This is a genomic window from Pseudomonas sp. MWU318 (assembly GCF_016756945.1).
GTDB lineage: Bacteria > Pseudomonadota > Gammaproteobacteria > Pseudomonadales > Pseudomonadaceae > Aquipseudomonas > Aquipseudomonas putida_A.
In genome coordinates, this window is the sequence record NZ_JAESJL010000011.1 from 55,666 (window position 1) to 113,336 (window position 57,671).

52 protein-coding genes (2 of these 52 only partly in view) are annotated in these 57,671 nt (G+C 60.5%); 32 read left to right on the plus strand and 20 right to left on the minus strand.

Going from position 1 to position 57,671, the window contains the following annotated elements; translation table 11 throughout:
• Positions 1-1,381, plus strand: the 3' portion of a protein-coding gene (locus JN524_RS23205) for an FdhF/YdeP family oxidoreductase (protein WP_202370843.1). It extends 968 nt beyond the left edge of the window; the window shows 1,381 of its 2,349 coding nt (coding positions 969-2,349); the start codon falls outside the window, past its left edge; it ends in the stop codon at positions 1,379-1,381.
• Between the two features lie 347 nt (positions 1,382-1,728).
• A complete protein-coding gene (locus JN524_RS23210; RefSeq protein ID WP_027611218.1) occupies positions 1,729-2,208 on the plus strand; it encodes a glycine zipper domain-containing protein in 480 nt (159 codons plus the stop codon).
• A gap of 64 nt (positions 2,209-2,272) precedes the next feature.
• Here JN524_RS23210 and JN524_RS23215 read toward each other — a convergent pair whose 3' ends face one another.
• From JN524_RS23215 to JN524_RS23230, 4 genes are all read right to left on the minus strand, one after another.
• The gene (locus tag JN524_RS23215) at positions 2,273-2,704 is read right to left on the minus strand and encodes an acyl-CoA thioesterase (protein ID WP_202370844.1); all 432 of its coding nucleotides are present in this window, start codon (positions 2,702-2,704) and stop codon (positions 2,273-2,275) included.
• A 31-nt stretch (positions 2,705-2,735) separates the two neighbouring features.
• Positions 2,736-3,959 carry a 3-hydroxyacyl-CoA dehydrogenase gene (locus tag JN524_RS23220; RefSeq protein WP_202370845.1) on the minus strand — a complete coding sequence of 408 codons (1,224 nt, stop codon included), beginning with the start codon at positions 3,957-3,959 and terminating at the stop codon, positions 2,736-2,738.
• A 138-nt stretch (positions 3,960-4,097) separates the two neighbouring features.
• Positions 4,098-6,026, minus strand: a complete 1,929-nt coding sequence (locus JN524_RS23225) for a RecQ family ATP-dependent DNA helicase (protein WP_202370846.1) — start codon at positions 6,024-6,026, stop codon at positions 4,098-4,100.
• Positions 6,027-6,207: 181 nt separating this feature from the next.
• Positions 6,208-6,711, minus strand: coding sequence for a polysaccharide deacetylase (locus JN524_RS23230; RefSeq protein WP_202370847.1), 504 nt, complete (start codon positions 6,709-6,711; stop codon positions 6,208-6,210).
• Between the two features lie 302 nt (positions 6,712-7,013).
• Here JN524_RS23230 and JN524_RS23235 point away from each other — a divergent pair, with 302 nt between their 5' ends.
• The 5 genes from JN524_RS23235 (at position 7,014) to nadS (ending at position 9,886) form a co-directional block, all read left to right on the plus strand.
• The gene (locus tag JN524_RS23235; RefSeq protein WP_202370848.1) at positions 7,014-7,298 is read left to right on the plus strand and encodes a hypothetical protein; all 285 of its coding nucleotides are present in this window, start codon (positions 7,014-7,016) and stop codon (positions 7,296-7,298) included.
• 82 nt (positions 7,299-7,380) lie between these two features.
• Positions 7,381-8,523, plus strand: coding sequence for a hypothetical protein (locus JN524_RS23240; protein WP_202370849.1), 1,143 nt, complete (start codon positions 7,381-7,383; stop codon positions 8,521-8,523).
• A gap of 347 nt (positions 8,524-8,870) precedes the next feature.
• Positions 8,871-9,170: a hypothetical protein gene (locus JN524_RS23245; protein ID WP_134785191.1), complete on the plus strand. Its 300-nt coding sequence runs from the start codon at positions 8,871-8,873 to the stop codon at positions 9,168-9,170.
• Positions 9,171-9,281: 111 nt separating this feature from the next.
• The gene (locus JN524_RS23250) at positions 9,282-9,596 is read left to right on the plus strand and encodes a type II toxin-antitoxin system RelE/ParE family toxin (protein WP_202370850.1); all 315 of its coding nucleotides are present in this window, start codon (positions 9,282-9,284) and stop codon (positions 9,594-9,596) included.
• A 2-nt stretch (positions 9,597-9,598) separates the two neighbouring features.
• On the plus strand, positions 9,599-9,886 hold the full coding sequence (gene nadS, locus JN524_RS23255; RefSeq protein WP_098966690.1) for a NadS family protein: 288 nt from the start codon (positions 9,599-9,601) through the stop codon (positions 9,884-9,886).
• Between the two features lie 65 nt (positions 9,887-9,951).
• Here nadS and JN524_RS23260 read toward each other — a convergent pair whose 3' ends face one another.
• Both JN524_RS23260 and hslO read right to left on the minus strand, forming a co-directional pair.
• Complete coding sequence (locus tag JN524_RS23260) at positions 9,952-11,493, minus strand: phosphoenolpyruvate carboxykinase (RefSeq protein WP_202370851.1); 1,542 nt, start codon at positions 11,491-11,493, stop codon at positions 9,952-9,954.
• A 181-nt stretch (positions 11,494-11,674) separates the two neighbouring features.
• Positions 11,675-12,577 (minus strand): Hsp33 family molecular chaperone HslO, encoded by a 903-nt coding sequence (gene hslO / locus JN524_RS23265; RefSeq protein WP_098966688.1) that lies wholly within the window; start codon positions 12,575-12,577, stop codon positions 11,675-11,677.
• 104 nt (positions 12,578-12,681) lie between these two features.
• On the opposite strand from hslO, the gene JN524_RS23270 reads away from it, so the two are divergent.
• Complete coding sequence (locus JN524_RS23270) at positions 12,682-13,482, plus strand: phosphatase PAP2 family protein (RefSeq protein WP_202370852.1); 801 nt, start codon at positions 12,682-12,684, stop codon at positions 13,480-13,482.
• An 89-nt stretch (positions 13,483-13,571) separates the two neighbouring features.
• Here the strand turns inward: JN524_RS23270 and JN524_RS23275 are convergent, their stop codons facing one another.
• On the minus strand, positions 13,572-13,976 hold the full coding sequence (locus JN524_RS23275) for an RNA-binding S4 domain-containing protein (protein WP_027611206.1): 405 nt from the start codon (positions 13,974-13,976) through the stop codon (positions 13,572-13,574).
• 216 nt (positions 13,977-14,192) lie between these two features.
• Between JN524_RS23275 and rimB the strand changes: the two genes are divergently transcribed.
• Together rimB and rimK are read left to right on the plus strand one after the other, a co-directional pair.
• Entirely contained in the window at positions 14,193-14,672 is a 480-nt protein-coding gene (gene rimB, locus JN524_RS23280) for a retropepsin-like aspartic endopeptidase RimB (protein WP_003220644.1), read from the plus strand.
• Positions 14,669-15,574, plus strand: coding sequence for a 30S ribosomal protein S6--L-glutamate ligase (gene rimK, locus JN524_RS23285; protein WP_007949201.1), 906 nt, complete (start codon positions 14,669-14,671; stop codon positions 15,572-15,574). Before rimB ends, rimK begins: the two co-directional genes overlap by 4 nt.
• Before the next feature lie 86 nt (positions 15,575-15,660).
• Here the strand turns inward: rimK and JN524_RS23290 are convergent, their stop codons facing one another.
• A complete protein-coding gene (locus tag JN524_RS23290) occupies positions 15,661-16,974 on the minus strand; it encodes an ATP-binding protein (protein WP_202370853.1) in 1,314 nt (437 codons plus the stop codon).
• A gap of 114 nt (positions 16,975-17,088) precedes the next feature.
• Entirely contained in the window at positions 17,089-17,829 is a 741-nt protein-coding gene (ompR, locus tag JN524_RS23295; protein WP_003220637.1) for an osmolarity response regulator transcription factor OmpR, read from the minus strand.
• A 358-nt stretch (positions 17,830-18,187) separates the two neighbouring features.
• Between ompR and JN524_RS23300 the strand changes: the two genes are divergently transcribed.
• The 7 genes from JN524_RS23300 to tauD all read left to right on the plus strand — a co-directional run bounded on the left by JN524_RS23300 (position 18,188) and on the right by tauD (position 26,526).
• Positions 18,188-20,512, plus strand: coding sequence for a Tex family protein (locus JN524_RS23300; RefSeq protein ID WP_007964702.1), 2,325 nt, complete (start codon positions 18,188-18,190; stop codon positions 20,510-20,512).
• Positions 20,512-20,895, plus strand: a complete 384-nt coding sequence (locus tag JN524_RS23305) for a PaaI family thioesterase (RefSeq protein WP_202370854.1) — start codon at positions 20,512-20,514, stop codon at positions 20,893-20,895. Before JN524_RS23300 ends, JN524_RS23305 begins: the two co-directional genes overlap by 1 nt.
• Positions 20,896-21,140: 245 nt before the next feature.
• A complete protein-coding gene (gene gshA / locus JN524_RS23310) occupies positions 21,141-22,724 on the plus strand; it encodes a glutamate--cysteine ligase (RefSeq protein WP_202370855.1) in 1,584 nt (527 codons plus the stop codon).
• 208 nt (positions 22,725-22,932) lie between these two features.
• Positions 22,933-23,910 (plus strand): taurine ABC transporter substrate-binding protein, encoded by a 978-nt coding sequence (gene tauA, locus JN524_RS23315; protein ID WP_202370856.1) that lies wholly within the window; start codon positions 22,933-22,935, stop codon positions 23,908-23,910.
• A gap of 16 nt (positions 23,911-23,926) precedes the next feature.
• Positions 23,927-24,721, plus strand: coding sequence for a taurine ABC transporter ATP-binding subunit (gene tauB, locus JN524_RS23320; protein WP_202370857.1), 795 nt, complete (start codon positions 23,927-23,929; stop codon positions 24,719-24,721).
• Entirely contained in the window at positions 24,718-25,551 is an 834-nt protein-coding gene (tauC, locus tag JN524_RS23325) for a taurine ABC transporter permease TauC (RefSeq protein WP_103368663.1), read from the plus strand. The genes tauB and tauC overlap by 4 nt, the downstream gene beginning before the upstream one ends.
• A gap of 135 nt (positions 25,552-25,686) precedes the next feature.
• The gene (gene tauD, locus JN524_RS23330; RefSeq protein WP_202370858.1) at positions 25,687-26,526 is read left to right on the plus strand and encodes a taurine dioxygenase; all 840 of its coding nucleotides are present in this window, start codon (positions 25,687-25,689) and stop codon (positions 26,524-26,526) included.
• Between the two features lie 90 nt (positions 26,527-26,616).
• Here tauD and mgrA read toward each other — a convergent pair whose 3' ends face one another.
• The 3 genes from mgrA to JN524_RS23345 all read right to left on the minus strand — a co-directional run bounded on the left by mgrA (position 26,617) and on the right by JN524_RS23345 (position 31,265).
• On the minus strand, positions 26,617-27,654 hold the full coding sequence (gene mgrA / locus JN524_RS23335; RefSeq protein WP_202370859.1) for an L-glyceraldehyde 3-phosphate reductase: 1,038 nt from the start codon (positions 27,652-27,654) through the stop codon (positions 26,617-26,619).
• A gap of 64 nt (positions 27,655-27,718) precedes the next feature.
• Positions 27,719-29,038: an LLM class flavin-dependent oxidoreductase gene (locus JN524_RS23340; RefSeq protein WP_202370860.1), complete on the minus strand. Its 1,320-nt coding sequence runs from the start codon at positions 29,036-29,038 to the stop codon at positions 27,719-27,721.
• 1 nt (position 29,039) lies between these two features.
• A complete protein-coding gene (locus tag JN524_RS23345) occupies positions 29,040-31,265 on the minus strand; it encodes a TonB-dependent receptor (RefSeq protein WP_202370861.1) in 2,226 nt (741 codons plus the stop codon).
• A 205-nt stretch (positions 31,266-31,470) separates the two neighbouring features.
• Between JN524_RS23345 and JN524_RS23350 the strand changes: the two genes are divergently transcribed.
• Together JN524_RS23350 and JN524_RS23355 are read left to right on the plus strand one after the other, a co-directional pair.
• A complete protein-coding gene (locus JN524_RS23350; RefSeq protein WP_202370862.1) occupies positions 31,471-32,508 on the plus strand; it encodes a LacI family DNA-binding transcriptional regulator in 1,038 nt (345 codons plus the stop codon).
• Positions 32,509-32,821: 313 nt separating this feature from the next.
• Complete coding sequence (locus JN524_RS23355; protein ID WP_003220613.1) at positions 32,822-33,082, plus strand: hypothetical protein; 261 nt, start codon at positions 32,822-32,824, stop codon at positions 33,080-33,082.
• A gap of 24 nt (positions 33,083-33,106) precedes the next feature.
• Here JN524_RS23355 and betT read toward each other — a convergent pair whose 3' ends face one another.
• Complete coding sequence (gene betT / locus JN524_RS23360; protein WP_202370929.1) at positions 33,107-35,068, minus strand: choline transporter BetT; 1,962 nt, start codon at positions 35,066-35,068, stop codon at positions 33,107-33,109.
• A 380-nt stretch (positions 35,069-35,448) separates the two neighbouring features.
• Entirely contained in the window at positions 35,449-36,375 is a 927-nt protein-coding gene (gene epsC, locus JN524_RS23365; protein ID WP_103368657.1) for a serine O-acetyltransferase EpsC, read from the minus strand.
• A gap of 190 nt (positions 36,376-36,565) precedes the next feature.
• Between epsC and JN524_RS23370 the strand changes: the two genes are divergently transcribed.
• The 12 genes from JN524_RS23370 to JN524_RS23425 all read left to right on the plus strand — a co-directional run bounded on the left by JN524_RS23370 (position 36,566) and on the right by JN524_RS23425 (position 48,980).
• Positions 36,566-37,558 carry a D-cysteine desulfhydrase gene (locus tag JN524_RS23370; protein WP_202370863.1) on the plus strand — a complete coding sequence of 331 codons (993 nt, stop codon included), beginning with the start codon at positions 36,566-36,568 and terminating at the stop codon, positions 37,556-37,558.
• Positions 37,559-37,850: 292 nt separating this feature from the next.
• Positions 37,851-38,651, plus strand: coding sequence for a cystine ABC transporter substrate-binding protein (gene tcyJ, locus JN524_RS23375; protein WP_202370864.1), 801 nt, complete (start codon positions 37,851-37,853; stop codon positions 38,649-38,651).
• The gene (gene tcyL, locus JN524_RS23380; protein WP_003220607.1) at positions 38,651-39,316 is read left to right on the plus strand and encodes a cystine ABC transporter permease; all 666 of its coding nucleotides are present in this window, start codon (positions 38,651-38,653) and stop codon (positions 39,314-39,316) included. Before tcyJ ends, tcyL begins: the two co-directional genes overlap by 1 nt.
• Positions 39,317-39,320: 4 nt before the next feature.
• Complete coding sequence (gene tcyN, locus JN524_RS23385; RefSeq protein ID WP_202370865.1) at positions 39,321-40,070, plus strand: L-cystine ABC transporter ATP-binding protein TcyN; 750 nt, start codon at positions 39,321-39,323, stop codon at positions 40,068-40,070.
• Positions 40,071-40,537: 467 nt separating this feature from the next.
• Positions 40,538-41,302, plus strand: coding sequence for a hypothetical protein (locus tag JN524_RS23390; RefSeq protein WP_202370866.1), 765 nt, complete (start codon positions 40,538-40,540; stop codon positions 41,300-41,302).
• 395 nt (positions 41,303-41,697) lie between these two features.
• Positions 41,698-42,939: an SfnB family sulfur acquisition oxidoreductase gene (locus JN524_RS23395; protein ID WP_202370867.1), complete on the plus strand. Its 1,242-nt coding sequence runs from the start codon at positions 41,698-41,700 to the stop codon at positions 42,937-42,939.
• A gap of 36 nt (positions 42,940-42,975) precedes the next feature.
• Complete coding sequence (locus JN524_RS23400) at positions 42,976-44,169, plus strand: SfnB family sulfur acquisition oxidoreductase (RefSeq protein WP_202370868.1); 1,194 nt, start codon at positions 42,976-42,978, stop codon at positions 44,167-44,169.
• On the plus strand, positions 44,169-45,521 hold the full coding sequence (locus JN524_RS23405; RefSeq protein ID WP_103368651.1) for an LLM class flavin-dependent oxidoreductase: 1,353 nt from the start codon (positions 44,169-44,171) through the stop codon (positions 45,519-45,521). The genes JN524_RS23400 and JN524_RS23405 overlap by 1 nt, the downstream gene beginning before the upstream one ends.
• Positions 45,522-45,646: 125 nt before the next feature.
• A complete protein-coding gene (locus JN524_RS23410; protein WP_202370869.1) occupies positions 45,647-46,456 on the plus strand; it encodes a MetQ/NlpA family ABC transporter substrate-binding protein in 810 nt (269 codons plus the stop codon).
• Positions 46,457-46,458: 2 nt separating this feature from the next.
• Positions 46,459-47,580 (plus strand): methionine ABC transporter ATP-binding protein, encoded by a 1,122-nt coding sequence (locus tag JN524_RS23415; RefSeq protein ID WP_202370870.1) that lies wholly within the window; start codon positions 46,459-46,461, stop codon positions 47,578-47,580.
• A complete protein-coding gene (locus JN524_RS23420) occupies positions 47,570-48,214 on the plus strand; it encodes a methionine ABC transporter permease (RefSeq protein ID WP_027611182.1) in 645 nt (214 codons plus the stop codon). The genes JN524_RS23415 and JN524_RS23420 overlap by 11 nt, the downstream gene beginning before the upstream one ends.
• Before the next feature lie 136 nt (positions 48,215-48,350).
• Entirely contained in the window at positions 48,351-48,980 is a 630-nt protein-coding gene (locus tag JN524_RS23425) for a class I SAM-dependent methyltransferase (protein ID WP_202370871.1), read from the plus strand.
• A gap of 84 nt (positions 48,981-49,064) precedes the next feature.
• Here JN524_RS23425 and JN524_RS23430 read toward each other — a convergent pair whose 3' ends face one another.
• The 3 genes from JN524_RS23430 to JN524_RS23440 are packed head-to-tail and all read right to left on the minus strand — an operon-like array spanning position 49,065 to position 54,279.
• Positions 49,065-52,118 carry an efflux RND transporter permease subunit gene (locus JN524_RS23430; protein ID WP_202370872.1) on the minus strand — a complete coding sequence of 1,018 codons (3,054 nt, stop codon included), beginning with the start codon at positions 52,116-52,118 and terminating at the stop codon, positions 49,065-49,067.
• Positions 52,115-53,179 (minus strand): efflux RND transporter periplasmic adaptor subunit, encoded by a 1,065-nt coding sequence (locus JN524_RS23435; RefSeq protein WP_098966644.1) that lies wholly within the window; start codon positions 53,177-53,179, stop codon positions 52,115-52,117. The genes JN524_RS23430 and JN524_RS23435 overlap by 4 nt, the downstream gene beginning before the upstream one ends.
• Positions 53,176-54,279 (minus strand): efflux RND transporter periplasmic adaptor subunit, encoded by a 1,104-nt coding sequence (locus JN524_RS23440; protein ID WP_027611178.1) that lies wholly within the window; start codon positions 54,277-54,279, stop codon positions 53,176-53,178. The genes JN524_RS23435 and JN524_RS23440 overlap by 4 nt, the downstream gene beginning before the upstream one ends.
• Positions 54,280-54,479: 200 nt before the next feature.
• On the opposite strand from JN524_RS23440, the gene JN524_RS23445 reads away from it, so the two are divergent.
• Positions 54,480-55,676 carry an AAA family ATPase gene (locus tag JN524_RS23445; RefSeq protein WP_202370873.1) on the plus strand — a complete coding sequence of 399 codons (1,197 nt, stop codon included), beginning with the start codon at positions 54,480-54,482 and terminating at the stop codon, positions 55,674-55,676.
• 244 nt (positions 55,677-55,920) lie between these two features.
• Here JN524_RS23445 and JN524_RS23450 read toward each other — a convergent pair whose 3' ends face one another.
• The 3 genes in view from JN524_RS23450 to JN524_RS23460 are tightly spaced (each overlapping or abutting the next) and all read right to left on the minus strand, a layout consistent with a single transcriptional unit that may run on beyond the window.
• On the minus strand, positions 55,921-56,802 hold the full coding sequence (locus JN524_RS23450) for a transporter substrate-binding domain-containing protein (protein WP_134785173.1): 882 nt from the start codon (positions 56,800-56,802) through the stop codon (positions 55,921-55,923).
• Positions 56,799-57,581 (minus strand): amino acid ABC transporter ATP-binding protein, encoded by a 783-nt coding sequence (locus tag JN524_RS23455; protein ID WP_202370874.1) that lies wholly within the window; start codon positions 57,579-57,581, stop codon positions 56,799-56,801. Before JN524_RS23455 ends, JN524_RS23450 begins: the two co-directional genes overlap by 4 nt.
• Positions 57,578-57,671, minus strand: the 3' end of a protein-coding gene (locus tag JN524_RS23460) for an amino acid ABC transporter permease (protein ID WP_202370875.1). It continues 566 nt past the right edge of the window; 94 of the gene's 660 nt are visible here — the last part of the coding sequence; the start codon falls outside the window, past its right edge; its stop codon occupies positions 57,578-57,580. Before JN524_RS23460 ends, JN524_RS23455 begins: the two co-directional genes overlap by 4 nt.

Consider the following 57,671-nt stretch of genomic DNA (forward strand, 5'->3'; position numbering starts at 1 on the left):
CTTCCTCAATGCCCACAGCACCAACGTGCTGGAGTATCTCGGCGTGGTCGATGACACGCCTTGGGAGCAAATCGTCGCGCAGTCCGGCCTGAACCTGGTCGAGATCGAGCAAGCGGCGCGCATGTACGCCAAAGGCAAGAACGTGATCATGTGCTGGGCAATGGGCATCACCCAGCATCGCCACTCGGTGCCGACCATCCAGGAAATCGCCAACCTGATGCTGCTGCGCGGCAACGTCGGCAAACCCGGCGCCGGCCTGTGTCCAGTGCGCGGTCACAGTAACGTGCAGGGCGACCGCACCATGGGCATCAACGAGCGTCCGCCGGTGGCGTTCCTCGATTCTCTCGAGCGGCGCTTCCAGTTCAAGGTACCGCGTGACAACGGGCACAACGTGGTCGAGGCGATCCACGCCATGGCCGAGGGCCGCGCCAAGGTCTTCATCGGTCTGGGCGGTAACTTCGCCCAGGCCACACCGGACAGCCCGCGCACCTTCGCGGCGCTGAGCAACTGCGACCTCACGGTGCAGATCAGCACCAAGCTCAACCGCAGCCATCTGGCCCATGGTAAGGACGCACTTATCCTGCCGTGTCTGGGCCGTACCGACATCGATATCCAGGCCGAAGGCCCGCAAGCGGTCACCGTGGAAGACTCGTTCAGCATGGTTCACGCGTCCAACGGCCAGTTGCAGCCATTGTCGAACCAGATGCGCTCGGAACCGGCGATCATCGCCGGCATCGCCGCCGCCACGCTGGGCAGCAAACCAGTGGACTGGAACTGGCTGGTGGCCGATTACCGGCGCATCCGCGACCTGATCGCCGACACCATTCCGGGCTTCAAGGACTTCAACGAGAAGGTCAAGAACCCGGGCGGTTTCTACCTCGGCAACAGTGCCGGTGCACGCAAGTGGAACACCCCGTCGGGCCGGGCCAATTTCCGCGCGAACATGCTGCCCAAGGACTTGGTGCATGAACGTACCCGTGCCACCGGGCAACTGCCGGATCTGATCCTGCAATCGATGCGCTCCCACGATCAGTACAACACCACGATCTATGGCCTCGACGACCGTTACCGTGGGGTCAAGGGCCAGCGCGATGTGTTGTTCGCCAACGAGGCCGACATCATTCGTCTGGGCTTCCGCCCGGGGCAGAAGGCCGACATCGTGTCGATCTGGGACGATGGCCGTGAGCGTCGAGTGAAGGGCTTTACCTTGCTGGCGTTTGATATTCCTGCGGGGCAAGCGGCGGCTTATTACCCGGAAGTGAATCCGCTGGTGCCGCTGGAAAGCACCGGGGATGGCAGTCATACGCCGACGTCGAAGTTCATTGCGATCCGGCTGGAGGCAGCAAGCGAGACTGGGTTGATCATGGCCAAGTCTGCTTGAACACGCTGCCCTGTGGCGAGGGAGCTTGCTCCCGCTGGAGGCCGCAGGGCTCCCTCCGTTTTGCATTTTTTTGGGGCCGCTTCGCGGCCCAGCGGGAGCAAGCTCCCTCGCCACAAGATTTGTGTCGAATCTCTGTCCTGAAGCTTTCATACGCCCACAAAAAAGGCCGCTTTTTCTCAAAAGCGGCCTGTCCGAAGTAGCTAAAGACCGGCGAAAATCGCTTAAGTTCCGCATACAAAACAGCAACTTGCATAATTGTATACAAGTCGTGTTATTCGTCGGATTTCGATTGTCAGCCCTGTTACACAGCCTCAGGATCGGCGCCGTCATCCCTTTGAGGCTCCTCTATGAAGTTCTCCTCGATTCTCTTGTTGTCCCTTGGCCTGGTCAGTGGCTTCGCTTCTGCCGGAGGCACCACCGAAGCAGGTGTGGGCGGCGCATTGGGCGGGGTTCTTGGCTCGGTCGTCGGTCAGTCTTTAGGCGGCAGCACAGGTTCAACCATTGGCGCAGCCCTGGGCGGCGCGGGTGGTAGCGCGGTCGGCGCCAACAAACACAGCCGTGGCGAAGCGGCCATTGGCGGTGCGTTGGGCGCAGCCGGCGGTAACGTGGTCGGCCGCAGCATGGGCGGCACCACCGGCAGCCTGATCGGCGCCGCAGCAGGTGGCGGCGCCGGTGGCGCGCTGGGCAACTACATGGGTAACCAGAGCAATGACGAGGGTCGTCATTACGATCGCGGCCGTGACGACCGTCGCTACTATCGCGACCGTCACCCTGGCCGTGGCCACGCTTATGGCCACCGCAAGCATCACCGCTACTATCGCGACTAATCCGTTGCGTTAAGCGCGAAAGCAAAAATCGCAGCCCAAGGGCTGCGATTTTTTTTGCTCTGGTTCAAACCACTAGACGCTCCAGCGCGTCACGCAATCTGCCTGGAATCGGCACCGGCTGATTGCTCGTCCGGTCCACGAATACATGGACAAAACGCCCCGCCGCACACGCCTCGCTTTCACCGACCTTGAACACCGCCAGTTCATATTGCACCGAACTGTTACCCAGCTTGCCGACCCGCAGACCGATCTCGATCAGGTCCGGGAACGCGATCGAGGCGAAATAATCGCAAGATGAACTCACGACAAAACCCACCACCTCGCCGTCGTGGATATCCAGGCCACCGACCTGAATCAGGTAAGTGTTCACGGCAGTATCGAAAAAGCTGTAGTAGGTGACGTTGTTGACGTGGCCATAAGCATCGTTGTCGTGCCAGCGGGTGGTGATCGGCTGGAAATGCGGGTAATCGGCGCGTTGCGCCATGGTGCTGGACATCGGTATCGACTCCTTGAGTTATCTGTCCAGTCTAAAGGTAAAAACCTTTGCCTCGCGCCGCCAGCTCGCCAATCAGTGGCGCCGGCCGCCATTGATCGCCCTGTCGCGTCTCCAGCGCCAGCAAGCGCTTGTGAATGTCCGCCAGCCCCTGATCGTCCGCCCAGGCCATCGGGCCGCCTCTGTCCGCCGGGAAGCCGTAGCCATTGAGGTACACCTGATCGATGTCGTGCGCCGATTCGGCAATGCCTTCCTGCAGAATTTTCGCGCCCTCGTTGACCAGCGCCAGAAGGCAGCGTTCGAGGATTTCCTCGGACCCAATCTCGCGGCGCTGAAAGCCCAGGCCTTCGCTGACGCTCAATATCAGCGCATCGACCTCGGGATCATGCTCGGCTTGACGACTGCCCGGCTCGTAGTGGTAGTAACCGTTGCCGGACTTCTGTCCGAAGCGGCCCATCTCGCACAAGCGATTATCCACCTGTACCTCCGGCGCATCCTGGCCCTTGCCGGCCAATTCGCGCGCACGCCATTCCAGATCAATGCCGACCACGTCGTACATGCGAAACGGCCCCATGGCGAAACCGAAGCCCTGCAATGCCGCATCGACCTGCTGTGGATAAGCGCCTTCGAGCAGCATCTTGCGCGCCTCCAGCACATACGGATGCAACATGCGATTGCCGATAAAACCGTGGCAGTTGCCCGACACCACACTGACCTTGCCCATGCGCTTGCCCAGCGCCAGCGCCGCTTCCAGTGCGGCTGGCGACGTCTGCGCCCCGCGGACGATTTCCAGCAGCTTCATGATGTGCGCCGGGCTGAAGAAATGCAGACCGAGCACTTGCGATGGACGTTTTGTTGCAGCCGCAATCGCGTCAATATCCAGCGCCGAGGTGTTACTCGCCAACAACGCCTCAGGCTTGAGCAGGCCATCCAGCTCGCGAAAGATCTTCTGCTTGAGCTCAAGGTTTTCGTACACCGCTTCGATCACCAGATCGACATTGCGGATCGCTGCGTAATCCGCCGCCACGCTGACCCGCGCGACACGCGCGTCCGCCTCGGCCTGATCGATCCGTCCCTGGCGCACGTTGTGGGCATAAGTGTCGGCCACCGTGCCCAGCGCCTGTTCGAGCATCTGTGGATTGTTATCGACCCACTGCACGGCAATGCCGGCATTGGCCAGGCACATGACAATACCGCGGCCCATGGTGCCCGCGCCGATCACGGCAGCTTGCTGAATATCGAAGGATGTCTGGCTCATGTTGTTCTCTTGTTGGCGATCCGAAGACAGCCTTCACCATAGTCAGGCACCGGGCGTTTTTGAAGTTTATTACCGTGATGAGCGACATTCAGCGCATGGATAAACCCCAATCGCCCTGAGGCAACTCCTGCAGACATATCAGAGGTGTTCTTGAGTCCAACTGCGAACCTCGGCGTACGGATACTCCTCCAGCGCCGCAAACCCCGAAATAGTCCGTGCCTTTAACCTGGTGAACAGCGGAACACTCATCCCGCACAGAAACCGCGTCAGGCGCTCCGCCGTCGGCACATGGCCGGTGTGCTGTTCGTGCCTGTGGATAAAATCACCGCACAACGCCGCGAAGTTCTTATCCACAAGCGCTGGCAACTCGGGAGGCCCCGGCAGTTGCGCGACATTACCGTGGCACACCGAACAGTGCCCGCAGCGCTCGGGCGCATTGTGGTCGCCGAAGTATTCGGCCAGGCGATAACCCAGGCAGCGCTCAGTGGCGAACAGTTCGAGCATGGCGTGAATCCGCGCGACTTCAGTCTGTTCATGCCGGGTGAAGTACTCGTGCAACTCGGCGCTCAGCACAGCGCTGTCGAAATCGCTGTGCAGCACGTTGTAGACCTCGGTCATCTGCTTGCTCTCAAGCTCGACCCAGCCCTTCTCCTGAAAATAATCCAGCGCCGTCACCACCCGATTGCGCTCAGCCGAATACTGCGTGTACATCGCCTCGAAATTCACCGTAGCCCAGGTACGTGCGCGGCTGGAGGTGTGAATGATGGCCGCGACAAACTCCCTGCGCTCTCCCTCGAAACGCTCAAGCAACGCTTCCGGCTCCAGCAGGTATTTGAAACGGTACTCGGCGTAATAGGCATAGCGCGGAGCAATCAGGCCGCGCAGCTCCATTTGCACCAGCAACGTCTTCAGCGGCAGCGTGCGAATGTTGCTCTGATCCGCCAACGGCCCGAGCAGAAACTCCCACTGTCCTTCAGCTGCGGCAGCCTGCATTTCCTCCAGCACACAACGTATCCCCTCGCGCTCCGGGGTATCGCCGTAGACGAAATTTTCCAGCACGTTGAGGCTGTCGCGGTTGGCCAGCACCAGGCAATCCGACGGCTGTCCATCCCGTCCGGCGCGACCGATTTCCTGACTGTAGTTCTCGATGGATTTCGGCAGGTCGAAATGCACCACGTTGCGGATATCGCTCTTGTCGATGCCCATGCCGAACGCAATGGTTGCGACTATGCAATTGGACTGCCCGGCCATGAAGCGCTTCTGGATCGCCTCGCGCTGATCGTTGGGCAACCCGGCGTGATAAGCCTCGGCCTGTATGCCGTTGCGCCCCAGATGTTCGGCGATGTGCTCGGCGGTTTTCTGCAGCGTGACGTAGACGATGCTCGGCTGGCTCGCGCGCTCGCTCATCCACTCCACCAGCCGCTGGCGCTTGTCCTGGCCACGCACCGGTTCCACCAGCAGATTGAGGTTTGGGCGATAGAAACCGGTGGTCACAACATCTTCGGCAGCGATGGCGAATTTGGCTTGCATGTCGGCGATGACTTTCGGCGTCGCCGTGGCCGTCAGCAGCAGGGTTTGCGGGATATTGAACTGACGCTGGTAGTCCGGCAGCTTCAGGTAGTCGGGGCGGAAGTTGTGGCCCCACTCCGAGATGCAGTGCGCCTCGTCAATCACCAGCAGCGAGATCGGCACCTGCTGCAAAAAATTGCGAAAACGCTCGTTCTTCAGGCGCTCCACCGAGATCATCAGGATCTTCAATTCACCCGAACGGGCGCGGGCCATCACATCATTGGCGTCATCGCGGCTTTGTGCCGAATCGATGCTGCCGGCACTGATGCCGTGACGCTTGAGGAATGCCAGTTGATCCTGCATCAACGCCAACAGTGGCGAGACCACCAGGGTCAAGTGTGGCAGCAACAGTGCCGGTACTTGATAGCACAGCGACTTGCCAGACCCGGTGGGGAAAATCGCTGCCGCCGAGCGCCCGGCCAGTACCGCGCTGATCGCGGCTTCCTGCCCGGGTCGAAACTGTGGATAACCGAAAACCTGTTCCAGGGTGTTGTGCATGCGCTGTCACTCCGTTGACCGCTGTGATGCCAACAGCCTAGCGGGCGATCGCAGCGAGTCGAGAAAAGGCCGGGGTCAATTCAATACGGGATGATACAGCCAATAGCGCAGACAACTCGGTCCACTGCAGGAGCGAGCCTGCTCGCGAAGGGGCACAAAACAGCGATACAAACTTACCCGTTCAGGGCCGCAAAACCGCCACTCGCAGTTGCTCGTTCAACACCTGCTCATGCACGCCCTGGCTCTTGCTCGCCCACAACGCATGAGCCGGGCTGATGTCACCGGTGAAGGCCGCCGCCAATTGCCGCAGTTCCGCAACACTGCGCACGCGCGGGCAGAACGGCTGCCCGTCACAGTCAACGCTGGCGTTGCGATAGGTGCTCAGCAAACGATCCCACAGACCGTCACGCACCTGCCTGATCGACTTGAGCTGCACATGCGGCACACCCAGTCGCTGCTCCAGCCCTGCCTCGTCCAGCGCTTCGTTGGCGAGCAGGGCCCTGCCGAACATCAACACCTCGGCGCGCGAGGCGGTATCGATGCCGGTCTGGCTGGAAAGCGCATCGGGCCAACCCGTGCGTTGAAGGTCGGCAAACATCCAGCCGTTGCCGGCATCAGACGCCATCGCCAAACGGCAACCACTGGCCCACAGCAATAAAATCGAGGCCATACGTAGCCACTGCATACTCAATTCCCTTTAAGCGCGTATCGGACGCCTGGAAACGTCCTACAGATTCTGGCGCGCACCATACATAGATCTGCCAAGAAACGCCTGTGAATCCTGTGGGAAATTTCTGCGCTAGGGGTTTCACCCCGATAAAACCGCAAAACCTTGTAGGGCATATGCCCGGCCCTCGGAAAATCCCCTACGAACGCCGTCCATTGCGGCGCTCTTGTGAGTGCTCGCCACCCACTTCTATAGTGGCCGGCGCGACTGACCACTGAATCAGCCCCGCCCGAGTGCCTTTGTAAAGGACAAGCCTGACCATGATTACCCGCTATCGCCCCTTGAAGACTTGCTACAACGAAAATCCCGTATTGGTCATCGATACTCACTCCAGCCATCGCGATCTGCTTGATGCCGCTGACCAGCGACTGCGTGCCGCCAGCGATCTGCTGGAAACCCTTTACTGTTTATGTTTCAAACAGGCCGATGTGAAAGATATACCCAACATCGTTAATGCTCTTTATTTATTAGTGCAGGACGGCTGTGATTTGCTCGAAGTCGCAAAACATAAACCCCAACAATCAGACCCCACTGAAAACAACTAAAATCCAGAAACAACAGAATGCTTTAATAAACAGCTAAAAAAGACCTAAGTTGTTGACTCTTACTTTAACCGAGAGCAACACAATGACTGTTTTAACTATCTTTTTTTGCGGAACTGGTTCCAATAAATTCGACGTAGCCCACGAAAACTTCTGGAACGGCGAACTGATTTCCACCTTGGCTGCCAATCATGCGGGTTACGAGTTTGCCGAGTGGATCGTGGTCGATGGCCCCGGCAGCGGCAACATGCAGGCCGACGACCTGTTCACCAAGACCAAGGAATACGGCATGAGCGGAACCTTGTTCGGCAAAGGCTGGGAAGAAAACGTGTTGCACGCGCTCAATATCATCAAGGGCAAGTGTGACTGGCAACGCGAGCAACTGACTGAAGCCGAATACAATCGCCTGAAAGCTGCCGGCATTCCGATTGAAGATGTAAAAGCCGAGGGTTCCTGGTTCTGGCGCAAATATAATTACGGTAATCGCAGCATTACCCAGCAGCAATTACAGGAAGGAATTATCAAAACCCACCGCAAGGATGGTGTTATTCCCACTCAAGTCAATCTCGTCGGTTGGAGCCGAGGCGGCATCAGTTGCCATATGTTGGCCAATGCAATGTTCAAGGACAGCCTGCTGAAAAACATCCCGGTCAATATCTTTGCTCTTGATCCCGTGCCAGGCATTGGTAACTTTCAGGAAGAGCGGGTCAAACTCGCGGCCAACGTCAAAGAGTATGTAGCGTTCTATGCTCGTGACGAACGCTCCAAAGGTTTCAGCTGCGTCATCCCGCAGACCGCTACCGGCACTAAAACCTACATTTATCCTATGGCTGGCCGCCACGCCACCATGGCCGGCAATGCCACCAGCAGTGGCGGCGTCCCGACTGGCGCCGGTGATCTGAAAGCACTGTCCGAGCCCGGACGCATCGTGCGCCATCTCGCTGAAACCTGCCTCAAACGCTGGGGCGTACGACTGCAAAAAACGTTGAATCTGACCCAGGCCGATCTGGAAAACCTCACCAACGGCATCGCACGCGATGAAGCCAAATACAAGCTGATGCACAAACATTCCTACACCTACTTCACCGAGCTGGACCAAGGCGAGCGCTACGTTTCGCTGGGCAGCAAAGGTGTACCGTTCACCAGCGTGAACGGCGAGATCTACAAGCCGGCGACCGGCCTGGCAACCAGTTTGCTGGATATTTCGGCGTATCAGCATTTGCGTTGAAAAACGATTAAAAATCGGTAGGAACGTCCGATGCAATCTTCATCCCGTTCCTACACGCCACGACTCTTTGTCGCCTATCGCGGCTTGAGGGCACAAATCTATAGTCGTGACTGTCGCTGGCAAATCAGCGGCTCGGGCTTGGTCACCTGAATGGATCGTGAAGACGCGTCCGCTGTATGCTGCCGGCACTCAATTGCCTGCAGTTTTATGGTGGCTGTGTTTGGGACACCTTCGGGTGTGCCGGGTCTGTGCACGATCCTCACCGGTTGACCAACCCGAACACAGTCGCCTCCTGTCGCTTGGTCACGATGTGGTGGCTTCACTTGAAGCATTTGAGGATCAACGAAATGAAAACATGGAATCAATTACCCGCTGATCGCTACCGCTCACTCGAATCCAACCTCACCGACACCAAGCCCCTGATCATCGACACAACGGCCAACCCGCAAGACATCCTCGAATGCGCCGTCCAGCGCCTGCGCGCCTCCAGCGACCTGCTGAAAACCCTCTACTGCCTCAGCTTCAAACAAGCCGACGTCGAAGATATCCCCCACATCACTCACGCCCTCTATCTGCTGACGCAGGATGGCTGTGACCTGCTGCAGGTCGCGCAGCAGCAGATGCTCGGCTGGAAAGCTCCAGTCTGAGGTTGAGTGATCAGATCGTTCCCATGTTCGACATGAGAACGATCACTTACCAGTCATCTACTCAAATCACTTCAGCATTGCTGAAAAGTAAGCCAATGGCGTACATTTACGATGATTTTTATTGAGACTCGGATCTTTACCCGTCGAGTAAAAGAGCTGCTGGATGATGACACTTACGCCGCTTTTCAGAAGCAACTGGTTGTAAGCCCTTCGATTGGCGATGTAATTGAAGGCACAGGCGGGATTCGCAAAACCCGAATCGCAGCTAAAGGACACGGCAAGCGAGGCGGAGCACGTGTTATTTACTACCACTTCGTTTCGGCGTCACAAATCGGGTTATTGATGATCTACCCTAAAAATGAACAACACGATCTGTCCAGCGATGAGCGTAAAGCACTCAAGGTCTTGATCAAAAAATGGAGATGACCATGAGCAAATTTTTTGATGAGCTGATGGAAAGTGTGCAAGAGATGGACGAGATCGTACGAGGCGAGCGCACACCTTCTCGCGAATTCCACGTTGATGCATTGCAGGTCAAAGAAATTCGTAAAGCTACCGGTTTGACCCAGACCAAATTTGCGGCACTGATCGACGTCCAACTCGGCACTCTACGAAATTGGGAACAGGGCCGTCGCGAGCCAACCGGGCCGGCAAAAGCTTTGCTCAAGGCCATTCATAACGACCCGGTTCATGTTTTGAATGCATTGGCTCATTGAGAAAATGAACACCCACAAAAAAGCCGCCCCTAAGAGGCGGCTTTTTTATTCACCAGAACTAAGCCTTACAACTTAGGACCCGCAGCCTTGATCGCGTCGCTCACTTCGAACTTCTTGAAGTTCTCGATGAACAGACCGGCCAGCGCCTTGGCCGCTTCGTCGTAGGCAGCCTTGTCAGCCCAGGTGTTGCGTGGGTTGAGCAGGTTGGTTTCAACGCCCGGTACGGCCAGTGGCACGTCGAGGTTGATGGTGTCCAGGTGCTCGGTGGCGGTACCGATCAGCGCGCCGCTCTGGATCGCTGCGATCACCGCACGGGTGGTCGGGATGTTGAAGCGTTTGCCGACGCCGTAGCCACCGCCGGTCCAGCCGGTGTTGACCAGGTAGACCTTGGAGCCGAAGCCGCGGATGCGCTTGATCAGCAGTTCAGCGTATTCGCCAGCCGGACGCGGGAAGAACGGTGCGCCGAAGCAGGTGGAGAAGGTCGACTTGATGCCGCTGCCCGAACCCATTTCAGTCGAGCCCACCAGCGCGGTGTAGCCGGACAGGAAGTGGTAGGCCGCTTGTTCTTCGTTGAGGATCGACACTGGCGGCAGCACGCCGGTCAGGTCGCAGGTCAGGAAGATCACCGCGTTTGGCTCGCCGCCCAGGTTCTTCTCGGAACGCTTGGCAACGTGCTCCAGCGGGTAGGCCGCGCGGCTGTTCTGGGTCAGGCTGACATCGGCGTAGTCGGCATGCTTGGCGTCGTCGATGACCACGTTTTCCAGCACAGCGCCGTGCTTGATGGCTTTCCAGATGACCGGCTCGTTCTTCTCGGACAGGTCGATGCACTTGGCATAGCAGCCGCCTTCGATGTTGAAGACAACGCCTTCGCCCCAGCCGTGTTCGTCGTCACCGATCAGGTAACGGCTTTCGTCGGCGGACAGGGTGGTTTTACCGGTGCCCGACAGACCGAAGAACAGGGTCACGTCGCCTTCTTCGCCGATGTTGGCAGCGCAGTGCATTGGCAGCACGTCAGCGGCCGGCAGCAGGAAGTTCTGCACGGAGAACATGGCTTTCTTCATTTCACCGGCGTAACGCATGCCGGCGATCAGCACTTTCTTCTGCGCGAAGTTGATGATCACGCAACCGTCGGAGTTGGTGCCGTCACGCTCAGGCACGCACTCGAAGTTGGCCACGTTGAGCACTTGCCACTCTTCACGACCGGCCGGGTTGTACTGGGCCGGGTTGATGAACAGGCAACGACCGAACAGGTTCTGCCAGGCAGTCTGGGTGGTCATTTTCACGGCCAGGTAGTGATCTTCAGCCGCACCTACATGCACGTGGGAAACAAAGTGCTCTTGCGCGTTGTTGAACGCCTCGACACGAGCCCACAGCGCGTCGAACTTGTCGGCCGGGAACTTGCGGTTGATCGGGCCCCAGGCGATAGCGGCCTGGGTGGAAGGCTCTTCAACGATGAAACGATCGACTGGCGAACGGCCGGTGCGATGACCGGTGCGGACTACCAGAGCGCCGGTATCGGCAAGCTCGCCCTCACCGCGTTGCAGGGCTTCTTTAACCAGATCATCAACACTCAGATCGGTGTACACGGCGTTATTGGCTTGCGTCATGAGGTTCCCCGTCGGCCAGTGGCCGAGTGTGCTCCAAACGTTTTGTAGTAGAAAGTCGTGCACTACTACCGCGAAAAAAGTGGGCCGGATTATGCCAGAAAAGCCCAAAAAGAGTAGGGTCCTCCCGTCGTAACGGCGAAATTCCGTCGTTACGCAGTGAATTTACCTGCGCTGAACCGTTTTAGTGCCGGGTATCTGACGGCGTGTCGACGCCTGCGCCAGCGAACAATTGAGCAATATCGGCCGCATCGAACAGGTAACGCTGGTTGCAGAACTGGCAATCGATCTCGACTTCGCCACCGCGTTCAGCCACCAGTGCCTGCGCATCTTCCAGACCCAGACTGACCAGTGCATTGCCCGAGCGTTCCCGCGAGCAGCTGCAACGGAAGCGCAGGTTCTGCACATCGAACAGGCGCACCTGCTCTTCGTGGTAGAGGCGATGCAGGACGGTTTCGTTGTCCAGGCTGAGCAATTCATCGGCGGTCAGGGTGCTGGCCAGGGCGGTGATGTGCTGCCAGCTTTCGGCGCGCTCTTCTTCGTCTTTCAGGCGGTCGGCCGGCAGTTGCTGCAGTAGCATTCCGCGAGCACGGCGGCCGTCGGCGAACAGCTTGAAGCGGGTGCCGACCTGTTGCGACATGACGAAATAGTTGGTGAAGCACTCGGACAGGGTTTCGCCGTCGAGATCGACGATGCCTTGATAACGCTGGCCAATTGTCGGGTCGACCGTCAGGGTCAGGTCACCGCCCGGCATCAGGTCGGCGAGGGTGGCATCCGCAGCGATCTGCTCGGCGTTGTATCGCGCCAGACCACGGATCTCGCGCTCGCTGGAGCATTCGATCATCAACAGCGGAATCGGCCCTTCGGAGCGCGCCTGCAGAATCAGCAAGCCGTCGAATTTCAGCGTGCCCACCAGCAACGAAGCGGCCGCCATCAGTTCGCCCAGCAATTGCGCGACCGGCTCCGGGTACGGGTGCTTGGCGAGGACTTCGGCGTAGCTGCGTTCCAGCGCCACCAGTTCGCCGCGAGTGTCGCTGTCATCGAAGATGAAGCGTTGGGTGTAGTCGGTATCCGGTAGGTCGGTCATAGGTCTGGGTATCTGAATTGATGACAAAATGGTTACAAAAGATGAAAATCCCGCGCTTCTCCGCACCCGTTTGGTGCGAAATGTTCAGCCACGGGAGGCATTTTATGAACAATCCGGGTTTGTTCCAATCAAGGTGGAACCTCGGCCGGCTGGTTCTGTGTAACGTAGTGCCATTGGCGCTACTGGCTTTCTGGTTATGGCCTACGGGCCAGATGCTGTGTGTGATTTTCGACGAGTGGCTGTTCCGCTCACTCAATGCACCACTGGCCAGCAACCCCATATGGCTCCACATCTGGGCAATTGCAAGTCTGCGTCCGTTCGACATTGTCGTCGGACTGATTCTGCTGACGCTGCTGATCAAGGGCGACTGGGTGTTCAAGGCGATTGATGTACGTCGCGCCTTCTTCGGTTTTTTCTCGATTCTGCTGCTGATGGTGGTGATTCGCGCGCTGTTTTCCAAATTCGCCGACTACATGGACTGGCAGCACAGCAGCCCATCGATGGTGCTGGAAGGCGCGGTGCACCTGAGCGACTATTTCCCGCATCTGGAAAAAACCTGGGAGCTGAAGGATCGCTCGAGCCAGAGCTTCCCCGGTGACCACGCTTCGGTGTTGCTGATCTGGGCGCTGTTCATGGGGGTCTTCAGTCGCTCAGTCGGCCAGTTCCTGACGATCTGGGGCCTGGCGTTGCTGTTCATGCTGCCACGTCTGGTGGCCGGCGCGCATTGGGGCCAGGACGATTACATCGGCGGCATGCTGCTGGCGGTGTGGGCGTTGGGCTGGGGTTACTACACGCCGTTTGCCTATCACGCCGCCAACTTCTGGCTGAAGGTGACTGCGCCGGTTTTCGCTTTGCTGGGCAAACTGCCGCTGGTTTCGCGGATGAGTGTGGTGTCTGCCCGTTAATGGGTTGAATGCTGAAAAGATCGCAGCCTGCGGCAGCTCCTACATGTGAATACATTTTCCTGTAGGAGCTGCCGCAGGCTGCGATCTTTTTATTCGTGGCTGTTCCCACGAAATTTAAACAGATCCCGCCGCTGCTTCTTGCTCGGTTTGCCGTCGGTACTCACACCTAACGCCCCGGCCTTGCGCATCGCCGCTGCCGCTTCACGTTTGGCAATACTCGCCTCCGTCTCGGTATACAGCGTCTGCGCCTCGGGTGCGCCGCGACGTACGATCGACAAGGCTTCAACCCTCACCGTGCGCTCTTCAAAGCCGGTACGAATTTCGAACTCATCGCCAATGCGTGGCTCTTTGCCAGGCTTGCAGCGGTCGCCTCGGCAATGCACCTTGCCACTTTCGATGGCGGCTTTGGCCAAGGCCCGGGTTTTGTAAAAGCGTGCCGCCCACAACCACTTGTCGAGACGGACCTTGTCGTCCTCTTCGCTTTTTTGTGCCATGGAATTTCCTCATTCTGAAATATTGATGAACTGTACTACCGTTTCTGTCGTGCCATGAATTACCCCGTCCCGGATTACAATGCGCACCAGCCGATACCTGCTTGAGGGATCAGCGATCCGGGCCGTAGATATCTGTCGCCTTTTAACCCTTATTCTGCGTGAATACCGCGAATTCGGCCGCACGCGGCCCGAGCGGTTTCTGCCGGTTGAGCACCTTTGAAGACATTTGACCATTTGACCGTTGTCGGTCTGCGCGAGTGGGTGGCGCTCCCTGATCTGGGAGTCGCAGGCCTGCGGGCGAAAATCGACACCGGTGCCAGCACCTCCAGCCTGCATGCCACCGACATCGAGCCGTTCGAACGCGACGGCGAGAAGTGGGTGCGCTTCACCGCGCACCTGGGCACGGTTGTGCAGTTACGTCACCGGCGCTGCGAAGCGCCGCTGGTGACGCGCAAAACCATTAAAAGCTCCAACGGCCAGGCACAGGTGCGCTATGTGATCAGCACTACCCTGGCCCTCGGTGATCGGGTCTGGGCAGTCGAGTTCACCCTCGCCTGTCGCAAGTCCATGCGCTATCGCCTGTTGCTCGGTTCCAAAGCCCTGATCGACGGCCAGTTGGTGGTCAATCCGGGCATCAAATATGTACAAGACAAGCCGGTGTTCCCGGTATCTACCTCCTCCACAGGTGTTGCATGAAGATCGCTGTGCTGTCGCGGAATCCGCGTCTGTATTCCACCCGTCGTCTGGTCGAGGCCGGCACCGAGCGCGGGCATGAAATGGTGGTGATCGACACCTTGCGCGCCTACATGAACATCGCCAGCCACAAGCCGCAGATCCACTACCGCGGCAAGCCGCTGGAAGGCTTCGATGCGGTGATCCCGCGGATCGGTGCGTCGGTGACGTTCTACGGTTGCGCCGTGTTGCGCCAGTTCGAAATGATGGGGGTGTTTCCGCTCAACGAATCGGTGGCCATCGCCCGCTCGCGGGACAAATTGCGTTCGCTGCAACTGCTGTCGCGTCGTGGCATCGGCCTGCCGGTCACCGGTTTCGCTCACTCGCCGGATGACATTCCCGATTTGATCGACATGGTCAACGGCGCGCCGCTGGTGATCAAGGTGCTGGAAGGCACCCAGGGCATCGGCGTGGTGCTGTGCGAAACCGCTACGGCGGCCGAGTCGGTGATCGAGGCGTTCATGGGCCTGAAGCAGAACATCATGGTTCAGGAATACATCAAGGAGGCGGGCGGTGCGGACATCCGCTGCTTCGTGGTTGGCGACAAGGTGATCGCAGCCATGAAGCGTCAGGCCAAGCCGGGCGAGTTCCGCTCCAACCTGCATCGCGGCGGCAGCGCCAGCCTGATCAAGATTACCCCGGAAGAACGCATGACCGCCTTGCGCGCGGCCAAGGTCATGGGGCTGGCAGTGGCGGGTGTGGATATCCTGCGTTCGAACCATGGGCCGCTGGTGATGGAAGTGAACTCGTCGCCGGGCCTGGAAGGGATCGAGACCACCACCGGCAAGAACGTGGCGGGGATTATCATCGAACACCTTGAGAAGAATGGCGGGCCGAATATGACCCGGACCAAAGGCAAGGGTTAAAAGCAAAAGATCGCAGCTTTCGGCAGCTCCTACATGGGAATCCGTATCCTGTAGGAGCTGCCGAAGGCTGCGATCTTTTTCAACTGTTAAACGGCATCGCGCGGCAACATCAACCCCAACGGCAACCGCACCCGCGCCTCCAGTCCGCCTCCGGAGCGGTTGCGCAGTTCGACATTGCCGCCATGCATCGAAGCAATCCGCTTCACGATCGCCAGGCCCAACCCCGTACCTTTACCGCCCCGGGCACGGTCGCCACGGGTGAACGGGTTGAAGATCGCCTCCAGCTCCGAAGGATCGATCCCCGCCCCCCGGTCCATCACGCTCAACACCACGTACGGCGCGCTGGTATCACCGGACACATAAGCCGCGACCTCGACGCCAGTGCCGGCATGGTTCAGGGCGTTGCCGATCAGGTTGTTCAGCAGCCGCTTCATCGATACCCGGCGCAACGGGAACGGCTGGATCGGTTCCAGACGCAGACGCACTTTCTCTTCGCTCTGGTTGTACGGTGCGGCCACTTCACGCACCAGATCGCTCAGGTCGACCTCCTCCACCGACTCGTCGCGACCATCGCGAATGAACGCGAGGAACTGGTCGAGAATCGCGTCCATGTCTTCGATGTCGCGCACCATGTCGTCGGTCAAATCGTTGCGATCACCCATCAGCTCCAGCGACAGACGCAAGCGGGTCAGCGGCGTGCGCAAATCATGGGAGACTCCCGCCAGCATCAGCTCGCGCTCGCGACCGGCCTGTTCGACATCTTCGGCCATCTGGTTGAAGGCGCGATACACCTCGGTCATCTCGCTCGGTGTGTCGCTGATCGGCAGACGCACACTGCGGCCCTGGCCGAGTTGTCGGGCGGCATACACCAGGCGCTTCAACGGCTGATTGAGCTGGCTGACGAAAATCCAAGCCGAGGCGGTGGACAGCAAGCCGATGGCGAGGAACCAGCCGAGCACGTTCCAGATTTTCTGGCCGCGCAATGGATGCGGGTACAGCGGCACTTTCAGCCATCCGTCGCCGAGGCTTGGCGCACGCACCCACAGCGCCGGCGGCGAGTGCATGCGCAAGCGTACTTCGGTGTCGGCGCCCAGTTCCGCCTGCATCTGCCGCTGATAGATTTCACTGTAAGGCCAGTGTTGTTCGCCCTCCGGCACTCCGGCGCCGACTACCCGGATCAGGGTTGCGGCATCGGCAATCTTTGCGCGATTTTCTTCATCGGCCGCCCAATAGGCGCGCAACGTCAGGGCGACGCCGTGGCTGTATTGGCGATCCACCAGCACGTCCTCGTTCATCAACAGATAAACCAGGGTCAGCGCCTTGGAAAACAGCACGACGATGAGCACCAGCCAAAGGGTGCGGGAGAAAAAACTTTGGGGGAACCAGACGGGGGTTTTCATCGATAACCGTTACACACTTGCAGGAGCGAGCCATGCTCGCATATTGCGGATTGCGAGTCTGCGTAGAGGGTCGATCAACCCGGTCTGCGCAGACCCGCTCCTACAAATCGCCGATCACTTGGTAGCGGCGCCATCCGGTACGAACACGTAGCCCACGCCCCAGACCGTCTGGATGTAACGCGGTTTCGACGGATCCGGTTCGATCATCCGGCGCAGACGGGAAATCTGCACGTCGATGGAACGCTCCAGGGCATCCCACTCGCGGCCACGGGCCAGGTTCATCAGTTTGTCGCGGGTCAGCGGCTGACGCGCATTCATCACCAGAGCCTTGAGTACCGCAAACTCTCCGGTGGTGAGCATGTGCACTTCTTCCCCACGTTTCAGTTCGCGGGTCGCCAGCGACAGCACATAATCACCGAAGGTGACGTTTTCGTCTTCGCTGCCCGGCGCGCCCGGCACCGGTGCGGCCTGACGCCGCAGAACCGCTTTGACCCGTGCCATCAGCTCGTCCGGGTTGAACGGCTTGGCCAGGTAGTCATCGGCGCCCAGTTCCAGGCCCTTGATGCGGCTCATCTCATCGCCCTTGGCGGTGAGCATGATGATCGGAATCTGATTGTTCGCCGCACGCAGACGCCGGCATGCGGTCAGGCCGTCTTCGCCTGGCAGCATCAGATCGAGGACGACCAGATTGAACACTTCACGCGACAGCAGACGGTCCATTTGCTCGGTGTTCGGTACGGCACGGGCACGGTAGCCCTTGCTGACGAAGAAACGTTCCAGCAGGCTGCTCAGCCCCGGATCGTCGTCAACAATAAGAATTTTTTCGCCTTCAGCATTGTTTGCAGTGCTGCTCATTGGATGCTCCTTTTAGCTCGGCGCGCATTATGGCGTAGCTGCCGTTATACGCACCGTGTGCATTGTTAGCAGATTTTTCCTTCACTGCCAGAAAACCGGGGTTTATGCCTACAGACTGCTACACCCCCGAATGACAGAACGCTGGTTATAATGCGCGGCGTTTTGTGCCAGGCAACGTCTGAATCGTTACCGCAGGTGGCCGCGATATTTTCCGGGCCTGCGCAGTAATTATTCGATTTCACGGGTCAATGGGGTGCCTTTTGACCCAGGCAGCGGCAATTTTCTAGCCGCTCAACCAGACTCCGGGCCTTTATTTCCGTGCCTGCGAGCCTGCTTTCACAATATGTCAGGTGGTTTTATGGACAGCATCAACAGCCGCATCGCCGAGGAACTCGGCGTACGCCCGCAACAGGTCGAAGCGGCCGTCGCGCTACTCGATGAAGGCTCTACCGTTCCCTTCATCGCCCGTTACCGGAAAGAAGTCACCGGCAGCCTCGATGACACCCAACTGCGTCATCTGGAAGAGCGTCTGCGCTACCTGCGAGAACTCGACGAACGGCGCATCAGCATCCTCGCCAGCATCCAGGAGCAGGGCAAACTCACCCCTGCCCTCGAACGCGACATCAAGCTCGCCGACACCAAGACCCGCCTCGAAGACTTGTACCTGCCGTACAAGCAGAAGCGCCGCACCAAGGGCCAGATTGCCCTGGAAGCCGGCCTCGGCGAGCTGGCCGATGGCCTGTTCAACGACCCGAACCTGACGCCAGAAACCGAAGCCGCACGCTTCGTCGACGCCGAGAAAGGCGTAGCCGACGTGAAAGCTGCGCTGGAAGGCGCCAAGTACATCCTGATGGAGCGCTTCGCCGAAGACGCCAGCCTGCTGGAGAAGCTGCGCAACTTCCTCAAGCAGGAAGCGACCATCAGCGCCCGCGTGATCGCCGGCAAGGAAGAAGAAGGCGCGAAGTTCCGCGACTACTTCGAACACGACGAGCCGCTGAAAAGCATGCCGTCGCACCGCGCACTGGCGATTTTCCGTGGCCGCAACGAAGGCATCCTCAGCTCCGCGCTGAAGGTCGGCGACGAACTGCCGGGCACCATGCACCCGTGTGAAGGCATGATCGGCCAGCAATTCGGCATCCAGAACCAGAACCGCCCGGCCGACAAATGGCTCGGTGAAGTGGTGCGCTGGACCTGGAAGGTAAAGCTCTACACGCACCTTGAAACCGACCTGCTCGGCGAACTGCGCGACGGCGCCGAGACCGAGGCGATCAACGTCTTCGCCCACAACCTGCACGACCTGCTGCTGGCCGCGCCGGCCGGCCCCCGCGCCACCCTGGGCCTCGACCCGGGCCTGCGTACCGGCTGCAAAGTCGCGGTGGTCGACTCCACCGGCAAACTGCTCGATCACGCCACGGTGTACCCGCACGTGCCGCACAACAAATGGGATCAGACCATCGCGATTCTGGCCGCGCTGTGCGCCAAGCACTCGGTTGACCTGATCGCCATCGGCAACGGCACCGCCAGCCGCGAAACCGACAAACTGGCGATCGAGCTGATCAAAAAATACCCAGCAATGAAGATGACCAAGGTCATGGTGTCCGAGGCCGGCGCCTCGGTGTACTCGGCATCGGAACTGGCGGCCAAGGAATTCCCGGATCTGGACGTGTCGATCCGTGGTGCGGTGTCGATCGCTCGCCGCTTGCAGGATCCGCTGGCCGAGTTGGTGAAGATCGATCCGAAATCCATCGGTGTCGGCCAGTACCAGCACGACGTCTCGCAACTGAAACTGGCACGTGGTCTGGATGCGGTGGTCGAGGACTGCGTGAACGCTGTCGGCGTCGATGTGAACACCGCCTCGGTGGCCTTGCTGGCGCGGATCTCCGGCCTCAACGCGACTTTGGCGCAGAACATCGTCGCTCACCGGGACGAGCACGGCGCGTTCAAAACCCGCGCAGCGCTGAAAAAAGTCGCGCGTCTGGGCGAGAAAACCTTCGAACAGGCCGCAGGCTTCCTGCGTGTGATGAACGGTGATAACCCGCTGGATTCTTCCGCTGTTCACCCGGAAGCCTATCCGCTGGTGCAACGCATCGCTGCTGAAACCGACCGCGATATTCGCTCGCTGATCGGCGACGCCGCGTTCCTCAAGCGTCTGGACCCGAAGAAGTTCACCGACGAGACCTTCGGTCTGCCCACCGTCACCGACATTCTGCAAGAACTGGAAAAACCGGGTCGCGACCCGCGTCCGGAGTTCAAGACCGCCGAGTTCCAGGAAGGCGTCGAAGACCTGAAAGACCTGCAACTGGGGATGATCCTCGAAGGCGTCGTCACCAACGTGACCGCGTTCGGCGCGTTCGTCGACATCGGCGTGCATCAGGACGGTCTGGTGCACATCTCGGCGCTGTCGGAGAAGTTCATCAAAGACCCACGCGAAGCGGTGAAGGCCGGTGACGTGGTGAAAGTGAAGGTCATGGAAGTCGATATCCCGCGCAAACGCGTCGGTCTGTCGATGCGCATGAGCGACACCCCGGGCGAGAAAATCGACGGTGCCCGTGGTTCGCGTCCGGGCTCGGCACCGCGCCAGTCGTCCAACAACGCGCCACGCAAGGAAACGGCCACAGCCGCTCCGGTGAACAACGCCATGGCTTCGCTGTTCGCTAACGCCAAGCAGCTGAAGAAACGCTGATGGACATTCCGGCCGGGCTCGTCGAGAGCGCGTTTTTCAATCTGTTGGGCTGCCGCCTGCACAGCCTGGAAACCGGGGTGGCGCAAGTCGCCCTGGTGCTGGAACCGGAACTGCGCAATCGCGGCGGCAAATTGCACGGTGGCGCGCTGTTCAGTCTGGTCGATATCGCCATGGGGCTGGCCTGTTCCAGCACCCACGGCTTCGACCAGCAGAGCGCGACCATCGAGTGCAAGATCAACTACATCCGCGCCGTATCCGACGGCGAGGTGCTGTGCACGGCGCGGGTGATCCACCCGGGCCGCCGCACGCTGGTGGTCGAGGCCGACGTGATGCAGGGCGACAAACTGGTCGCAAAAGCGCAAGGCACGTTCGCTGTCCTGTAGATGTTGTTCATCATTTTGAGTTAATTTCGGCGCAACGAATCCTGTAGGAGCTGCCGCAGGCTGCGATCTTTTGACTTTGTTTGTAATAGCAAGATCAAAAGATCGCAGCCTGCGGCAGCTCCTACAGTTTATGTGTGTGGCTGACCGGCTAGAAAACCAGGCGAAAACGCCAGTTTCAACTTCACCCTTGTAGACCGTCCTGCCCACCCCCATATTGGGGCGACTGACGCGTGAAGGAATCCAAATTGAGCGAACTTCTCAACCGCCGCCTGGCTCTGCTCGGCGAGCGCGCCAACCTCTCTCTGCTCGAACAGTGCCTCCACGGTATCGAACGTGAATGTCTGCGCGTGACCAGTGAAGGTCGTCTGGCGCAAACGCCGCACCCGGAAGCCTTGGGTTCCGCGCTGACCAACGAACAGATCACCACCGACTACTCCGAGTCGCTGCTGGAATTCATCACCCCCGCCCTGCCCGATCCGGCCGATACGCTGGCGAGCCTGGACAAGATTCATCGCTTTGCCTACAGCAAGCTCGGCAACGAGTACCTGTGGAGTCCATCGATGCCGTGCCCGTTGCCGGCCGAGGAAGACATCCCGATCGCCTATTACGGCACCTCCAACATCGGTCAGCTCAAGTACGTTTACCGCAAGGGCCTGGCCCTGCGGTACGGCAAGACCATGCAGTGCATCGCCGGGATTCACTACAACTTTTCCCTGCCGGAAAAGCTCTGGCCGCTGCTGCGCGAAGCCGAGGGTTACGTCGGCACCGACCGCGATTTCCAGTCGTCGTCGTACATCGCGCTGATCCGTAACTTCCGCCGCTACAGCTGGCTGCTGATGTACCTGTTCGGTGCTTCGCCGGCGCTGGACGCAGGCTTCCTGCGCGGCCGTTCGCACCAGTTGGAACAACTGGATCCGGACACCTTGTATCTGCCGTACGCCACCAGCCTGCGCATGAGCGACCTCGGTTACCAGAGCAACGCCCAGGCCGGCCTGACGCCGTGCTACAACGATCTGGCGAGCTACACCGACAGCCTGCGCAAAGCAGTGGCCACGCCGTATCCGCCGTATGTGGAAGTCGGCACGCACCAGGATGGCGAGTGGGTACAGCTCAACACCAACATCCTGCAGATCGAAAACGAGTACTACTCCAACATCCGCCCGAAACGCGTGACCTACACCGGCGAGCGGCCGATCCAGGCCCTGATGGCCCGTGGCATTCAGTACGTCGAAGTGCGTTGCCTGGACATCAACCCGTTCCTGCCAATGGGCATCGACGTCACCGAATCACGCTTCCTCGACGCGTTCCTGCTGTACTGCGCGCTGAACGACAGCTCGTTGCTGACCAACAACAGTTGCGGCAACGCCACCTCGAACTTCCTCAGCGTGGTCAAGGAAGGTCGCCGTCCGGGCCTGCAATTGCAGCGTGACGGCGAAGCGGTCGAGCTGAAGGTCTGGGCAGCCGAGCTGCTGGAAAAAATCGCACCGCTGGCGGCATTGCTTGATCAGAGCCATGGCGGCGACGCACACAGCAAGGCGCTGGACGCGCAACTGGCCAAGGTCAAGGATTCGTCCCTGACCCCTTCGGCCCAAGTGCTGGCGGCCATGGCTGAGCACAAGGAAAGCTTCGCGCAATTCTCCCTGCGTCAGAGCCAGGCGCATGCCGAGTTCTTCCGCAGCGAGCCATTGGCGGCGGATGAACAGGCGAAGTTCGAGGAGCTGGCGCGTTCGTCGCTGGCGCAACAGGCGGAGCTTGAGCAGAACGAGGTTGGCGATTTCGATGTGTTTGTCGGGTCGTATCAGGCGAGCATTCTGGCGATCAGTAACTAAGCGCTGTCTTTGAAAAGATCGCAGCCTGCGGCAGCTCCTACATGGGATATGCGTACACCCAGTAGGAGCTGCCGCAGGCTGCGATCTTTTGATCTTTAGATTTTTCCGCTCATAAGCTAAGTCTAAAAAGTTATTTATTTTTAGATTCTTAGATCATTTAGTCTCCTTTTACGCCGATCGTCGGTCGCCTGATTTGGAGCACTCCCCCATGAAACTGAATTTCCCGCTTCGCCTGCTGGCCGTGGCCTCGTTGGCTGCTGCGAGCTTTCTGGCGCAGGCCGCCGACCTCACCGTCGCTTACCAGACCACCGTCGACCCGGCGAAAGTCGCCCAGGCCGATGGCGCCTACGAAAAAGCCACCAAGGCCGACATCAGCTGGCGCAAGTTCGACAACGGCGCCGACATCATCGCCGCCATCGCGTCCGGTGACGTGCAGATCGGCTACCTCGGTTCCAGCCCGCTGACCGCCGCCATCACCCGCAAGGTTCCGGTGGAAACTTTCCTCATCGCCACCCAGATCGGCGCCGCCGAAGCACTGGTCGCCCGCGACGGTTCCGGGATCAAGACCCCGCAGGATCTGGTCGGCAAGAAAATCGCCGTGCCGTTCGTGTCCACCGGTCACTACAGCCTGCTCGCGGCGTTGAAGCACTGGAACATCGACCCGTCGAAAGTCACCGTGCTCAACCTCGCCCCGCCAGCGATCATCGCCGCGTGGAAACGCGGTGATATCGACGCCACTTACGTGTGGGATCCGGCCCTCGGTGTGGCCAAGGAAAACGGCAAAGTGCTGATCACCTCCGGCGAACTGGCCAAGTTCGGCGCGCCGACCTTTGACGCGTGGATCGTGCGCAAGGACTTCGCCGAGAAGCACCCGGAAATCGTCACCGCATTCGCCAAGGTCACCCTCGACGCCTACGCCGATTACCGCAAGGATCCACAAGCCTGGGTCGCCGACCAGTCACACGTCGACAAGCTGGTGAAGCTCTCCGGTGCCAAGGCCAGCGACATTCCATTGCTGCTGCAGGGCAACGTCTACCCGCTGGCGGCTGATCAGGTGATCACACTCGGCGCGCCGACCACCAAAGCCATTACCGACACCGCCGCGTTCCTCAAGGAGCAAGGCAAGGTCGAAGCCGTACTGCCGGACTACGCGCCGTCCGTCAGCGCCAAATACATCACCAACTGATCGGGAGTTCACTGCGATGGCCTTGCTACAGCTGGAGCGCATCAGCGCACAGTATCCCGGCAGCCCGGAACCGGTACTGGCGGACATTTCCCTGACCCTCGGGCCTCAGCAATTGCTGGTCGCTCTCGGCCCGTCCGGCAGTGGCAAGACTTCGCTGTTGAACCTGATTGCCGGCTTCGTCGAACCCAGCGCCGGGCGCATCACCCTCGACGGCGTGCCGGTCAAAGGCCCGAGCGCCGAACGTGGCGTGGTGTTCCAGGATGACGCGCTGTTGCCTTGGCAGGATGTGTTGGCCAACGTCGCGTTCGGTCTGGAACTGGCCGGTGTCGCCAAGGACAAACGCGAACAGCGCGCCCGCGAGATGCTCGCGCTGGTCGACCTCACAGGTTTTGAACACCGCCGAATCTGGCAACTCTCCGGCGGCCAGAAACAGCGCGTCGGCCTGGCCCGCGCCCTCGCCGCCGACCCGCGCGTGCTGCTGATGGACGAACCCTTCGGCGCCCTCGACGCATTCACCCGCGAGCAGATGCAGGAACTGTTGCTGCAAGTCTGGCAGCGCACCGCAAAACCGGTATTCCTGATTACCCACGACATCGAAGAAGCGGTATTCCTCGCCACTGACCTGATTCTGCTGGCGCCGAATCCGGGGCAGATCGTCGAGCGTCTGCATCTGGATTTCGGTCAACGCTACGCTGCCGGTGAGGCGGCGCGGGCGATCAAATCCGACCCGCGTTTTATCGAAACCCGCGAGCACGTGCTGAGCAAAGTGTTCTCGCAACGCAGCGCCGTACAACGGCAGGAGCGCGCATGAGCAGTTACGACGTTTCCGCCCCGGCAGTGAAAACCCCATCGGTGGCGATTCCCGTGCGGCGCAGCCTCAGCACGCGGTGGATCAGCCTGCTGACCCTGTTCGCCTTGCTGGTGATCTGGTGGGCCGTGACTGCCAGCGGTTTGATCGAACCGCTGTTCCTGCCGCCACCGTCCGCCGTCCTGCAAAAAGGCTGGTTGCTGGCGACCACCGGTTACATGGATTCGACCCTGTGGCAGCACCTGGGCGCGAGCCTGAGCCGCATCGGTCTGGGCCTCGGTTTCGCGATCCTGACCGCAGTGCCGGTGGGCATCGCCATCGGCGCCAACCGTATTGCCCGCGGTGTGCTTGATCCGTTGATCGAGTTCTACCGGCCGATTCCGCCATTGGCTTATCTGCCGCTGATCGTGATCTGGTGTGGCATCGGCGAGTTGTCGAAAGTGCTGCTGATCTACCTGGCGATTTTTGCGCCGATCGCCATCGCTACCGCGACCGGTGTGCGCACTGTAGACCCGGCGAAATTGCGCGCTGCGCAGTCATTGGGTGCGACTCGCGCACAGTTGATTCGCCACGTGATTTTGCCCAGCGCCCTGCCGGACATTCTCACCGGTGTGCGCATTGGTCTGGGCGTTGGCTGGTCGACCCTGGTCGCCGCCGAACTGATCGCCGCCACCAGCGGTTTGGGGTTCATGGTGCAGTCGGCTGCGCAATTTCTGGTCACCGATGTGGTGGTGCTGGGGATTCTGGTGATCGCCCTGATCGCCTTCGCCATGGAAATGGGCCTGCGCGCCCTGCAGCGCAAACTGGTGCCGTGGCACGGCCAAACCCACTAAAGCATTTGTGAATCCTCCCCTGTAGGAGCTGCCGCAGGCTGCGATCTTTTGATCTTGTTTTTAAAAGATCAGGATCAAAAGATCGCAGCCTGCGGCAGCTCCTACAAGGGGTACCTGGAATTGAAGAGAACCACCATGAGCAGCCTGACCATCACCCCATTAAGCTCGGCCCTCGGCGCGCAGATCAGCGGCGTCGACGTCAGCCAGCCATTGAACCTGGAACAGCGCGACGCCATCGAGCAGGCGCTGCTCAAGTATCAGGTGCTGTTCTTCCGCAACCAGCCGATCGAGCCTTCGCAACAGGCACGTTTCGCCGCGTACTTCGGCGACCTGCACATCCATCCGATTTACCCGAACGTGCCGGAGCAGCCGGAAGTGCTGATCCTCGACACCGCCGTCACCGACGTGCGCGACAACGCGATCTGGCACACCGACGTGACCTTCCTGCCGACCCCGGCGATGGGCGCGGTGCTCAGTGCCAAGCTGTTGCCGGAATTTGGCGGCGACACCCTGTGGGCCAGCGGAATTGCCGCCTATGAAGCGCTGTCGGCACCAATGAAAACTCTGCTCGAAGGCCTGACCGCCACTCACGATTTCACTCGCTCGTTTCCGCTGGAGCGCTACGGCAACACGCCGGAAGCGCTGGCACAGTGGGAAGAGGCACGACGCAAGAACCCACCGCTGTCGCACCCGGTGATCCGCACTCACCCGGTGAGCGGACGCCGTTCGTTGTTCGTCAACGAAGGCTTCACCTCGAAGATCAACGAGCTATCGGACACCGAGAGCGAGGCGATTCTGGAGTTCCTGTTCGCCCACGCAACGCGGCCGGAGTTCACCATTCGCTGGCGCTGGCAGCAGGACGACATTGCGTTTTGGGACAACCGTGTGACCCAGCATTATGCGGTGGATGATTACCGGCCTGCGCGGCGGGTGATGCAGCGGGCTACGGTGTTGGGGGATGTTCCTTACTTTTAAAAGCAAAAGATCGCAGCCTGCGGCAGCTCCTACATTGGAATGCGTTCCTCTGTAGGAACTGCCGCAGGCTGCGATCTTTTGCGTTGCCGATTACTCCGCCGTCGAAGGCTTCTCCCAAAGATTGATCCCGCCCTCCTGGGCAAAGCGGTCGATCTCCGCCAGCTCCTCAGCACTGAAACTCAGATTCTTCAACGCGCCGACGTTCTCGATGATCTGCTCCGGCCGGCTCGCGCCGATCAGCGCCGAGGTCACTCGCGGATCACGCAGGGTCCAGGCCAGCGCCAGTTGCCCCAGGCTCTGGCCGCGACGTTTGGCGATCTCGTTCAACGCGCGCACGTGGGCAATGTTGGCCTCGGACAAGTGCGAAGCCTGCAGCGAACCGCCACCCGGGCGATTGACCCGCGCATCCGCCGGCACGCCGTTGAGGTACTTGTCGGTCAGCAGACCTTGCGCCAACGGGGTGAAGGCGATGACGCCAGTGCCGAGTTCGTCGGTGGTGTCGAGCAGGTCTTTTTCCACCCAGCGATTGAGCAGGTTGTACGCCGGCTGATGAATCAGCAGCGGTACCTTCCATTCCTTGAGCAGCGCGGCGATCTCGCGGGTTTTCACCCCGGAGTACGACGAGATGCCGATGTACAGCGCCTTGCCCTGTTGCACGGCGGTGGCGAGGGCGCTGGCGGTTTCTTCCAGCGGAGTGTCCGGGTCGAAGCGGTGCGAGTAGAAGATATCCACATAGTCCAGACCGAGACGCTGCAGGCTCTGGTCGAGGCTGGCCAGCACGTATTTGCGCGAGCCGCCGCCCTGACCGTACGGGCCGGGCCACATGTCCCAACCGGCCTTGCTTGAAATGATCAGTTCATCGCGGTACTGCTTGAAGTCTTCGCGCAGCAGGCGACCGAAATTGATCTCGGCGCTGCCGTACGGCGGGCCGTAATTGTTGGCCAGGTCGAAGTGGTTGATGCCCAGGTCGAACGCGGTGCGCAGCAGGGCGCGCTGGGTGTCGATCGGCGTGCTGTCGCCGAAGTTGTGCCACAGGCCCAGCGACAGCGCCGGCAGCACCAGACCGCTGCGGCCGACGCGGCGGTAAGGGATGGAGTCGTAGCGGTTTTCGGCAGCGGTGTAAGTCATCGAATCCTCTCTTGTTTGATTAACAGCAAATTGAGGGTGAATTTCAACTTTGTGGTGAGGGGATTTACACAAATCTGTTTTGCGGTCGGGCCAGGCCCAGGTTCTCGCGCAAGGTTCGGCCCTCATACTCGGTTCTGAACAACCCACGCCGTTGCAGTTCCGGGACCACGCCATGGGCGAAATCTTCGAGCCCGCCCGGCAGGTGCGGCACCAGCACATTGAAACCGTCCGCCGCGCCCTGTTCGAACCACTCCTGCAAACGGTCGGCGATCTGCGCCGGGGTGCCGATCAGGCTGTAATGCCCGCGCCCACCGGCAATCCTGCGGCCCAATTCGGCGAGGGTCAGATTCTCCTGCCCCGCCAGTTCAGTCAGCAATTTCTGCCGGCTCTGCTGGCCGCTGTCGGTCAGCGGCAAATCCGGTAGCGGGCCGTCCAGCGGGTACTTCGACAAGTCGAAGTTGCCCAGCATACGCCCAAGCAACGCCACGCCAACCTCCGGTTCGACCAATTGCTGAAACGTTTCACATTTTTCCTGCGCTTCGGCTTCTGTCTGCCCGACGACGACAAACACCCCGGGCATGATTTTCAGCGAATCGGCACTGCGTCCGTACTTGGCCAGACGCCCCTTGAGGTCGGCGTAGAACGCCTGCGCGCCCGATAGCGAAGTCTGCGCGGTGAACACCACCTCAGCGGTCTGTGCCGCCAGCTCACGCCCGGTCTCCGATGAACCGGCCTGCACGATCACCGGTTGTCCCTGCGGCGAGCGCGCCACGTTCAGCGGGCCTTTCACCCGAAAATGCTCGCCGACGTGATCCAGCACGTGCAACTTCGCCGGGTCGTAATAGGCGCCGCTGGCTTTGTCGCGGACAAAGGCATCGTCCTCCCAACTGTCCCACAGCCCGGTGACCACCTGATGAAACTCGCGGGCACGGCTGTAGCGTTCGGCGTGGCCGATGTGCTCGTCGCGACCAAAATTCAATGCTTCGGCGGCGTTGTCCGAGGTCACCAGATTCCACCCCGCACGCCCGCCCGACAGATGATCGAGCGAGGCGAATTTGCGCGCCACGTGGTACGGCTCGTTGTAGCTGGTGGTCGCCGTGGCGATCAGGCCGATGCGCTCGGTCACCGCGCTCAGGGCCGAGAGCAAGGTCAGCGGTTCGAAGTGATCCGAGCGCGCCATGCGGCTGGCGATGTCCTGAGTCGGCGCGGCAACACTGTCGGCAACGAACAGCGTGTCGAATTTCGCTGCCTCGGCAATCTGCGCCAGACGCTTGTAGTGGGCGAAATCCAGACCGGCATTGGCCGGCACTTGCGGGTGCCGCCACGCGGCGACGTGGTGCCCGGTGGCCATGAGAAACGCGCCGAGTTTCAACTGTCTGCTCATCTCAGAAATCCTTGCGCAATTGCACGCCGAAGTAACGCTCGTCATCCCGTGGCACAGCGCGGTAGATGTAGCTGCCGCCGCTGGCCAGCAACGGTGAGTAGGACTTGTCGGCGAGGTTCTTGCCCAGCAGTGCCACGCGCCAGCCGTTGCTGTAGTCGGCGAGAGCGACGCTGGCGTTCCAGATGCCGTAGGCACCTTGTTTGGTGTCGGCGTTCTGGCTGATGTCGTACTGCACCTCGCTCTGCCAGCTGTAGTCGGTGCCGAGTTCGATATCGAGGCCGTTGTCCAGCGGGATGCTGTAGTCGGCACGCACGTAGCTTTTCCAGTCGGGGCTGAACGGCAGTGGCTTGCCGTTGACGTTGCACGACGCCGCCGCACCTGCCGGGCAGCTGAATTGATCGATACGCGCGCGGGTGTAAGCCAGCGCCCCGGAGAACTTGAGTTGCTGGGTCGCCTGCAAGGCGTAATCGAGTTCGACGCCTTCAGTGCTGACGCTGCCGGCGTTGATCAGGCGCGTCACCACTTGCCCGGCGACGGTGTCGAAAAAGTTCGCCTGGTAGTTGTCGTAATCGCTGTGGAACACCGCGAGGTTGGTAGTCAGCCGGTTGTTCAAGCTGGTGGCCTTGATCCCCGCCTCCCAGGTATTGGAGGTTTCCGGTTTCAGCGCTTCGGTGTCACGCGGCTGCATGTTGAAGAACACGTTGTACGCCGGGCCTTTGTAGCCACGCGAATAGGTCAGATACGTGGTGACCGCATCGCTGAGGTCGTACTGCACGCCGAGCCGGCCGGACCAGCCGTCCTCGTCTACCGAACCGGAACTGCTGGTTGCAGGTTGAATACCACTGACCGTGGTCGCCGATGTCGAGATGCGGCGGTGATCGTATTCAAGATCATCGTGGGTGTAGCGCAGGCCGGCGATGCCACGAAAGTCCGAGGTGAAGTTCAACGTGGCTTCGCCGAACGCGGCGTAGCTGTCGCTGGTGGTGCTGTAATCGGCGACGCCACGGTCGGTGCGCGTGGTGGTGGTCAAGGTGCGCTGATAAGTCTCGTCATCCTTGCCATGCATGTAGAACAGGCCGCCAACGTATTCAAGGAACTCACCTTTCGGCGAGGCCAGGCGCAGCTCTTGCGAGTACTGGTCGAAGGCCAGATCGCCTTTGTCGGCGGTGCCGGGGAACGCTGCAGTGATCGTGCTCAGCCGATCGCCATCCTGATATTGGGTGTTGTCCCAGCCGCGCCACGCGGTGATCGAGGTCAGTGTGTAATCGCCCAGTTGCCAGTCGAGTTGGCCGGACAGGCCTTTGTTGGTGTCCTCGACATGGCTGCGGGTGTCGGTGTTGATGTCGCGGTTGTGGCTGCTGGCGTAGACCGGGCTCAGCGCGTTGGCGAAGGCCGGGGTCAGCGACTTGCTGACGACGCCGTTGGGGCCGTCGTCGTGGGACTGCATGTAGTCGGCGATCAGGGTGAAGGTCACGTCATCGTTCGGGGTGAATTCGAGTTTGCCGCGCACGCCGCGATGGTTGTAGCCGTTGACCTCCTGGCCGTTATTTTTGTTGTCGACGTTGCCGTCGTAGCTACCGAACAGGGTGCTGATCGAACCCTTGAGCGTGTCCGGAATCAGGCTGCCGCCAATGCCGAAGCGGGTGCGGCTTTCGTTACCGCTGTAGTACGACTGGTCGATGTAACCGTGGGTCTCGTTGGTCGGCGCCTTGCTGGTGATGTTGAGCACACCGGCCGAGGCGTTCTTGCCGAACAGCGTGCCTTGCGGGCCACGCAGCACTTCGACGCGTTCCAGATCCAGCAGATCAAGGGTCGATTGACCGGGACGCGCATAGACCACGCCATCGATCACCGTGGCCACTGTTGGCTCGACGCCGGGCGAGGTGGAAATCGTGCCGACGCCTCGCACAAACAACGAGGTGTCCTTGTTCGACGCACCGGTACGGAAATTCAGCGACGGCACTTGCTGGACGATGCTCGCCACGCCGTTGCGGTTGTCGCGTTCCAGTTGTTCGCCGTCGATCACCGAGACTGCCACCGGCACCTTCTGCAGCGACTCTTCACGGCGGGTGGCGGTGACTGTGACGGACTTGAGGGTCGGCTCTTGTTCGCTGCTGTCGGCGGCGAAAGCCGTGGGCAGCGGCAACGCCGCCAGCCCGGTAAAGATCCAGCCAGCGGCGCGAATCGACTGCGCCAGTTTGTGTGTCGCCCCAGGAATGTTGTGCATGATTGCCCGCTCGAAATTGGCCCTGAACCGCTGCCGTTCTGCGACGACAGCGCCTGAATCGGTGTCTTGGGCATTCGCTCGAGCGAGTAGCAGACAATGCGCCTTGTTAGCGCTAACATCGCCAGTATTGGCAAGCTCGGCATAGAGCGTCCAATACTGAAAAATTACTTTTATATGCGTTTTGGTTTTTAAGAAGGATCAAGCCTTGAGCCAGGAAAAGCCCCGCAAACGCCGTGGCGCCGGACGAGTGACCCTGAACGCGGTGGCGCGCGAGGCCGGTGTGTCGGCGATTACCGTGTCGCGCTACTTCAATCAGCCGGAATCGGTCTCGCCGGAGCGCCGCGAGCGGATTGCAGCGGTGGTGGCCGAGCTGGGTTACGTGCCGAATCTGGTGGCCGGCGGACTGGCCTCGGCGCGAGGGAAAATCGTCGGCATGGTGATTCCGAACATCTCCGGGCCGATCTTTGCCAACACCATTCAGGGCTTCAGCGACACCCTCAGCCGCCACGGTTATCAGCTGCTGCTGGCGTCGAGTTACTTCAGCACCGAGCAGGAAGAAAACGCCGTGCGCGCATTTCTTGGCTGGTCGCCGGCCGCGTTGGTGCTGACCAGTCATTTCCATAGTTCGGGCACGGAAAAGATGATCGCCGAAGCGGATATTCCGGTGATCGAAACCTGGGATTACCAGCCGGATCGCGAGCCGATGCAGATCGGCTTTTCGCACTATGAAGTCGGCGTGACCGCTGCCCGTTATCTGCATGACAAAGGCTATCGCCGCATCGCCTTCGTGCAGAACAGCGCCCCTGGTGACCTCAGTGCCCTCGAACGTCGCGACGGTTATGCCGCCACCGTGCGCGAGTTCGGACTGCAGCCGTGGGTATTCGCCCCGGACGCCGACCGCGCGCCGTTCGAAGCCGGCAAGCAAGCGATGGAAGCGCTGATGAACGCCTCCCCCCGCCCCGATGCGATCATCTTCGCCAACGATAACCTCGCCGCCGGCGGCCTGCTCGCCGGGCAACGCGCAGGCATCAAGATCCCCGAAGACTGCGCCGTGCTCGGCTTCGGCAATTACCCGTTCGCCGAAATGCTGTTGCCGAGCCTGAGCACGATCAAACCACCGGCACTGGAGATCGGCGTGCTGGCGGCAACGCGGGTATTGGAAAGCCTTGGGGTGTTGCCGAGCGATGATGTGCAGCGGCTGAATCTGCTGCAGTGCCAGTTGATCGAGCGCGAAAGTACATGACTCAACAACCTCTGTAGGAGCTGCCGCAGGCTGCGATCTTTTGATTCTGGCTTCTAAAAGCGAAAGATCGCAGCCTGCGGCAGCTCCTACAGTGTCTTCGTTATGCCGACAATTGAGCCTGGCTTGTATTGATGTGGGCTGACTTGGCTATGCTCTAAATGACACCGAGGCGCCCCTATCGCGAGCAGGCTCGCTCCCACAGAGATCAGCTGTGAACACGGAATCAGTGAACAATCGAGGTCCATTGTGGGAGCGAGCCTGCTCGCGATGAGGCCCAGCCATACAACACATCCCTACCAGGCAGATCCCGATCATGCACACCGCCATCATCATCTTCTTCGGCCTGGTCCTGCTCGCTCTGATGCTCTACATCGGCGAGCGCGTCGGTTTCAGCCGGCAGACGTTGGCCTACAGCTTCGCCGCGCTATGGCTGGCGTTGACGGTGATCAATGGTGCGGTGGGGGTGGTGCATGCCGGGCAGCCGCTGGGTTCGGAGATCGCGGTGGGCAGTGCGGTGTTCGGGGTGCCGATGGCGGCGATGGTGTTGTTCATGGTGCTGAGCGCCGAGTCGTGAAACGTCCCGGCGCTCAGTTGCCGATCAACGCACCAGATGCAGGAACTGCATGTGACGTTCGTATTGGTCGAGGATGTCGTTGATGATCTGTTCCTTGGTGTAGCCGACCAGATCGTAGTCCTGACTGCCCTCGCTCAAGTGCACTTCAGCGCGGTAGTAGCGGCGGTTGTTGAGTTGCTTGGACCCCATGCCACCCCGAGCAAACGACGGCGTGAAATAGCCGCGCATCTGCACCTGATAGATGAACGGATGCTGCTCACCGTGGCCGATTTCCAGGCTGATGTTGTCGTGCGCCGGATCCGGCTGCGTGACCACGTTCAAGCCCTTCTCGACGAATACCGCCGTCACTTCTTCAATCGCCGGGCGCACCGTGGTGTCCATGAAGCGGTACACCTCGTCGCGCGACGGGAAGTGCACTGCCTGACTCAGGCGCTGGCGCCAGCCACCCGTGCCACGCCGCGAACCGGAGACCGGTGCCAGCGAATGCAACTGCGCAATCTGCTTCTGCGATTCCAGATAGAACGCCTTGTGCAGGCCCCACATCATCAGCAGCAAAATCAAGGAGAACGGCAACGAGGTCAGCACCACCGCCGATTTCAGCGCATCGATGCTGCCGGAGAACAGCAGCGCACTGGTGATCAACGCGGTCATCGCGCCCCAGAACACTCGCAGCCATTTCGGCCCGTCTTCGTCCGGGTTGCCGCCCTTGGCCGACAACGTCGAGAGCACCACGGTGCCGGAGTCGGCGGAAGTGACGAAGAACACGAAGCTGATGAACACCGTCACCGCGATGACGGTCTTGCTCCACGGGTAGGTTTCCAGTAGCAGATAAAGGCTCATCGACGGATTGTCGAGGGCCGACATGCCCAGCGCCGACATGCCGTGGTTGAGCACCTGATCGATGGCGCTGTTGCCGAAGATCGACATCCACGCCAGGGTGAAACCGAGCGGAATCAGCAGCACGCCGAAGACGAATTCGCGGATGGTCCGGCCACGGGAAATCCGCGCGATGAACAGGCCCACGAACGGCGACCATGCGATCCACCAGGCCCAGTAGAACACCGTCCAGCCGCCGAGCCAGTCGCTTGGCTTGTCGTAGGCGTAGAGGTCGAAACTCTTCATCGGCAACGCGCCGAGGTAATCGCCGAGGTTCTGGATCAAGGTGTTGAGCAGATGCTGGGTGGGACCTGCGAACAACACGAACAGCAGCAGCGCACAGGCCAGCAGCATGTTGATGTCGGACATCACCCGCACACCTTTATCCACACCCGACACGGCGACGATGATCGCCGCGCCCATCATCAGCGTGATCAGGCCGACCTGAATCCACTGGGTGTGAGCGATGCCGAACAGGTAGTCCAGACCGGAGTTGAGGTGCAGCACACCGAAGCCCATGTCGGCTCCGAGACCGAACACCGTGGCGATAATACCGAAGCCGTCCACCGCATAACCGATAGGGCCGTTGATGCGCTTGCCGATCAGCGGGTACAGCGCCGAACGCAAGGCCAGCGGCAGGTTATGCCGGTAAGCGAAATAGGCCAGCGCCATGCCGACGAAGGCGAACACGCCCCAGCCGTGCAGGCCCCAATGCAGAAACAGAATCTGCATCGCCTGCCGCGCCGCATCGGCAGTGCCGGCCTCGCCTTGCGGCGGTTGCAGCATGTGGGTCAGCGGTTCGGACACGCAGAAGAAGAACAGCGTGATGCTGATCCCGGCGGCAAACAGCATGCCGGCCCAGGACAGGTAACTGAACTCGGGTTCGTCGTGGTCGGCACCGAGTTTTATCTTGCCGTAGCCCGATAACGCGGTGACCACCACGAAGACCAGATACAGCGTCATCGCGAGCATGTAGTACCAGCCGACCGTGTTGGCCGCCCAGTTTTGCGCAGCCAGCAACCAGGCGCCGGCCTGCTCCGGCATGGCGATGACAACCAGACCAAACAGCAGAATCACCGTCGCGGCGAAGTAGAACACCGGCGGATTCATGCGCACCAGACCGCTGGCGGGGGTAGACGATGCACTCATGAAACGTGCACCTCGAGGGGTTGAAACGTGGCTGAAATGATCGGACTCAGCAAAGGCAAGCCTCCTGTTGTGAGCGGGCAGCGAACCACCGGTTTAACTTGAATGAACGTTCAAGTTAAACATGGATAGGGTGGTAAGGACTAATCGCAGGGCCAGGCGGTAGTTTTCCTACAGTAGCCCAGGGAGGAGTATGACGCGGGCTGGAGGGGATTCGTTCAACGGCAAAATGGCCTTTTGCCCATACCTGTAGGAGCTGCCGCAGGCTGCGATCTTTTGATGTGTTTTTTGAAGATCAACAGATCGCAGCCTTCGGCAGCTCCTACAGGGGTTTGTTGAGTGGATTACTTCTGCGTCCCGTCATCATGCTGCAGATTGGCCTGAGTCAGGTTGCTCCCCGCCGGCACGCTGCGCGTCAGCCATACATTACCGCCGATGGTCGAACCCTGGCCGATGGTGATCCGCCCGAGAATTGTCGCGCCGGCATAAATCACCACGTCGTCCTCGACAATCGGATGCCGTGGATGGCCCTTCTGCAACTGCCCGTCTTCATCCGCCGGGAAGCGCTTGGCACCCAGAGTCACGGCCTGATAGATCCGCACACGCTCGCCGATGATCGCGGTCTCGCCGATCACCACACCCGTACCGTGGTCGATGAAGAAACTGCGGCCGATCTGCGCGCCTGGATGGATATCGATGCCGGTGGCCGAATGCGCAATCTCCGCGCTGATTCGCGCGAGTAACGGCAACCCGGCGCGGTACAAATGGTGCGCCAGACGATGGTGAATCACCGCCAGAATTCCCGGATAGCACAGCAACACTTCATCGACGCTGCGCGCCGCCGGATCGCCGTGATAGGCGGCCAGCACGTCGGTATCGAGCAGGCTGCGCAGGCCCGGCAAGGCCAGGGCAAAATCCTGAATGATACGGATCGCCTGAGCTTCGACATCAGCATCGCCTTGAGCGCTGTGCCGCGCGACATAACGCAACTCCAGCCGCGCCTGCGCCAGCAACGCATTCAGGGCTGCATCGAGGGTATGCCCGACATAGAAGTCCTCACTCTCCTCACGCAGATCCACCGGCCCCAGCCGCATCGGGAACAACGCACCACACAGCGCCTCGAGAATCTCAGCCATCGCGGCGCGAGACGGTAACTCACGGCCACCCTGCTCGCCGCTGGCCCGGCCATTCTGGGTACGCCACTGATCCCGCGCGGTACGCAGTTGGCTGACGATGGTCTGCAATTGCCAATGGCTGGAACGCTCGCTCACGGTAAAAACTCCTCACGGGCGGCCGGACGGTCTGGCCGCGTCAACGGCGACTACTTTACGGCATGCCCGTGAGGGCGAATTAAGAACCGATAGTGCTGGGCTAAGCACATTTGGCTATAAGCGATTCTCGGTTGCCCCGGTAAAACGGCGTGCCTATAGTCCTGTCATCTTTCTCCGCCAGTACGGGCTCATGATCAAACAACAGCTGGATCGCTTTAACCGTCTCGACCTGCTCGGCCAACCCACGCCGCTGGAAAAACTTGAACGCCTGTCCGCCTGGCTGGGCCGCGATGTGTACATCAAACGCGATGACCTGACGCCGCTGGCCATGGGCGGCAACAAGCTGCGCAAACTCGAATACCTCGCCGCCGATGCCCTCGCCCAGGGCGCCGACACGCTGATCACCGCCGGCGCCCTGCAATCGAACCACGTACGCCAGACCGCCGCGCTGGCGGCCAAACTCGGCCTTAGTTGTGTCGCGCTGCTGGAAAATCCGCTGGGCACCGACGACAGCAACTACACCGGGAACGGCAACCGCCTGCTGCTCGACCTGTTCGACACCAAGGTCGAGTTGGTGGACAACCTCGACAACGCCGAAGAACAACTGGCCGCACTCGCCGTGCGCCTGCGCAGCAATGGCAAAAAACCGTATCTGGTGCCGATCGGTGGCTCGAATGCCCTTGGTGCATTGGGCTACGTACGTGCCGGCCTGGAACTGGCCGAGCAGATCAAGGACACCGGCCTGAATTTCGCCGCCGTGGTGCTGGCCTCGGGCAGCGCCGGGACCCACAGTGGTCTGGCGCTGGCCTTGAGTGAAGCGCTCCCGCAGTTGCCAGTAATCGGCGTGACGGTCTCGCGCAGCGAAGAAGATCAACGCCCGAAAGTGCAGGGTCTGGCCGAACGCACGGCGGAGCTGCTGGGTGTGAAATTGCCAGTGAACTTCAAGGTCGAGTTGTGGGACGAATACTTTGGCCCGCGTTACGGCGAACCCAATGCCGGGACACTGGCGGCGGTGAAACTGTTGGCCAGTCAGGACGCGGTGCTGCTCGACCCGGTGTACACCGGCAAGGCCATGGCCGGGTTGCTCGACGGGATCGGCCGCCAGCGTTTTGATGAAGGGCCGATCATTTTCCTGCATACCGGTGGGGCGCCGGCGTTGTTTGCGTATCGGGATTTCCTGTAACCGGTAGATCAAAAGATCGCAGCCTGCGGCAGCTCCTACAGGAGTACGCATTTCAAATGTAGGAGCTGCCGCAGGCTGCGATCTTTTTCGCGAACAGCGAATATTCCATAAAAGAATAACATTTCAGATATTAAGTATTTTCAAGTCTAAAGCAGGCATCTTATAGTCTCGCCGCAGGCGAATTTCGGGCAAGACGCATAAGCTGCTTTAGGGCACGATAACGCAGTCGTTCAATTCCCGGATTCGCCAACTTTCCTTAAGCGTCTTCCATAAGAAAACACAGGGGCTTGTCATGAATTTTTCCGCACTACGTCGCAATCTGCTGGTAGGTTCGCTGGGCCTTGCACTGAGCGCCGGCCTGATCGGCCAGGCATCCGCCGGTGAGCAACTGCAACAGATCAAGGACAAAGGCGTTATCAACGTCGGCCTGGAAGGCACTTACCCACCGTTCAGCTTCGTTGACGCCGACGGCAAGCTGTCCGGTTTCGAAGTCGAACTCTCCGAAGCCCTGGCGCAAAAGCTGGGCGTCAAAGCCAAGATTCAACCGACCAAGTGGGACGGTATCCTCGCGGCGCTGGAATCCAAACGTCTGGACGTCGTGGTCAATCAGGTAACCATCTCCGACGAACGCAAGAAGAAATATGACTTCTCCGAGCCGTACACCGTTTCCGGGATTCAGGCGCTGGTGCTGAAGGACAAGGAAGCCAAGTTGAACATCAAGACTGCCGCCGACCTGTCCGGCAAGAAAGTCGGTGTCGGCCTGGGCACCAACTACGAACAGTGGGTCCGCGCCAATGTGCCGGGCGCTGACGTGCGCACCTACGACGATGATCCGACCAAGTTCGCCGACCTGAACAATGGCCGCACCGACGCCATCCTGATCGACCGTCTGGCCGCACTGGAATACGCCAAGAAAGCCCCGAAAACCGTGGCTGCCGGTGAAGCATTCTCCCGTCAGGAATCCGGTATCGCCCTGCGCAAAGGCGAGCCTGAGCTACTGGCTGCGGTGAACAAGGCTCTCGACGAGCTGCGTGCCGACGGTACCCTTGAGAAGCTGTCGAAGAAATACTTCAACGCTGACGTCACCAAATAATGGAAGAAGCTTTCCAACTCGCACTGGACTCCGCGCCCTTTCTGCTCAAGGGCGCGTATTACACGGTCATCCTCAGTCTGGGCGGCATGTTCTTCGGCTTGCTGCTGGGCTTCGGCCTGGCCTTGATGCGCCTGTCGCGCTTCAAACTGGTGAGCTGGATTGCCCGCATCTACGTGTCGTTCTTTCGCGGCACGCCGTTGCTGGTGCAACTGTTCGTGATCTATTACGGTTTGCCGCAATTGGGTCTGGAACTGGATCCGCTGCCGGCGGCGCTGATCGGCTTCTCGCTGAACATGGCTGCCTACGCCTGTGAAATCCTGCGTGCGGCGATCGGTTCCATCGAACGTGGACAGTGGGAAGCCGCTGCGAGCATCGGCATGACCCGCGCGCAAACCCTGCGCCGGGCCATCCTGCCGCAGGCCATGCGCACGGCGCTGCCGCCGCTGGGCAACAGCTTCATTTCGCTGGTCAAGGACACGGCACTGGCCGCCACCATTCAGGTGCCGGAACTGTTTCGCCAGGCGCAACTGATTACCGCCCGGACTTTCGAAGTATTCACCATGTATCTTGCCGCCGCGCTGATCTACTGGATTCTGGCCACGGTGCTATCGCACCTGCAGAACAAGCTGGAAGAGCGGGCCAATCGGCACGACCAGGAGTCCTGACCCCATGATTGTCGTGGAAAAACTGACAAAGCAGTTCAAGGGTCAAGAGGTGCTCAAAGGCATCGATCTTGAGGTGAAGGAAGGCGAGGTCGTGGCCATCATCGGCCCTAGCGGTTCGGGCAAGACCACGTTCCTGCGCTGCCTGAATTTCCTTGAACAACCCACCAGCGGCCGGATCAAGGTCGGCGATATCGAGATCGATACCAGCCGCCCGCTGAGCCAGCAACAGAGCCTGGTGCGCAACCTGCGCCAGCACGTGGGTTTCGTGTTCCAGAACTTCAACCTGTTCCCCCACCGCACCGCACTGGAAAACGTCATCGAAGGGCCGATCGTGGTCAAGAAGATGGCGCGCGAGCGAGCCATTGCCCTGGGCATGAAGCTGCTGGCCAAGGTCGGTCTGGCCGGCAAGGAAGATGCGTATCCGCGTCGTCTGTCCGGTGGCCAGCAACAGCGCGTGGCGATTGCCCGGGCGCTGGCGATGGAGCCGGAAGTGATCTTGTTCGACGAGCCGACTTCGGCCCTCGACCCGGAACTGGTGGGCGAAGTACTGGCGACCATTCGCGGTCTCGCGCAAGAAAAACGCACCATGGTCATCGTCACCCACGAAATGGGTTTTGCCCGCGACGTGGCCAACCGTGTGGTGTTTTTCGACAAGGGCGTGATCGTCGAACAAGGCGAAGCCAAGGCGTTGTTTGCAAATCCGAAAGAAGAACGCACTAAACAGTTTCTCAGCAAGTTCCTGAATCACGCCTGAGATACTTATTGCCTTGAGTCATCAACTTCCATGGACGGAAGTTTTACTTACCCCGCCTGAAAAATTCCAAATCCCTCCAGCTTAAATCTGTCAAAACAATACATATATGTTCTGCAACAGATACAAGTGACCTGCGGCGCGCTTTCGTGCCCGTAAAATGATTTAAACGGGCCAGCAAAAAATCGCAAAAACTCGCGAAAAACCGTAGTTCCATTCGCCATCAATGCTAGGCAGCATGCCTCATGAGCGTAGGACGCTTCTGATTAACCCGTAATTCATGGATTAACTAAGACGCTCTATTGACACTCTTTCCCGCACGCTCTTATCTAGTCAGCAACTGGCACCCATTAGTTGAATCAATCCGTACTCAGCCCGAACAGAAGTTCACGGTTGCATTACCGATTCATCACGCCTTTTGTTTTTTCAAGAAAACGGAATTCGCCGCAAGACTTCAAGGAGAGAACCCGATGACCCGCACTTCGCATACCGCCGAACTGGCAGCGCCGAACCTCGCATCCGCACACAGCAACGCGATCAACCTGGCGGCGGCCGCGCACTTGCTGATTGATGTGCTGCCCTATCCCGGCATGGACGCCGGTGATCTGATCGAGCTGTTCTGGAACAACTGCTACGTCGCCTCGCGGGTCTTGACCAGCGAAGACGTCGGCGCAACGGTCAGCCTGCGGGTGCCGGAAAGCTTTATCACCAGTGGCACTGCACGGATCCACTATCGGGTAATGCAGATCGGTCAGGGACCGGCGCTGTCGGCGGCAACGCGGGTGCAGGTCAAGCTCGACTGCCCTGGCGGCCAGCCTTCGCCGCTCTGCGGTGACGAGAATCAGCAACTGGCGCCAGTCACGCTGCCCGACACCATCCGCCGCCAGGGCGTGAACCCCAGTCAGATCAAACGTGGTGTGCCGCTGACCATCGAACCCTACCTGAACATGGCCGAGGACGACGCCATCACCTTGCGCTGGGGCGACGTGCGCATGGACCTGGCACCGATCACTGCAGCCGATGTCGGCCTGCCGATTCAGGTCTGGGTGCCACCCGCGGTGATCATCGAGGGCGGTGAGGATCTGCGTCTGGACGTGACCTATTGCGTCCTCGACTGGGTGGGCAACAACTCACGCTGGGCGCCGCCACGGACACTGAAGATCGGCTGTGTGAATCCTTATCTGAAGCTGCCGTTGCGCCAGGATCTGAAGGCTGCTGAATCGACCAAGGATTGATGCCACATTCCTGTGCTCATGGGGCTTTGTAGTGAGGTGATTTAGCGAAACGTCGCACCGCCCCGATGGACTGCAAAGCAATACCGTTTTTTATGACTCAGAAAAGGCCGCTGCGCGGCCTGTCGGGGATGAATTCCCTCACCACAGGTTGTATTGCCAAGGCTGAGAGCCTGTTAACCAACCCGACCACCACCCCTTCTATACATATTCCTAAAAGTTAGTTTATTTAATATTTATACACGCTTAGGGTATATGAACCGGACCACCGGACATTCTTTCGTTCGCCGCACTTTTGCGGCGTTTTTCATGAGATGTGAGGTAGGTAGTATGGTCCGGAACACAATCACCCCAGTGCAGATCGCCAGGGCATTGCGTGCAGCCAAGGAGCGGCACTGATGTCCAGTCTGGCAGACGCAAACGTCCAGTCGGATCTGGACATCGCCCCACTGTTGTTGCCCGCGCAGGTTTTGCGCAACGACGCCCAAGCCATCAAGGCTGCCCACGAACTGGCGCAAGTCGCCCGCGTGCAGGCCGCCAGACGCGATCGTCAGCGCAAGCTGCCGTGGTCGGAAATCGAACAGTTCACCCGCAGCGGCCTCGGCAGCATTGCCATCCCGCGTGAGTACGGCGGCCCACAGGTTTCATTCGTCACATTGGCCGAAGTGTTCGCGATCATCTCCGCGGCCGATCCGGCGCTGGGACAGATCCCGCAGAACCAGTTCGGCATCATCAATCTGGTACTCGGCAGCGCCACCGAAGCGCAGAAAAAACAGCTGTTCCAGAGTGTTCTGGAAGGTTGGCGCATCGGCAATGCGGGTCCTGAGCGCGGCACCAAAAACACCCTGGAACTGAAAGCGCGCATCACCGCCGACGGCGACGATTACGTGATCAACGGCCAGAAGTTCTACTCCACCGGCGCGCTGTTCGCGCACTGGGTGGCGGTCAAGGCGCTCAATGACGACGGCAAGCAGGTGCTGGCCTTCGTCCGCCGTGGCACCCCGGGCCTGCGCATCGTTGATGACTGGTCGGGCTTCGGTCAGCGCACCACCGCCAGCGGCACGATTCTGCTGAACAACGTGCGCGTCGAGTCGAGCCTGGTCGTCGATAACTGGAAAATCAACGAGAAGCCAAACACTCAAGGCGCCGTGTCGCAGCTGATTCAGGCAGCCATCGACGCCGGCATCGCTCGTGGCGCCATTGACGATGCCATTGAATTCGTCAAAACCCGCGCGCGGCCCTGGATCGACGCCAAGGTCGAACGCGCCAGCGATGACCTCTACGTGATCGCCGACATCGGCAAACTGAAAATCGAACTGCACGCGGCTGAAGCACTGTTGCGCAAGGCCGGCAAAGTGCTCGACCAAGTCCATGCCGCACCGCTGACCGCCGAATCCGCCGCTCGCGCTTCGATTGCGGTGGCCGAAGCGAAAGTGCTGACTACCGAGATTTCCCTGCTCGCCAGCGAGAAGCTTTTCGAACTGGCCGGCAGCCGCGCGACCCTCGCCGAATTCAACCTCGACCGCCACTGGCGCAACGCCCGCGTGCACACCCTGCACGACCCGGTGCGCTGGAAATATCACGCGGTCGGCGCCTATCGCCTCAACGGTACTTTGCCGGCCCGCCATTCCTGGATCTGACGACCGCACACTTTCTCAAAGGCATTGGAGAGAACCATGACTTTTTCCCATCCCGTCGCGGTCATCACCAGCGATGAGCAAGCCCTGATCGTCGCCAGCGACCTGGCCGACGATTTCAAACGCGACAGTGCCGTGCGCGACCGTGAACGCCGCCTGCCACTGCCGGAACTCGACGTGTTTTCCCGCTCCGGCCTGTGGGGCATCAGCGTCCCCAAGGAATACGGCGGCGCTGCTGTGTCCAACGTGACCCTGGCCAAAGTCATCGCCCTGATCGCTCAGGCTGACGGTTCTCTCGGGCAGATTCCGCAGAACCATTTCTACGCCCTCGAAGTGCTGCGGGTTAACGGCAGCCACGAGCAGAAACAACGCCTGTACGCCGAGGTGCTGGCCGGCCAGCGCTTCGGCAACGCCCTGGCGGAACTCGGTACCAAAACCGCCCATGACCGCGTCACCAGCCTCAAGCGTGACGGCGACGGCTACCGCATCAACGGGCGCAAGTTTTACGCGACCGGCGCGATCTACGCGCAGCGCATCCCGACTTCCGTGGTCGATGAAAATGGCGTGCAGCTACTGGCCTTCGTCCCGCGTGACAGCAAGGGCCTGACGGTGATCGACGACTGGAGTGGTTTCGGCCAGCGCACCACCGGCAGCGGTTCGGTGGTGTTCGAAGACGTCTATGTCGCTGCCGAGGACGTGATCCCGTTCCAGAGCGCCTTCGAGCGTCCGACCACGGTCGGCCCGCTGGCGCAGATTCTTCACGCTGCCATCGACACCGGCATCGCTCGCGCCGCTTACGAAGATGCCCTGCACTTCGTGCGCAGCAAGACCCGGCCATGGATTGATTCGGGCAACGACAAGGCCACCGAAGACCCGCTGACCCTGAAGAGCTTCGGCCACTTGAGCATTCGTCTGCACGCCACCGAAGCACTGCTGGAACGCTCCGGCGAACTCCTCGACAAGGCACAGGCCGAGACCAATGCCGAAACCGTCGCCGCCGCCTCGATTGCCGTCGCCGAAGCGCGCGCCATCAGCACCGAAATCTCCCTGGCGGCCGGCAGCACCCTGTTCGAACTGGCCGGCAGTCAGGCGACCCTGATCGAACACGGCCTCGACCGCCACTGGCGCAACGCCCGGGTGCACACCCTGCACGACCCGGTGCGCTGGAAGTATCACGCGGTGGGCAATTACTACCTCAACGATGAAAAGCCGCCACTGCGGGGCACTATCTGATGAGCAAGAAAAAGATCCTGCTCAACGCGTTCAACATGAACTGCATCGGCCACATCAACCACGGGTTGTGGACGCATCCACGCGATACCTCGACGCGCTACAACACCATCGAGTACTGGACCGAGCTGGCGCAGTTGCTGGAGCGCGGTTTGTTCGACGGGCTGTTCATCGCCGACATCGTCGGTGTGTACGACGTCTACCAGAACTCGGTGGACGTCACGCTCAAAGAGTCGATCCAGTTGCCGGTCAACGACCCGCTGTTGCTGGTCTCGGCCATGGCGGCGGTCACAAAAAACCTCGGCTTCGGCCTGACCGCCAACCTCACTTACGAGCCGCCCTATCTGTTCGCCCGGCGCATGTCGTCGCTCGATCATCTGAGCCGTGGTCGGGTCGGCTGGAACATCGTCACCGGTTACCTGGACAGCGCCGCCAAGGCCATGGGCCTGCGCGAACAGGTCGAGCATGACCGTCGTTACGATCAGGCCGACGAATACCTCGAAGTGCTCTACAAACTCTGGGAAGGCAGTTGGGAAAACGGCGCGGTGCTCAATGACCGCGAGCAGCGCATCTACGCGCAGCCGGAGAAGGTGCACAAGGTCGAACACCATGGCGAGTTCTATCAGGTCGAGGGTTATCACCTCTGCGAGCCGTCGCCGCAGCGCACACCCGTGCTGTTCCAGGCAGGCAGTTCCGATCGTGGTTTGCTGTTCGCCGGGCGTCACGCCGAGTGCGTATTCATCAGCGGCCAGAACAAACCGTCGACCAAGGTGCAGGTGGACAAGGTCCGCGCCAGTGCGGTCGAGGCCGGGCGCAATCCCGAAGACATCAAGGTGTTCATGGGCCTCAATGTGATCGTCGGCGCGACTGAAGAAGCCGCGTGGGCCAAGCACGCCGAGTACCTGAGTTACGCCAGTGCCGAGGCCGGCGTCGCGCATTTCTCAGCCTCCACCGGCATCGACTTTTCCCAGTACGAAATCGACGAACCGATCCAGTACGTCAAGAGCAACGCCATCCAGTCCGCGACCAAGAACCTGCAGAACAACGACTGGACCCGGCGCAAATTGCTCGAGCAGCACGCTCTCGGTGGCCGTTACATCACCGTGGTCGGCTCGCCTGAGCAGGTGGCGGATGAACTGGAAGCGTGGATCGCTGAAACGGGACTCGACGGCTTCAACCTCACGCGCATCGTTACCCCGGAAAGCTATGTCGATTTCATCGAGCTGGTGATTCCGGAGCTGCAACGGCGTGGGTCGTACAAGACCGCGTATGACAGCGGCAGTTTGCGCGAAAAACTGTTTCACGGTGAGGCGCATTTGCCCGAGCAACACACCGGTTCTTCATACCGCCGCTAAAAGCTTCGCTGGCAAGCCAGCTCCCACAAGGGTCTGTGGCGTTCACAAAACCTGTGGGAGCTGGCTTGCCAGCGATGAGGCCCGACCAGACACACAAAATTCATGCACTGACTGGAAAAACCACCATGACCAAGAAACTTCTGTCCCACCCAGTCAAAGCACTGGCCCTGGCCTTCGGCCTGTTCAGCTCGGCGGTGTTCGCCGCCGATGCACCACTGAAAATCGGCACCACCGCCGCCTTCGCGATTCCGCTGGAAGCCGCCGTCGAAGAGGCCTCCAAACAAGGCCTGAAAGTCGAGCTGGTGGAGTTCACCGACTGGATCGCACCGAACGTCAGCCTCGCCGCCGGCGACATCGACGTGAACTACTTCCAGCACATCCCGTTCCTCGAAAACGCCAAGGCCGCCTCCGGTTTTGACCTGGTGCCGTTCGCCCCGGGGATCATCAACAACGTCGGCCTCTATTCGAAAAAATACAAAAGCTTCGACGAGTTGCCTGAGGGCGCCAGCGTCGCCATCGCCAACGACCCGATCAACAGTGGCCGCGGTCTGCAACTGTTGGCCAAGGCCGGCCTGATTACCCTGAAACCGGGGGTCGGCTACAAGGCCACCGAAGACGACATCGTTGCCAACCCGAAGAAGATCAAGATCCTGCAAGTCGAAGCCGTGCAACTGGTGCGCGCCTACGATGACGCCGATCTGGTCCAGGGCTATCCAGCCTATATCCGTCTGGCGAAGACTTTTGACGCCGGCTCAGCGTTGCTGTTCGACGGCCTCGACCACAAGGAATACGTGATTCAGTTCGTGATCCAGCCCAAGAGCAAGAACGACCCGCGCCTGATCAAATTCGTCGACATCTATCAGCACTCGCCGGCCGTTCGCGCCGCACTGGATAAGGCTCACGGCAAGCTGTATCAGGCCGGTTGGGAAAGCTGAGCATGACCGCCGCGATCCAACGGCGACTGGAGATTCCAGAGCCAAAAAATGCTGAAAAAACCGAACTGCATCCCGAGCTGAATCGCGCCCACGTGCGCTTCATCGGCCTGGGTAAAACCTACGAGGGTCGGCAAGGCCCGGTGGCGGCCCTGCAAGGCATCGATCTGGCGATCCAGCGCGGCGAGGTGTTCGGCATCATCGGACGCAGCGGCGCCGGCAAGTCGTCGCTGATCCGCACGATCAATCGTCTGGAACAACCGACTGCGGGGCGGGTGCTGATTGATCAGGTCGACATCGGCGAGTTCGATGAAGACCGTCTGGTCGCCCTGCGCCGACGCATCGGCATGATCTTCCAGCACTTCAACCTGATGTCGGCCAAGACCGTGTGGCAGAACGTCGAACTGCCGCTGAAAGTCGCGGGTGTACCGAAGGCGCAACGCGAGCAGAAGGTTCGTGAACTGCTCGAACTGGTCGGCCTGCAAGCCAAGCACAAGGCCTATCCGGCGCAGCTCTCCGGCGGGCAGAAGCAGCGCGTCGGCATCGCCCGCGCATTGGTGCATGACCCGGACATTCTGCTGTGCGACGAGGCCACTTCAGCGCTCGATCCCGAGACCACTCAGTCGATCCTCGGCCTGCTGCGCGAGATCAATCAGCGCCTGGGCCTGACCATTGTGCTGATCACTCACGAAATGGCGGTGATCCGCGAAATCTGCGACCGCGTGGTGGTCCTGGAACACGGGCGGATCGTCGAGCAAGGCCCAGTTTGGGAGGTGTTCGGCAATCCGCAGCACGAGGTCAGCCAGACTTTGCTCGCGCCGCTGCAACACGCCTTGCCGGCAGAACTGCAAAGCCGTCTGCACGCCCAGCCGCCCTCCTCCGAGGCGGCGGTGGTGCTGCGTTTGCAGTTCAGCGGCAGTGCCAGCGACGAGCCGGATCTGGCAGCGCTGTTCGCCGCCCTCGGCGGACGCGTGAAGTTGCTGCAGGGCGGCGTCGAACGGATTCAGGGCCACGCGCTGGGACAACTGTTGCTGGCGGTCAGCGGCTCGGCCCTGAGCGCCGAACAATTGCGCGAGCGCGCAGGGCAGTGGGCGCAACGAGTGGAGGTATCGGGTTATGTGGTTTGATCGTTTGCTCCAGGGTTTCATCGACACCTTCCTGATGGTCGGCGTGTCGTCGCTGATCGCGTTGCTGGTGGGGATCCCGATGGCGGTGATTCTGGTCACCAGCGACAAGGGCGGCATCTATCAGGCACCGCTGCTCAACCGCGCGTTGGGCGCGTTCGTCAACCTGTTCCGCTCGATCCCGTTTCTGATTCTGATGGTCGCGCTGATTCCATTTACTCGATTGATTGTCGGCACCACGTACGGGGTGTGGGCGGCGGTGGTACCGCTGACGATTGCCGCGACGCCGTTCTTCGCGCGGATTGCCGAAGTGAGTTTGCGTGAGGTCGATCACGGCTTGATCGAGGCGGCGCAGGCCATGGGCTGCCGACGCTGGCACATCGTCTGGCACGTGCTGTTGCCTGAAGCGCTGCCGGGGATCGTCGGCGGGTTCACGATTACGCTGGTGACCATGATCAACTCGTCAGCCATGGCCGGGGCGATTGGTGCCGGCGGTTTGGGCGATATCGCTTACCGCTACGGTTATCAGCGTTTCGACAGCCAGATCATGCTGACGGTGATTGTGTTGCTGGTGGCGTTGGTGGCGGTGATTCAGCTCGGGGGCGATCGCCTCGCCAGAGGTCTGAACAAGCGCTGAAGCAAGATCAAAAGATCGCAGCCTTCGGCAGCTCCTACAGGGGAATGCGATCTTCTGTAGGAGCTGCCGAAGGCTGCGATCTTTTAAAGCGCGAAAGCGCTTATAGTCTGCTCAACTCCCCCAAACAGTCCGCCCCATGAAACAGACCCCCACCGATCTGGAACAGATCACCGCCACCACCCTCGGCCACTACAACTCGGTGGCCGAAGACTTCCGTGAAGGCACCCGCGATCACGATGTCAGCCAGAACATCGACGCGCTGCTACGGCACATCCACGGCACTGCGCCGTTCACGATTCTCGATTTCGGCTGCGGCCCGGGGCGCGACTTGCAGACGTTCACCCGCCTGGGCCATGTCGCGGTCGGCCTCGATGGCGCGGAAAAATTTGCGCAGATGGCCCGCGAAGACAGTGGCTGCGAGGTGTGGTGTCAGGATTTTCTGAAACTCGATCTGCCGGCCGAGCGCTTCGACGGTATCTTCGCCAATGCGGTGCTGTTTCATGTGCCGTTGCAGGAGTTGCCGCGAGTGCTCACGCAGCTGCATGGCACGCTGAAGCCGGGCGGGGTGTTGTTCAGTTCCAATCCGCGCGGGGATAACCGTGAGGGCTGGAATGGGCCACGCTACGGCTCATATCACGACCTGGACGCATGGCGCGGGTTGCTGACGGCAGCGGGGTTTGTCGAGCTGGAGCACTACTACCGGCCGGCAGGGTTGCCGCGCGAGCAGCAGCCTTGGTTGGCCAGCGTCTGGCGGCGGGTTGGCTGAAGATCAAAAGATCGCAGCCTTCGGCAGCTCCTACATGGGATTACCTGTAGGAGCTGCCGCAGGCTGCGATCTTTTGCTTTTACCTTAAGCGGTCTCTTTCTGCGGCTCGCGAATCTTGTACCAGGCCACATACAGCGCCGGCAAAAACAGCAGGGTCAGCAACGTCGCCACCACGATCCCGCCAATCATCGCGTAAGCCATCGGCCCCCAGAACACTTCGCGGGCAATCGGGATCATGCCCATGCTCGCCGCCGCTGCGGTCAGCAGGATCGGCCGGCGCCGGTGCTCGGTCGCTTCCACCACCGCATCCCACGGCGCATAGCCCTTCTGCTCGAACTCATCGATCTGCGTCACCAGAATCACCGAGTTACGGATGATGATGCCGATCAGTGCCAGGATCCCGAGAATCGCCACGAAGCCCATCGGCGTGCCGGTCGGCACCAGCGCCAGCACCACGCCGATCAGACCCAGCGGCGCGACACTCGCCACCAGGAACATCTTCTGCACGCTGTGCAGCTGGATCATCAGGAAGGTCGCCATCAAAAACAGCATCAACGGCAGCACCTTGGCGATCGGCCCCTGGGCCTTGCCGCTTTCCTCGACCGTACCGCCGGTGGCGACTTTGTAGCCGACCGGCAGTTTTTCAGCGAAGGCATCGATCGACGGCTTGAGCAGTTTCACCAGGTCGGTTGGCTGGATCTCGTCGCGCACCGAGGCCTTGATGGTGATGGTCGGCAGACGGTCGCGACGCCACACCAGCGGCTGCTCCAGCTCATACCGCACGGTAGCGAAGGCCAGCAGCGGAATCGAGGTGCCGTTGGGCGTGACGATCTGCAGGTTCTGCAGGGTTTCCGGGGTGCCGCGTTCGGAATCCACCGCGCGCCCGACGACGTTGATCAGGTAGATATCGTCATCGACCTGGGTCAGTGGCGAACCGCTGACGATGCTGTTCATCAACTTCGCCACATCTTCCGACGACAGCCCGAGCTGACGCGCCTTGTCCTGAGCGATGTCGATACGCAGGACTTTGCCCGGTTCGTTCCAGTCGTAAATGATCTCGCCGATGTGTTCGTTCTTGTCCAGCTCGGTCGCCAGGTCGATGGCGTGCTTGCGCACCTGATCGATGTCCTTGCCACTGACCCGGTACTGGATCGGACGTCCTACCGGCGGGCCCATTTCCAGCGCCTGCACGTAACTGCCGATGCCGACGAAGTCCTTGTGCAGGCGCTCACGCAGGCGTTGGCTCAATGCCTCGCGGGCCTCGAAGTCTTTGCTGACGATCACCAATTGCGCGTAATACGGGTTCTGCAATTGCTGGTCGAGCGGCAGGTAGAAACGGATCGCGCCCTGACCGATGTAAGTGCTCCAGCGCACGATGTCCGGGTCGCCCTTGAGCGTGGCTTCGAGCTTGTCCACAGCCTTGCGGGTTTCGTCGATCGAGGCGTTTTGCGGCAGGTTCAGATCGACGAGGATTTCCGGGCGATCAGAAGACGGGAAGAACTGGTTCTGCACAAAGCGCATGCAGAACACCGCCAGCACGAAGCACAACACGGTGATGCCGATCGCCCACCAACGGTTGCGCATCGACCACAGCAAACCGTGGTTGAACGCCCGGCCAATGCGCCCCGGCTCGCCTTCGTGGGGTTTCACGTTGGTGCTGAGGATGTGCACGCCGATCACCGGTGCGAAGAGCACCGCGACGATCCACGACACCAGCATCGCCACCGCGATCACCGCAAACAGGGTGAAGGTGTACTCACCGGCGGAGCTGGCGTTGAGGCCGATTGGTACGAAACCGGCGACGGTCACCAGCGTACCGGTGAGCATCGGGAATGCCGTCGAGGTGTAGGCGAACGTCGCCGCCTGCTCTTTGGTCTCGCCCATTTCCAGGCGCGTGACCATCATCTCCACGGTGATCATCGCGTCGTCCACTAGCAGGCCGAGGGCGATGATCAGTGCACCGAGGGAGATCCGCTGCATGGTGATGCCGCTGTACTCCATGAACACGAAGACCATCGCCAGCACCAGCGGAATCGAGCACGCCACCACCAGGCCGGCGCGCACGCCGAGGCTGATGAAGCTGACCACCAGCACGATGATCACCGCTTCGAACAGCGCGCTGGTGAAGCCCCCTACGGCCTCTTCCACCACCACCGCCTGATCGGACACCGTATGGACGCCGACGCCAACCGGCAAATCAGCGGTGATCTGGTCGATCCGCTGGTGCAGCGCCTTGCCGAACTCCTGGACGTTGCCGCCCTTCTGCATGGCGATCGCCAGACCGATTGCCGGCTTGCCGTCGAAACGGAATTCCGGGGTGGCCGGGTCAACGTAACCGCGACTGATGTCGGCAACGTCCGCCAGGCGATAGAAGCGGTCATTGAGTTTGAGATTGACCTCGGCCAGGTCCTTCTCCGAAGCGAACTGCCCCGAGGTGCGCACCGAAATGCGCTCCGGACCGGCCTCGATCACCCCCGCCGGGGTCACCGCGTTCTGCGATTGCAGGCTCTGCACCACCTGACGCTGGTCGATGCCCAGCGCCGCGAGTTTGCGGGTGGAGAAGTTCAGGTAAATCACTTCGTCCTGCTGGCCGATCATTTCGATCTTGCCCAGCCCCGGGACGTTGCGAATCTCGGCGCGGGCCTGCTCCACATAGTCGCGCAACTGGCGCATGGTCAGGCCGTCGGCGGTAAACGCGTAGACCGAGCCGTACACATCGCCAAACTCGTCGTTGAACCCGGGGCCTTGAATGCCCTGGGGAAACTGGCCGCGAATGTCATCGATCTTCTTGCGCACCTGGTACCAGATTTCCGGGATGTCCTTGGCGCTGGTGGTGTCGCGCAGGTACACATAGACCGTTGATTCACCAGGCCGCGTGTAACTTTTCACGTAGTCGAGGGAGTCGAGCTCTTCGAGTTTTTTCTCGATGCGGTCGGTAACCTGCTTGAGGGTTTCTTCCTGGGTCGCACCCGGCCATTTGGTCTGGATGACCATGGTCTTGATGGTGAACGAGGGGTCTTCTTCGCGGCCCAGATTAAAGTACGAAAACACCCCCATCAGCAGCGCGACGAACATCAGGTACCAGACGAACGACTGATGCTTGAGGGCCCATTCGGAGAGATTGAAAGAGCCTTTCATTGACTGTCCTCGTCGAGTTTCACGGCTTGTCCGGGTTTGAGACTGTTAACGCCTGCGGTGACCACCTGCTCGCCGGACTTGACCCCGCCGGCCAGCACCACCGTGCCGTCGGTACGGCTGATCACGCTGACGTCCCGGGGCGCGACGGTTTTGCTTTGGGTGTCGATCACCCAGATGCGGGTCTTGCCGTCGGCTTCCTGCAGGGCGGTGGCAGGTAATTCGATGCGCGGCTTGATCGCTGAACTGAGGGTCACGCTGATCGCCGTGCCGAGGCGGAAACCGTCCGGCGTGTTGGCCAGGGTCAGCCGCGCGCGGCGGGTGCGCGTGGCGCTTTGCGCCTGCGGTTCGATTTCGCGAATGGTTGCGGTGGTGTTGATGCTCGGGTCGAGTTGCCCGGCCACCAGAAACACCACGTCGGAAGGAATTTCATCGACCAGCGTGTCCGGCAGATCGATCACCGCTTCCTTGATGTCCGGTTGCGCCAGGGTCACCACTTGCTGACCTGCTGTCACCACTTGCCCGGCCTCGGCATTCCACGCGGTGACCACGGCTTTGTGGTCGGCGCGCAATTCGGTGTAAGCGAGTTGATCCTGGCTCTGGTTGACCGCCGCCCGCGCCTGATCGAGCGAGGCCTGAGTGGTTTTCAGATCCGTAGTTGCGATGTCCAGTTGCGCCTGCGCGCCAACCCCGCGATCGAACAGCGCCTGCTGCCGACGGGCATTGGCCTGGGCGTTGATCAGTTGCGCCTGGACCTTGGCCAGGTCGCCTTGGGCCGAGCGCAACTGGTTCTGCTGATCGGACGGGTCGAGAGTCGCCAGCAGCGTGCCCTTTTGCACCTCGGCGCCCACATCGACGTTGCGACTGGCAATGCGCCCGCCGACACGGAACCCGGTGTTGCTCTCGTAACGCGCCTGAATGCTGCCGGCGAAACGCCCGAGGGTTTCCTCGTTCAGCGCCTGTACCTTGATCGACAGTACCGGCCGCACCGGCTCCGGTGGCGGCTCGCTTTTCGAGCAGGCGGCCAGCAACACGCCGATGGACAACAGCCCCAGACGCTTCATGGCTGCGCTCCCGGTTGCAGACCTTCGTAGGTGTTTTCGGCGATTTCGACTTTCATGCCCGGGTGCAGCAGTTGCCCACCCGCGACAATCACTTTCTCACCGCCCTTGAGGCCGTCGCTGATGATGACCTTGCCGATCAGGTAGCGGCTGACGGTGACGTTGTGCAGTTGCGCTTCACCCTTGTCGTCGACCATCCACACCGCCGGATCACTGATGTTTTTGGTCAGCGCCGACCACGGCAATTCCACCGCCGACTTGCCGCTGCCCTTGGCCGTGGCGCTGACCACCGAGCCGAGCTGCATGCCCTGTGGCAGGCTGTCGAGGGTGACTTTGACTTGCACCGTGCCGGACTGCGCCGACACCGCCGGGGTGATTTCACGCACCGTGCCGGTGGTCTTGATCGCGGGGTTGTCGAGCAGGCTGACGACAATCGAACGCTCCGCCGGGCGCTCGGCCAGCAACGATTCATAAACGTTGAACACCGCGTCACGATCGCCATCGCGGGCCAGTTTGAAAATCGGCGCGGTGGCCTGGACCACCTGGCCGACTTCGGCTTGGCGCTCGGTAATGATGCCGGGGGCGTCAGCGATCAGCGAGGTGTAACTGAGTTGATCCTTGGCATTGGCCAGTTGCGCCTGCGCTGCGCTCAGTGCGCTCTGGCTGCTGCGCAACGCGGCTTGTGCGGAATCGAATTCGCTCTGGCTGGTGTAGCCCTTGGGCAACAGCTTCTGCTGACGCACGAACGCCGCCGCACTCTGCTTGACCCGCGCCTGTTCGGCGATGACCTGGGCTTGCGCGGAATCGACGTTGGTCTGCAAATCCTTGGGATCGAGCTTGGCCAGTACCTGTTTGGCGCTGACCCGGTCGCCGACATCCACCATGCGCTGAATGATCTTGCCGCCGACCCGGAACGACAGTTCGGTCTGCACCCGCGCCTGCACGTCACCGGTGAGGGTCACGGCAGCGGCGTAATCAGCCGGTTTGACCTCCTGCACGAAGACCCGTGGCAGGTACTCCGCCGGGGCTTCTTTCTTGCCGCAAGCGGTCAGCAACGTGAGCAGGCTCAGCACGACAACTGTTTTCAATCCGGGACTCGCCATGCAGACTCCTTCCTGTGTACGAACGTGCAAGTGACGATACGACTGTGAGCTTAGAACAGGGTTCAACGTTCGCTCGCGCGATCTCCATATTTCCCTGAGGAGCTGCCGCAGGCTGCGATCTTTTGACTTTATAAAAGCAAGATCAAAAGATCGCAGCCTGCGGCAGCTCCTACAATGGTCGCCTCAAGAGAAGGATTTTCATGCTCAAGACCCTCGCGGTGGCCAATTACCGCTCAATCAACAAACTGGTGATTCCGTTGGGCCGGCTGAACCTGATCACCGGCCCCAACGGCAGCGGCAAGTCCAATCTCTATCGGGCCTTGCGCTTGCTGGCGGAGACCGCCCAGGGCGGCGTGGTCAATGCACTGGCCCGCGAGGGCGGGCTGGATTCGACGTTCTGGGCCGGCCCGGAAACCATCAGCCGGCGCATGCGCAACGGCGAAGTGGCGGTCGAGCCGACGGTGCGTCAGGGCGTCAAACGGCTGCGCCTGGGGTTTGCCGGCGAGGATTTCAGCTACTCCATCAGCCTCGGATTGCCCGACTCCAACGGACATTTCATGCTGCCGGGGGACACTCATCCCAGCCCCTCGCGCTTCAGTCTCGATCCGCAGATCAAGCGCGAATGCATCTGGGCCGGGCCGCTCTATCGCCCGGCCAGCCTGCTGGTGGATCGCAACGGCCCGATGATTCGCGCCCGCGAAGGCCGCAGCTGGGACGTGCTGGCGCAGCACACCCCGAATTTTGACAGCCTGTTCGATCAGATCGGCAGCCTGCGCAGTTCGCCGGAGGTGTTCCAGATGCGCGAGTTCATCCGCCGCTGGCGCTTCTACGATCACTTTCGCAGCGACGCCGACGCCCCGGTGCGCCAACCGCAACTGGGTACGCGCACGCCGGTGCTGCACCACGACGGCCGCGACCTCGCCGCAGCCCTGCAGACCATCAATGAAATCGGCGACCCCGAGGCGTTGCAGGCGGCGATCAGCGACGCGTTTCCCGGCGCACGGCTGAACATCGCACCGCTGGCCGGCGGACGCTTTGCCATCGAGTTCTTTCAGGAGGGGTTGCTGCGGCCATTGTCGGCGGCAGAGTTGTCGGACGGCACGCTGCGTTATCTGTTGCTGATCGCCGCGCTGCTGACGCCACGCCCGCCGTCATTGATGGTGCTTAACGAACCGGAAACCAGTCTGCACCCGGATCTGTTGCCGGCGCTGGCGCGCTTGATCATTCGCGCATCGCAGGCGTGTCAGGTGTGGGTGGTGTCCCATGCGCGACGGTTGATTTCGGCGTTGCAGGAAGATCCCGAATGCAACTGCATCGTGCTCGAAAAAACGCTGGGGCAGACCGGAATTGTCGGGCAGCGGGTGCTGGATGAGCCGGCGTGGCATTGGCCGGATTGAGCGTTTCAGCCCAAAGCCCCTCACCCTAACCCTCTCCCGGAGGGAGAGGGAACTGATTGGGGAATGCTGGTGAATTACGCCGACCTGAAAATGCTTCCGTGAATCCATAATCGACTCGGTCGTTCAGGTCGATGCAGGACGCAACACACCTCGGTCGGCTCCCTCTCCCTCCGGGCGGTCCGACGTTTCGGGAGGGCTGGGGTGAGGGGTTGCTCTTCAGCCTCACCGCCGACCTGTCAGGCAATCACCCCTGCCACTTGCCACCCTCGACAATCACACTCTCAGGCTGGGTGTCATCGCTCAGTTCTTTACGCACATATTGGTCATACAGCTTGAGCAGGTATTTCTCTTCACCCAACTTGGCCAGTTCGGTATTCACCCAGTCACGCAGCTCGACGTTGCCCTTCTTCACTGCCGGCGCAATCGGTGCTTCTGCGCCGAGTTTTTCCTCCAGCACGCGGTAGCCCGGGTTCTGCTTGGCCCAGCTGAACAGCACCAGATTATCCTGCGCATAGGCGTCGCCGCGACCGTTGGCCAGGGCTTGCAGCGACTCGGAGTTTTTCTCGAACTTCAGCAGTTTCCAGTCCGGATGATTCTTAGTCAGCCAGATGTCGGCGGTCGTGCCGGTGGTAACGATGGTGGTGCGAGTTGCCAGGTCATCCAGATTTTTTACCGCGCTGCTTTGCGGCACCAGCGCCTGCACCGCGACCTTGAGGTTCGGGTTGGTGAATTCCACCGCTTCCTTGCGCTCCGGGGTCACGGTCATGTTGGCGAGGATCAGGTCGACCTTGTCGCTCTGCAGGAACGGAATGCGGCTCGCCGGCTCCACGGCGACGAATTCAACCTTGTTTTCATCACCCAGCAGATCCTTGGCGAAGCGCCGGCCGATGTCGGTGTCGAAGCCGACGTAGCGCCCGGCCTCATCGACGAAACCGAACGGCGGTTTGTCGGTGAACACGCCGACGATCAGTTTGTCGCGGGCCTTGATCTTGTCCAGGTAACCGGCTGGCGCGGTGCTTTCGCTGGCGACTTTCGGCTTGGCCGGTTCTTCGGATTTGTTGCAGCCGGCGAGCAGCGCGAGCCCCAGCAGCGGCAGTAAAAACAGGGATGACTTGGCAGTTTTCATAGCGGTTCCAGTTCCTTTGTCGGATTCGTTTCAGGCAGTGTTGCAACGAAGGAGAACTTCTCCAGAAACTGCTGCGCGCGTGCGGTTTGCGGGTTCGTAAAGAAAATCTCGGGCGGGTTCTGTTCAAGGATGCGTCCGGCATCCATGAACACGATGCGGTCGGCCACCGCGCGGGCGAAGGCCATTTCATGGGTGACTATCAGCAGGGTCATGCCCTCGCGGGCCAGGCCCTGAATCACTTGCAGCACTTCCTTGACCATCTCCGGATCGAGGGCGGCGGTGACTTCATCGAAGAGCATCACCCGTGGGTTCATGCACAACGAGCGGACGATGGCGATGCGTTGCTGCTGTCCGCCGGAGAGCTGGCGCGGGAAGGCGTCGCGCTTGTCCGCCAGGCCCACCCGTTCGAGCAAGGCTTCGGCTTGCTGCTGCGCTTCACGGCGCTGGCGCTTTTGCACCTTGAGCGGGCCGAGCAGCAAATTGTCGAGCACGCTCATGTGCGGGAACAGGTGATAACTCTGGAACACCATGCCGATCTGCTGGCGCACGTCGCGCCAGTCGGTGGCCTTGTCCAGCAGCTCGCGCCCGGCAAATTTCAGGCTGCCGCTATGGGCGCTTTCAAGACCGTTGAGGCAGCGCAGTAACGTACTTTTGCCGCAACCGCTGGGGCCGAGGATGACGATCACTTCGCCGCTGCGCACTTGCAGGTCGATGCCCATGAGCACCTGCTGCTCGCCGTAGAATTTGTTGAAACCGTGAAACTCGATCAATGCGCTCATGCTTGCGTCCAGCGCCGCTCCAGCACGCGCGAGGCGGCCGACAGCGGGTAGCAGATGAAAAAGAAAAAAAGAAACAGCGCGCCGTAGATC

Coding starts and splice junctions, on each gene's coding strand:
- JN524_RS23210 (WP_027611218.1), top strand. CDS start 1,729: ATGAAGTTCTCCTCGATTCTCTTGTTGTCCCTTGGCCTGGTCAGTGGC.
- JN524_RS23215 (WP_202370844.1), bottom strand. CDS start 2,704: ATGTCCAGCACCATGGCGCAACGCGCCGATTACCCGCATTTCCAGCCG.
- JN524_RS23220 (WP_202370845.1), bottom strand. CDS start 3,959: ATGAGCCAGACATCCTTCGATATTCAGCAAGCTGCCGTGATCGGCGCG.
- JN524_RS23225 (WP_202370846.1), bottom strand. CDS start 6,026: ATGCACAACACCCTGGAACAGGTTTTCGGTTATCCACAGTTTCGACCC.
- JN524_RS23230 (WP_202370847.1), bottom strand. CDS start 6,711: ATGCAGTGGCTACGTATGGCCTCGATTTTATTGCTGTGGGCCAGTGGT.
- JN524_RS23235 (WP_202370848.1), top strand. CDS start 7,014: ATGATTACCCGCTATCGCCCCTTGAAGACTTGCTACAACGAAAATCCC.
- JN524_RS23240 (WP_202370849.1), top strand. CDS start 7,381: ATGACTGTTTTAACTATCTTTTTTTGCGGAACTGGTTCCAATAAATTC.
- JN524_RS23245 (WP_134785191.1), top strand. CDS start 8,871: ATGAAAACATGGAATCAATTACCCGCTGATCGCTACCGCTCACTCGAA.
- JN524_RS23250 (WP_202370850.1), top strand. CDS start 9,282: ATGATTTTTATTGAGACTCGGATCTTTACCCGTCGAGTAAAAGAGCTG.
- nadS (WP_098966690.1), top strand. CDS start 9,599: ATGAGCAAATTTTTTGATGAGCTGATGGAAAGTGTGCAAGAGATGGAC.
- JN524_RS23260 (WP_202370851.1), bottom strand. CDS start 11,493: ATGACGCAAGCCAATAACGCCGTGTACACCGATCTGAGTGTTGATGAT.
- hslO (WP_098966688.1), bottom strand. CDS start 12,577: ATGACCGACCTACCGGATACCGACTACACCCAACGCTTCATCTTCGAT.
- JN524_RS23270 (WP_202370852.1), top strand. CDS start 12,682: ATGAACAATCCGGGTTTGTTCCAATCAAGGTGGAACCTCGGCCGGCTG.
- JN524_RS23275 (WP_027611206.1), bottom strand. CDS start 13,976: ATGGCACAAAAAAGCGAAGAGGACGACAAGGTCCGTCTCGACAAGTGG.
- rimK (WP_007949201.1), top strand. CDS start 14,669: ATGAAGATCGCTGTGCTGTCGCGGAATCCGCGTCTGTATTCCACCCGT.
- JN524_RS23290 (WP_202370853.1), bottom strand. CDS start 16,974: ATGAAAACCCCCGTCTGGTTCCCCCAAAGTTTTTTCTCCCGCACCCTT.
- ompR (WP_003220637.1), bottom strand. CDS start 17,829: ATGAGCAGCACTGCAAACAATGCTGAAGGCGAAAAAATTCTTATTGTT.
- JN524_RS23300 (WP_007964702.1), top strand. CDS start 18,188: ATGGACAGCATCAACAGCCGCATCGCCGAGGAACTCGGCGTACGCCCG.
- JN524_RS23305 (WP_202370854.1), top strand. CDS start 20,512: ATGGACATTCCGGCCGGGCTCGTCGAGAGCGCGTTTTTCAATCTGTTG.
- tauA (WP_202370856.1), top strand. CDS start 22,933: ATGAAACTGAATTTCCCGCTTCGCCTGCTGGCCGTGGCCTCGTTGGCT.
- tauB (WP_202370857.1), top strand. CDS start 23,927: ATGGCCTTGCTACAGCTGGAGCGCATCAGCGCACAGTATCCCGGCAGC.
- tauC (WP_103368663.1), top strand. CDS start 24,718: ATGAGCAGTTACGACGTTTCCGCCCCGGCAGTGAAAACCCCATCGGTG.
- tauD (WP_202370858.1), top strand. CDS start 25,687: ATGAGCAGCCTGACCATCACCCCATTAAGCTCGGCCCTCGGCGCGCAG.
- mgrA (WP_202370859.1), bottom strand. CDS start 27,654: ATGACTTACACCGCTGCCGAAAACCGCTACGACTCCATCCCTTACCGC.
- JN524_RS23340 (WP_202370860.1), bottom strand. CDS start 29,038: ATGAGCAGACAGTTGAAACTCGGCGCGTTTCTCATGGCCACCGGGCAC.
- JN524_RS23345 (WP_202370861.1), bottom strand. CDS start 31,265: ATGCACAACATTCCTGGGGCGACACACAAACTGGCGCAGTCGATTCGC.
- JN524_RS23355 (WP_003220613.1), top strand. CDS start 32,822: ATGCACACCGCCATCATCATCTTCTTCGGCCTGGTCCTGCTCGCTCTG.
- betT (WP_202370929.1), bottom strand. CDS start 35,068: ATGAATCCGCCGGTGTTCTACTTCGCCGCGACGGTGATTCTGCTGTTT.
- JN524_RS23370 (WP_202370863.1), top strand. CDS start 36,566: ATGATCAAACAACAGCTGGATCGCTTTAACCGTCTCGACCTGCTCGGC.
- tcyJ (WP_202370864.1), top strand. CDS start 37,851: ATGAATTTTTCCGCACTACGTCGCAATCTGCTGGTAGGTTCGCTGGGC.
- tcyL (WP_003220607.1), top strand. CDS start 38,651: ATGGAAGAAGCTTTCCAACTCGCACTGGACTCCGCGCCCTTTCTGCTC.
- tcyN (WP_202370865.1), top strand. CDS start 39,321: ATGATTGTCGTGGAAAAACTGACAAAGCAGTTCAAGGGTCAAGAGGTG.
- JN524_RS23390 (WP_202370866.1), top strand. CDS start 40,538: ATGACCCGCACTTCGCATACCGCCGAACTGGCAGCGCCGAACCTCGCA.
- JN524_RS23395 (WP_202370867.1), top strand. CDS start 41,698: ATGTCCAGTCTGGCAGACGCAAACGTCCAGTCGGATCTGGACATCGCC.
- JN524_RS23400 (WP_202370868.1), top strand. CDS start 42,976: ATGACTTTTTCCCATCCCGTCGCGGTCATCACCAGCGATGAGCAAGCC.
- JN524_RS23405 (WP_103368651.1), top strand. CDS start 44,169: ATGAGCAAGAAAAAGATCCTGCTCAACGCGTTCAACATGAACTGCATC.
- JN524_RS23410 (WP_202370869.1), top strand. CDS start 45,647: ATGACCAAGAAACTTCTGTCCCACCCAGTCAAAGCACTGGCCCTGGCC.
- JN524_RS23415 (WP_202370870.1), top strand. CDS start 46,459: ATGACCGCCGCGATCCAACGGCGACTGGAGATTCCAGAGCCAAAAAAT.
- JN524_RS23420 (WP_027611182.1), top strand. CDS start 47,570: ATGTGGTTTGATCGTTTGCTCCAGGGTTTCATCGACACCTTCCTGATG.
- JN524_RS23425 (WP_202370871.1), top strand. CDS start 48,351: ATGAAACAGACCCCCACCGATCTGGAACAGATCACCGCCACCACCCTC.
- JN524_RS23430 (WP_202370872.1), bottom strand. CDS start 52,118: ATGAAAGGCTCTTTCAATCTCTCCGAATGGGCCCTCAAGCATCAGTCG.
- JN524_RS23435 (WP_098966644.1), bottom strand. CDS start 53,179: ATGAAGCGTCTGGGGCTGTTGTCCATCGGCGTGTTGCTGGCCGCCTGC.
- JN524_RS23440 (WP_027611178.1), bottom strand. CDS start 54,279: ATGGCGAGTCCCGGATTGAAAACAGTTGTCGTGCTGAGCCTGCTCACG.
- JN524_RS23445 (WP_202370873.1), top strand. CDS start 54,480: ATGCTCAAGACCCTCGCGGTGGCCAATTACCGCTCAATCAACAAACTG.
- JN524_RS23450 (WP_134785173.1), bottom strand. CDS start 56,802: ATGAAAACTGCCAAGTCATCCCTGTTTTTACTGCCGCTGCTGGGGCTC.
- JN524_RS23455 (WP_202370874.1), bottom strand. CDS start 57,581: ATGAGCGCATTGATCGAGTTTCACGGTTTCAACAAATTCTACGGCGAG.